The following is a 56907-nucleotide window of genomic DNA, read 5'->3' on the forward strand; positions in this document are numbered from 1 at the left end:
CACCAACCGCCCAACAAGCGCCTCCACCGAGGCACCATCGAACACATCAGTGCGGTACTCGACTCGCAGGCTCAGTCCGTCTCGGGGAATCACCTGCACCGCAAGGGGGTAATGATTGCACTCGCGACTGCTGAACTCGGCGACGGCCAACCCGTCGCCCAACGCCATTGCGGTGTCGAGCGGGTAGTTCTCATAGACGAACATCGTGTCGAACAGCTGATCGTGTCCGGCGGCGCGGTGGATCTCCGGCAGCGCCAGATGCTGGTGCTCCAGGGTTTCGTTGTGAGCGCACTGCAGCTGTGTCAGCAGCTCGGCGGCAGTGGTGGTCGCCGTGATGTCGGCCCGAACGGGAACCGTGTTGATCATCAGGCCGATCATCGATTCCGACCCGGGCAGCTCATCCGGGCGACCGGAGACCGTGGTGCCGAACACGACGTCCTGCTGGCCGGTCAGCGAGGCCAGCGACACCGCCCACGCCGCGTGCAGCACCGTGTTCACCGTGGTCTGCTGCGACCGCGCCAATTCCCCCAACGCCCGACTGATGTGCGCAGGCACCTCGAACGAGGCCACGCCGCGCGGACCCATCGCCGACCGGTTCAGCGGGGCCACCAGGGTGGGGGTTTCGAAACCGCTCAGCAGATCGGCCCAGGCCGCCCTGGCGGCCGCGAGGTCACGGTCGGCCAGCCAGGACACGAACCGGCGATACGGCACCGCCGCGGACAGCCGCTGCCCCTGGTAGACGCCGAAGATCTCCTGCAGCAGGAGCGGTAGCGACCAGCCGTCGACCACGAGGTGGTGGATGGTCAGCACGAGCCGGTGTCGTTCCGGCGCGACCCGCACGAGCGCTGCCCGCAAGACCGGCCCCAGACCGAGATCGCAGACCGCTGCCCGCTCGTCGGCGCACAGTCGCTGTACCTGGTCATCGGATTCGAAGTCGACGTCCTGCCACTCCAGCCCGGGGTCGGAGAGGACGACCTGTACCGGCTCGTCGAACTCCTGACAGAACCGGGCCATCAGGTGTGGATGACGGCGGACCACCGCCTGCGTGGCGTCACGAAGCCGGTCGGCGTCAAGCGGGCCCGTCACCGCGAAATCCAGCTGCATCGCGTACAGGTCGCTGCCCGCATCTTCGACCCCGACGTGGAAGAGCAGACCGTGCTGCAGTGGGGTCAACGGCAAGACATCGGAGATCCGGTGGCGGCTGTGCAGGCAGTCGATCTGGTCCTGACTCAACCGCACCGGCGCGATGTCCGAGGGCGTCAAACCGCCGCCACCGCAGCGCACATGCGCACAGATCCCGGCCAGCGCATCGAACCACAACTGACTCAGCCGGTCGATCTGGGTGTCATCCAGCGCCGACACCGCCCATGTCCAGTTGGCGCGAAGTTGCGGCCCCGCAGCGGTATCGACGGTGGCGGCGTTGAGCTCCACCGTGTGCGTCAAGGGAGTCGGCACCCCCATGGCGGCCGCCGTGAGCGTCTCGGCATCCGGGTCGATCCGCCACATCTCACCGGCGAGGTCACCGGCCGCGCCGAGGCGGCCCAGATAATTGAATCCGACGCACGGCTCCGGCACGTCCAGATGGACGGTCGAATTCAGGTAGCGCAGCAGACCGTATGTCACCCCGTCGGGCGTGGCATGCAACTGCTCCTTGGCCTCCTTGACGAACCTGCCCAGGGCGGCGCCACCGGAGACCACCTGAGCCCAGGACAGTTCACCGCTCGGCAGCGCGACCGGGTACTTGGTGGTGAACCAACCGACGGTGCGCGACAGGTCGGCGTCGGCGGCCAATTCCTCCTGACGGCCATGGCCTTCCACGTCGATGCCGATCCGTCGCCCGCGGCCAGCGTCGACGAACTCGGCCAGCGCCAGACCGAACGCGATCAACAACACATCCTGCACCCCGGTGTGGAACGCCGCAGGCACCTCACCGAGCAGCATCCGCGTCGTACCGGTGTCCAGTGACGCCGATGAGTATCCGGCCGTGGCATAGGTATCCGACCGAGGCCGGGGTGAGGGCAGCACCGAGGGGATCTCGACCACCTGCCGCCAGGCGTCGGCCAACACGGCTACCTCGTCGGAGTGTGCGTGCTGTACCAGCAGGGTCGACCACCGGGCGAACGACGTCCCGCAGACGGGCAGTTCGACCGGATGTCCGCTGCGGTGCTGCGCCCAGGCGATGTTGATGTCCTCCAACAGGATTCGCCACGAGACCCCGTCGACTGCGAGGTGGTGCACCACCAGCGCCAGCTGACTGGTCTCAGTGGCCCACGCCGCGCTGAGCACCGCCCCGGCGGCCGGGTTCAGCCGCGACCGGGCCTCGACCATCGCGTCCGCAGTGAGCACCTCCACCGACATCAGAGCGCCCGCCGCGATGACGGAACCCGGCTCGGGGACCATCGGCGCCCAGGTCCCGTCCTCGTCGACAGCCACCCGCAGCCGTAGCATGGCGTGCCGATCCAGCAGCGCCTGCACAAGGACCACGACGTCGGCAGCACCGACGCCGGGCGGGGCCTGCACGACCACCGACTGGTTGAACTCACCGACCGGGCCGTCCACAGTTCGCAACCAGCTGATGATCGGTGTCACCGCCACCGGTCCCGTTCCCTCGTCGACCACGCCGCGGACCTCGGCCACCCCGACCACGCGGGCCAGCCGGGCCACCGTCTGCTCGACGAACACATCACGCGGCCGACAGCTCAGACCCGCCGCCCTGGCCCGCGACACCACCTGCATCGACAGGATGCTGTCCCCGCCCAGTTCGAAGAACGAGTCGTCGACCCCCACCCGATCCAATCCCAGCACCTGGGCGTAAATCCCGGCCAGTATCTCCTCGACCGCGTCGGCCGGAGCACGATACCGGTCGGCATTCTGGTATTCGGGTGCAGGAAGGGCCCGCCTGTCCAGCTTGCCGTTCACGGTCAGCGGCAGGGCATCGATAACGACCACCGCGGCGGGAACCATGTACGCGGGGAGCCGCGCGGCCAGCGCCGCGCGCAACGTCGCGGGATCCGTTGTGCCGGTGATGTAGGCGACCAGCCGCCTGTCGCCGGGGCGATCCTCGCGGGCGATCACCGCCGCCTGGCCCACACCGTCCACCTGGGTCAGCACGGCCTCGATCTCGCCGAGCTCGATGCGGTAACCGCGGATCTTGACCTGCTCATCGGCGCGGCCCAGATACTCCAACTGCCCGTCGGCACCCCAACGCACCAGATCCCCGGTGCGATACATCCGCAGCCCAGGGGCATCGGCGAACGGGCACGCCACGAACCGCGACCCGGTCAACCCCGACCGGCCCACATAGCCGACCGCAACACCGCGACCCGCCACATACAACTCACCGACCACCCCGGCAGGCACCCGCCGCAACCACGAATCCAGCACGAACAACGCAGCGCCGGGCACCGGCGCACCGATCGGGACCGTGGTCATCCCCGGTGTGAGCGGCGCACTCATCGACGCGTACACGGTGGCCTCAGTCGGGCCGTACGCATTGATCGTCACCCTGCCCGGAGCCGCCCACCGCGCCACCACCTCGACCGGGCACGCCTCACCGGCGACCACGAGCGCCAGCGACTCCAGGCCGGCGGGCGACAGCATTCCCACCGCCGACGGGGTCTGACTCAACACATCGACCCGCTCGCGGACCAGCAGGGCGTGGAATTCGTCCGGTGACGCCGCCACATCCTCGGGCACCACCAGCACCCGCCCACCCCCGAGCAGCGGCGCCCAGATGTCCCACACCGAGACGTCGAAAGCGTAGGAATGCCATTGGGTCCAAACCCCGGCGCGAGGCAGGTCCGCAGTCACCGAGCCCATTAACTGGGTGACGTTGCCGTGCGTGACCGCGACGCCCTTCGGCACACCGGTCGTGCCCGACGTGTAGATGAGGTAGGCGATGTCGTCGGGTGTCGGGAACGGCACCGCGGTGCTCGGCTGGGCCTCCACACGCGGATCGTCGAACTCGACGACCGCGATCTCGTAGCCGTCCAGTCGCCGACGCAGCGCTGCGGTGGTGACGACCGCGACAGCTGCGGCATCCTCCAGCACGAAGCCGATCCGCGCATCGGGATGACCCGGGTCGATCGGCACGTAGGCCGCACCGGTCTTCAGTACTGCGACAATCGCCGTGATCGCTTCGGCGGACCGGTCGAACAGCAGCGCCACGGATCTACCCGGGTGGGCGCTGTAGCCGATGAGCAGTCGCGCCAGTCGGTTCGACGCCTCATCGAGTTCTCGGTAGGACCATGAACGGCCCCGGCAGGTGAGGGCCGAAGCGTCCGGTGTCCGGGCCACCTGCGCGGCGAACAACTCCGGAACCGACACAGAAACTTCCGCGGGCCGGGTCAACACCGCCCGGTTGCCCCACTCGCCGGCCCGGGCTTCCTCGGCAGGGTCGAGCACATTGACGAACGACACGGGCTGACCGGGATCGGCAACCATCTGCGCCAGGATTCCCGACAACCGGCGGGCCGTGTCCTCGGCACCGAGACCCGGAATCGGCAGCCCTGCGCCCTCCGTGCTGAGGAAGATCTCGTCGCCGGCTGTCACGAAGACCAGCCCGAAGCCTCCCACCGGGCCGGTGTTGGTGAACGACGCCGTTGCCGGCGCACCGCCGAAGGACAGCTTCGACAAGACCGGCAGGAAGTTGACGCCGACCCTTGCAGGCGGCCGCCCCGTGCCGCCCGAGCGAGATCTACGCTCGAGCGCGTGTACCGGAAACCGTTGATGCTGTAGGACTTCGCGGATTCGCGCATCAACGGACGCGCAGAATTCGGCGACAGACGAACTGGGCGGGACGTTCAAGACCAACGGTATGACACCGGCGAGCATGCCGGGGAGCGTCTTGGAGTCGGGGCGTACCCGCCTGTTGACCGGGAGATTCAGCGCGACCTGTGAGCTCTGCGCGCTCCACCCGCGCACCAGGAGCGCGCACGCCGCGGTCAGCACCGAGGATCGAGGCGTGTTCCACAGTGCGGCCAGTTCGTCGACGCGAACGACCAGCGCAGGATCCAGTTGTACGGGCATCGAAGGCGCAGGTGATTTGTCTCGCAGCGCTGCGATGTGCGGATCCCGGAGGGAAGGTTCACCTTCCGGGGGAAGGTTGTTCGCCCAGAAATCATGATCGACCGAATACGCCTCCGACGATTCGTAATCCGATTCGCAGGCGACCAGTTCCTCCAACGATCCGAACAAGGCCGGCGGAATGGGCGCGCCGCAGACGACGGCCGAATAGATGGACGCGATCCGCTGCCCGGCCAACCCCAGGGCGAAGCCGTCGATCACCATGTGGTGGCAGCAGGCGAAGAGAACGAATTCGTCGATTCGCGTCTGGAACAGCGTGAACGAGAACAGCGGACCGAACAGGGGCATCGGCGTACACCGGATCGAGGACGCGATGCGGTGGACCTCTTCCATCGCAACGGCGGACTGGGTCAGGTCGTGGAATGCCAGCTCGACTTCCGGGTCGTCGATCACCCGTTGCAACACCTGGCCGTCTACCTCGACGAAGGCGGCCCGTACGGGCTCCGCCTCGCGCACCACGCGTCGGATGGACCACTCCAGGGCGTCGCGGTCGACGGCGTCCTCGATCCGTACGAACAGCCCGAGCTGCCACTCGGTGGCGGACTCCCCCGACTCCTGCGCGAGCCATATGTCCAGCTGCCCCCGCGTGAGCGGAAGCGTGCGTTGCTCTCTTTCCATTCGCCCCCCAGGATTTCCCTGACCTGGTGCTGACCGATACGTCAGCCGCGATCCGTAGCCAACCGATCGCGCAAACTCATGGGACGAATGCCCGCTTCACCGTTCACCGCTTGCCGTCCGGTCGGGATGTCGGCGAATCGGGCCGCACGCTGTGTCTGTCCTCTTTGTTGACCAGCAAGAAGGAGCTGCCGTCCGGATCTTCAACCGGTTTGATCCCCACCGGGCCCCCCAGATCGTTTGCCAAGATCACTGGAATGACTGACCTTACGACAGTTCATCAAGGTCACGCCGAGATTTGCGAAAGTTACGGCGAACTTCGCATCATTGCTACTGAACTTCGAAAATAAAACCGCCACCCAGTTCGCCCAGCTCGGCTTCGCTCGCGCAGGGCTTCACCTGGGCAAATGGGGGCCGTCCCGCGAGGAGCTGGGCGCGGGGCCGAGCCAGACTTTCGGGGTTCGTCACCACCCGAGAACGGATCTGCTTCGCGAGGGCACGCCGAGCTTCGCAACAATCCGACAGCAAAGGTTCACGTCGACAACGCAGCACTGAGGGTCAGGGCGATGAAGCCCGGGGGCGTCGATGGCCGTCAGTTCGCTGTGTCGGTTCTCCCATCGGCACGGCCAGGCCGCAGCAGAACTCCGGAGCAACTTCCGGGGCGAGCGCCCCGCCGAGCAGAGATGGTCAGCCGCCGTTGCCCTCGAGCTTCGACCGCACGCCCTCCTCGACCTTCTTGCCGAGTTCGGCGTCGACGTTGCGCCAGTACTCGAAGACCCGAGACAGCACCGGCTCCCGCACGCCATCGGTCACATGCCCGATGATGTTGTGCGCCAGCCGGTCCCGCTGGTCGTCGTCGAGCACCTCGCGGACCATGGTGCCGGCCTGGCTCCAGTCGTCGTCCTCGGCGCGCAGCGTGTAGGCCGCCCGGACCATGTCGCCGTCGGACATCCAGTGCGCCTCGGTGCCGCGGGCCGGGTCGGCGTGCGCGCCGCCCATCGAGTTCGGCACGTAGACCGGGTCACTGGTGAGACGCATCCGCATCGCGCCGTCCTTGGAGTAGCTGCGCACCTCGACCTTCGGTTCGTTCACCGGTATCTGCTTGTAGTTCACCCCGAGGCGGTGGCGGTGCGCGTCGGCGTAGGAGAACCCGCGGGCCAGCAGCATCTTGTCCGGGGACAGGCCGGTGCCGGGCACGATGTTGTTCGGCTCGAAGGCCGCCTGCTCGATCTGGGCGTGGTAGTCGGTGACGTTGCGGTTCAGCGTCATCCGGCCGACGTCTATCAGCGGGTAGTCGCTGTGCGGCCACACCTTGGTCAGGTCGAACGGGTTGATGCGATAGGTCTTGGCGTCCTCGAACGGCATGATCTGCATCTTCAGCGTCCAGCTGGGGAAGTCGCCGTCCTCGATCGAGTCGTAGAGGTCGCGCTGGTGGTAGTCGGCGTCCTCGCCGGCGAGCCGGTCGGCGTCCTCCTGGGTCAGGAAGTCGACGCCCTGGTCGGTCTTGAAGTGGTACTTCACCCAGAACATCTCGTCGTCGGCGTTGACCCAGCTGTAGGTGTGGCTGGAGTAGCCGTTCATGTGCCGCCACGTCTTGGGGATGCCGCGGTCACCCATCAGCCACGTCACCTGGTGTGCCGACTCGGGCACCAGTGTCCAGAAGTCCCACTGCATGTGGTGGTCGCGCAGGTTGTTGGCCTGCATCCGCTTCTGGCTGCGGATGAAGTTCTGGAACTTCATGGGGTCGCGGACAAAGAACACCGGGGTGTTGTTGCCCACCATGTCGAAGTTGCCCTCGGAGGTGTAGAACTTCAGCGCGAATCCGCGCGGGTCGCGCCAGGTGTCGGGGCTGCCCCGCTCCCCTGCGACGGTGGAGAACCTCGCGACCATCTCCGTCTTCGCGCCGGGCTGGAACACCGCCGCCTTGGTGAACCGGCTCACGTCGTTGGTCACCTCGAAGACGCCGAATGCGCCGCCGCCCTTGGCGTGGGGCTGCCGCTCCGGGATGCGCTCCCGGTTGAAGTTCGCCATCTGCTCGATCAGGTAGTGGTCCTGCAGCAGGATCGGGCCGTCGGGTCCGACGGACAGCGAGTACTCGTCGCTGGGTACCGGGTTGCCGGCGTCGTTGGTGGTGAAGTTGTTCTCGGTGGCGGTCATCGTGGTCGTTCATCTCCTCGGGAACAGGCGGCCGTGGGGGCTGGACCGCGGACGCGCACGCGCGTCACCTCCGGGGTGTACCCGAAACCGTGATCATGGATGCACGAAACGACGAGACGCCCCGGCGCGGGGGCGACGGGGCGTCTCGAAGGGCTGCAGAGAAACGTCTAGGCGGACATGTCGGCCGGTCCGGCGTCGCGGCAGTCGGCGCACACGCCCCAGAACACGACCTCGGCGCGGTCGACGACGAAGCCGTCGGTGTCGGCGGGCGTGAGGCAGGGCGCCGCGCCGACCACGCACTCCACGTCGGCGATGCGTCCACACGACCGGCAGACCAGGTGGTGATGGTTGTCGCCGGTGCGGGTCTCGTAACGGGCCGAGGGGCCGGCCGGTTCGAGCCGGCGCACCAGCCCGGCTTCGGTGCACGCCCGCAGCACGTCGTACACGGCCTGGGTGGACACCGAGCCGAGCCGGCGCCGGACCTCTCCGGCGACCTCGTCGGCGGTCGAGTGCGGTGTGGCGACCAGCGCGTCCAGCACCGCGATCCGCGGGGCCGTGACGCGCATGCCGGCAGCCCGCAGCAGGGCGCGGGAGTCGGCGTCGTGGATCGCGGTCACACCATCGAGTATGCCCTCAATCTGGATCGAGTCAAGATTAGGTGTGTCACGGCCGGGCCGGAGCGGTGGTCGTCGGTGCATCGGGGGCGGCCGGCCGCTGTGGCCCGAAGCCGGGACCGCCGGGACCGAACGGGCCGCCCCGTTCCGGACCGCCGGGGCCCATCATCGGCGGCGGTCCGCCGTGGTGCATCATCACGCGGTCACCGTGGCCGGGCCCGCCGCGGTGTCCACCGTCGGAGGCCTTGCCGAGGATGAAGCCGGAGAAGAAGACCACCGCGACGATGAACACGACGCCTGCGACGATGCCGACCCAGGCGGCCGCCGTGGTGACGCGGCTGCCGCGCCGCGGTTCGCGCTCGATCACCGGCGTGGTCGATTCGGTGACGACGGGACGCGTCGCCGGTTCGGAGGATGAAGGTGTTTCGGTCATGACTCACAGACTGCAAGCGGTGGTGAAGCGCTGATCCAGAATCAGCTATGAATCCGCTGTGAGCGTGTACACCGGCTCGTAGTCTCACGCCATGGCGGCCTTTGCCCTGGTCCACGGCGGCTGGCACGGCGCATGGTGCTGGGAGTCGCTCGCTCCCGTGCTGGAGCGGTGGGCACACCGTCGTCACGATGGACCTCCCGTGCGACGACGTGGTGCTGGTCGGGCATTCGCTGGGCGGTCACACGATTCCGTTGGTCGCGGCCCGACGGCCGATCCGGCATCTGGTGTATCTCTGCTCGGTCGTCCCGAGGATCGGCAGCAGCGTGATGGACCAGGCGGCCGACGAGCCCGACATGTGGAACCTCGGCTTCATTCAGGGGCTCACGGTCGACGAACACGATCGCCAGGTATGGGTCGATCTCGAGGTGGCCCGCAGGCACCTCCTCGCAGACTGTGACGACACCACCGCGACCGCCGCGATCGGACGACTTCGACCGCAGGCCGATCACCCGATGGCGCAGACCTTTCCGCCGGCCGAACTCCCAGCGGTCGGCTGCACGTACATCGTCTGCACCGACGACCAGATGATCAACCCCGAATGGTCTCGACGGGTGGCACGCGATCGGCTCGGCGCCGGCGTGGTCGAGCTCCCCGGCAGCCATTCGCCGTTCCTGTCCCGCCCGCAGGCCCTCGCGGAGGTGCTGCTCGACCTGGTGTAGCCCGAAATCACCAGGGCTTGAACGGGTTCACCGCGAACTGGATCACCCGGTACGGCGTCCCGCCGCGCGGCATGGTGTTCCACTGGCTGACGAACACCCGCACCTCGTCGAGCGTGGAGCCCGGCGAGATGTAACCGCCGTACGGTTGGGCCAGCCGATTGACCTCCGGCGGCGGCAGCCGATCCACGGGTTCGGGCCACTCCGGCCAGTCGCTGGCCACCACCACCGTCGTCACCGGCGCCGTGCCGAGGCCCGTCGGGGCGTCGGCCACCCGCACCTCCATGTTGCCGTTGCCGGCGTTGAAGTACGACAGCACGGTCTTGCCGTCGATCTGGCGCACGCTCATCTCGCCCACCCGGTCGCCCCACAGCGGCGTGGCCGGCTTGCCCCAGCCGCCGTCCGGACCGGGCAGACCCGACCAGCCCTCCCAGGTCGACCGGTCGGTGAAGGTGTCGGGCTTCGCGCGGTGGAGCACCACCGGTGCGGTGCGGTCGAAGTTGTTGGCCACGATGTACACCCACCCGCGGGGTGAATCCGCGGTGGGGATCGGGTCGTAGTAGCCGCTGATCTGTGACTGCCTACCGCCGTCGTGGCCGGCCTCCCGCACCGACCCCTCGATCGTCGGCCATTCCCCCTCGGAGGCAGACGCTTTCACCAGTCTCGAAGACTGCGGCCGCAGGTCGCGGGTGGTGGTGATCATCATCCAGTTCTCCCGGTTGACCTGCACCACCCCGGCGGGCAGCTGCGACGACCCCGGCGGTGTCGGGTCGGCGAGCAGCGGGGTGTCGACTCCGGACACCCCGTCGTAGCGCACGCCGTTCGGATCGCCGACGGACTCCGCGTCGACGTGCAATGCGATCGGCGAGTACCACCCGCCGTACCCCACGCCCTGGCCGGCGAAGCTGTCACCGCACACCTGCAGGATCCCGCTGGGGAACTCCATGAACTCGCACAGGTCGGTCGCGCCGATGCCGTAGTCGCTTGTCGCGGTGCCGGTTCCGGCGGTCGGCCCGAGGCGGAGCACCTGTCCGGGCGCCAGCGGCGGCAGCACCGGGCCCGGTGCGGGCGAGGGCGGTTCGGCCAGCGCGGACGGCGCCGCGGGCAGCAGCATCAGGACGCCGAGCAGCGCCCCGACGGCCCGCCGGGTCACAACCGAGCGGCCAGCAACTCGGCGATCTGAATGGTGTTCAGCGCCGCACCTTTTCGCAGGTTGTCACCGGAGACGAACAGCGCGAGCCCACGGCCGTTCGGCACGCCCGGGTCCTGCCGGATGCGGCCGACGAGCGACTCGTCCGCCCCCGCGGCGGCCAGCGGCGTCGGCACGTCGGACAGTGTGACGCCGGGCGCCGCGGCGAGGATCTCCTTGGCCCGCTCGACCGCGATTGGCTGAGAGAACTCGACGTTGATCGACAGCGAGTGGCCGGTGTACACGGGCACCCGCACGCAGGTGCCGCTGACCAGGAGGTCGGGGATGCCGAGGATCTTGCGACTCTCGTTGCGAAGCTTCTGGTCCTCGTCGGTCTCCCCGGAGCCGTCGTCGACATAGGAGCCGGCCAGCGGCACCACGTTGAACGCGATCGGTGCGACGTATTTGTTCGGCGCCGGGAAGTCGAGCGCCGAGCCGTCGTGCACGAGGTCGCGGCTGCCGGAGACCACTGCTGTTGCCTGGCCGTACAATTCGTCCACTCCGGCCAGCCCGCTGCCCGAGACGGCCTGATACGTCGAGGCGATCATCCGCACCAGACCGGCCTCGTCGTGCAGCGGCTTGAGCACCGGCATCGCGGCCATGGTGGTGCAGTTGGGATTGGCGATGATGCCCTTCGGACGATTTCCGGCGTCACGATCGAAGTTCACCTCGGAGACGACCAGCGGCACCTCGGGGTCCTTGCGCCACGCCGAGGAGTTGTCGATCACCACGGCGCCCGCGGCGGCGAACCGCGGCGCCTGCACCCGCGACATCGTGGCGCCCGCGGAGAACAGCGCGATGTCGATGCCGGACGGATCGGCGGTCTCGGCGTCCTCGACCTCGATCTCCTGGCCGCGGAACGGCAGCTTCTTGCCCTGCGACCGCGCGGAGGCGAAGAACCGCACGCTGGTGGCCGGGAAGTCCCGCTCCTCCAGCAGCGTGCGCATCACCTGGCCGACCTGTCCCGTCGCGCCGACGACCGCCAGGCTGACTCCCCGGTCGCTTCGCTCCTGCCCGCCGATGTGCACCATGTCCTACCGTCCCGTTCCCGCATACACGACGGCTTCCTCGTCGCCGCCCAGTCCGAACGCCTCGTGCAACGCTGCAACGGCCTTGTCCAGTTCCGTGTCCTTCACCAGCACCGAGATCCGGATCTCCGAGGTGGAGATCAGGTCGATGTTCACGCCGACCTCGGCGAGCGCCTCGCAGAAGGTGGCGGTGACGCCGGGGTGGCTGCGCATGCCCGCGCCGATCAGCGACACCTTGCCGATGTGATCGTCGTACAGCACCCGGGTGAACCCGATCTCGTGCTGCAGCGACGTCAGCTTCTCGACGGCGCCGGGTCCGTTGTCCCGGGCGCAGGTGAAGGTGATGTCGGTCTTGCCGTCCTCGATCTTGGAGATGTTCTGCAGCACCATGTCGATGTTCACGTCGGCGTCGGCGACCGCGCGGAACACCCTCGCGGCGTATCCCGGGACGTCGGGCACACCGACGACGGTGACCTTGGCCTCGCTGCGGTCGTGGGCGACCCCGGTGAGAATGGCGTCTTCCATGGCGATGTCCTCGATCGATCCCTTGACGATGGTGCCCGGCTTGTCGGAGTACGACGACCGGACATGGATGGGCAGGTCGTAGCGGCGGGCGTATTCCACGCACCGCAGCATCAGCACCTTCGCGCCGCACGCCGCCATCTCGAGCATCTCCTCGAAACTGACGGTGTCCAGCTTGTGCGCGTTCGGCACGATGCGCGGGTCGGCGGTGTACACGCCGTCGACGTCGGTGTAGATCTCGCAGACGTCGGCGTTCAGCGCGGCCGCCACCGCCACCGCGGTGGTGTCCGAGCCGCCGCGGCCCAGCGTGGTGACGTCCTTGGTGTCCTGGCTGACGCCCTGGAAGCCGGCGACGAGGACGATCTGCCCCTCGTCGAGCGCCGACCGCAGCCGGGTCGGGGTGACGTCGATGATCTTGGCGTTGCCGTGGGTGCCGGTGGTGACGACGCCGGCCTGCGAGCCGGTGAACGACCGGGCGTGCGCGCCCAGTGACTCGATCGCCATCGCGACCAGCGCGTTCGAGATCCGCTCACCCGCCGTCAGCAGCATGTCCAGTTCTCGCGCCGGCGGCGCCGGGCTCACCTGCTTGGCGAGGTCGAGCAGGTCGTCGGTGGTGTCGCCCATCGCGGAGACCACCACGACGACGTCGTTGCCCGCCTTCTTGGTCTCGACGATGCGCTCGGCGACGCGCCGGATGCGCTCGGCGTCGGACACCGAGGATCCGCCGTATTTCTGCACGACGAGCGCCACTGTCAGCCCTTTCAGGTGCGGATTGGTCGCACACAAGGATAAGGGGTCGGAGCACCCGGTTTTTCCCCTCGGCGGGCAGGTGTGAAGCGACCGGGAATTAACCTGCGAGGTCGGTAGCGTCGAGACGTGGCCGACCCGCCGACCAATCGCACCGCCGAGACCCGGGTGCCCATCCATCCCGACCTCGCCGCGAGGTGGAGTCCGCGCGCCTTCGATCCGGCCGCGGCGGTCACCGACGAGGAGGTCACCGCGCTGCTCGAGGCGGCCCGCTGGGCGGCGACGTGGGGGGCGCGTCAGCCGGTGCGGTTCGTGGTCGGACGGCGCGGCGACCCGACGTTCACCGCCCTGGCCGCCACGCTCAAACGGGGAAACAGCTACGCCCACGCCGCGGGCGCGCTGATCCTGGTGTGCGCCGACGAGGGCGAGGACGACCGGACAGCGCGCTACGCGGCGCTCGACGCCGGCGCGGCGATCGCCAACCTGAGCGTCGAGGCGGTGTCGCGGCGGCTGATCGCCCACCCGATGGCCGGCTTCGACGCGGACGCGGCCCGTCGCGACTTCGGCGTCCCCGAGGGGGTCCGGCCGTACGCCGTGGTCGCCGTGGGCTCGCTCGGTGACTACGCGGGCGCCGACGAGAAGATCGTCGAACGCGACTCGCTGCCCCGCCGCCGGCTCCCGCTCGAGGAGATCGCGTTCGCCGGCGCCTGGGGCAAGCCTGCGGACTATTAACCCATCCGCAACACCACGACACTGCCGGCGTAACAGAAACGTCGGTTACTGCCAGTGAACGGACCCGGCTGAGCGGTCCGCATCACTTCCAGGAGTAACTGACCAATGGACGTAGTGGACACTGGCACCACGGCATTCATGCTGTGTTGCATCATCGGGCTGACCCTCATGATCCCGGGCCTCGCGCTGTTCTACGGCGGCATGGTCTCGGTCAAGAGCTCGACCAACATGATGATGATGACCTTCGGTGCGGTCGCGGTCGTCGGCGTGTTGTGGGTGCTGTTCGGCTTCTCGATGGTCTTCGGCACCTCCTACGGCGGCTTCGTCGGCAGCTTCACCGAATTCGACGGCATGACCGACCTGCTGGAGTCCCAGACCACCATCTCGGGCCTGCCGGTGAGTCTGTTCGCCATCTTCCAGGCCCTGTTCGCGGGGATCACCGTCGCGCTGATCTCCGGTGCGGTGGCCGACCGGATGAAGTTCGGCGCATGGATGCTGTTCGCCACGGTGTGGGCCGTGCTGGTGTACTTCCCCGTCGCGCACTGGGTGTTCGCGTTCGACGGAGTGGTCACCGAGAACTCGGTCGGCGGCTGGATCGCCAACAGCCTCAAGGCCATCGACTTCGCCGGTGGTACCGCTGTGCACATCAACGCAGGCGCCGCCGCGTTGGCCGTGGCGATCGTCCTCGGCAAGTCGGCGATGTTCGGTCAGCTTCGCAAGCCGCACAACGTGCCGCTGACCCTGCTCGGCGCCGGTCTGCTGTGGGCCGGCTGGTATGCCTTCAACGGCGGTTCGGCGCTGGCCGCCGGCAATTCGGCGGCGATCGTCATGGTCACCACCTTCGTCGCGACCTGCGCCGCCACGCTGGCCTGGCTCGCCGTCGAGAAGATCAAGGACGGCCACGTCACCGGCGTCGGCGCGGCATCGGGCGCCATCACCGGCCTGGTCGCCATCACCCCCGCCTGCGGTTCGGTCACCCCGGTCGGCGCGATCTTCGTCGGCGCCATCGCCGGCGCGATCTGCGTGTACGCCGTCGGCCTGAAGTCGAAGTTCGGCTACGACGACTCGCTCGACGTCGTCGGCGTCCACCTGGTCGGCGGGCTGATCGGCACGCTGCTGATCGGCTTCTTCGCCAGCGAGGGCATGCCCAACGCCACCAACGGCCTGTTCTACGGCGGCGGTGTCGACCAGCTGTGGAAGCAGGCGGTCGCCGCCTTCGCGGTGATGGCGTACTCCTTCGTGGTCGCATTCGCGATCGCCTTCGTGCTCAAGAAGACGATGGGCATCCGCATCTCGCCCGAGGAGGAGGAGCAGGGCATCGACGCGAAGTTCCACCGCGAGTCGTCCTACGACATGGCACCTGTGTGATCTGACGCCGGCCGGCGCGGGTTCACCCCGCACCGGCCGGCTTTCGCATGCCAGCCGAGTTTCCTATCGTGATACTTTGATTCTCAGCAAGAGACAGGACCCGTATGACCCCCGACCTCGCCACCCTCACCGAGCAGTCCGGCACGAAGTTCGTGCTCGCGCTGTTCGTCGACCTGCGCGGCAAGCCCTGCGCCAAGCTGGTGCCGGTCGAGGCCGTCGACCTGCTCGCCACCGAGGGTGTCGGGTTCGCGGGCTACGCCGTCGGCGCCATCGGCCAGGAGCCCAAAGACCCTGACCTGATGGCCATCCCGGACCCGGCGTCGTTCACCCCGATCCCGTTCATCAAGGACGGGCTGGCCATCGTGCACTGCGACCCGCACGTCGAGGGCGAGCCGTGGCCCTATGCACCGCGCGTCATCCTCAAGGCGCTGATCCAGCAGGCCGCCGACGCCGGCTTCGAGCCGTGGGTCGGCGCAGAGGTCGAGTACTTCCTGCTGCACCGCAATCCCGACGGCAGCCTGTCCACCGCAGACGCCGCCGACACCGCCGCCCAGCCCTGCTACGACGCCCGCGGCGTCACCCGGATGTACGACCACCTCACCGCCATCTCCACGGCGATGAACGCGCTGGGCTGGTCGAACTACGCCAACGACCACGAGGACGGCAACGGCCAGTTCGAGCAGAACTTCCAATTCGCCGAGGCGCTCACCACCGCCGACCGCGTGGTGACGCTGCGCTACCTGCTGTCGATGATCGCCGCCGAACGCGGCATGGTCGCCACGTTCATGCCCAAGCCGTTCGCCGACCGCACCGGCAGCGGCCTGCACCTGCACCTGTCGCTCACCAGCGGCGGCGCCCCGGTGTTCCCGGCCGCCGAGGACCACCGCGGTCTCGGCCTGTCCGAGACCGCGTACGGCTTCATCGGCGGGATCCTCGACCACGCCTGCGCGCTGCAGGCCGTCATCGCGCCGACGGTCAACTCCTACAAGCGAACCGGTGCGATCTCGACGGCGTCGGGTGCATCCTGGGCGCCGCGGCGCGCGACCTACGGCGGCAACGACCGCACGCACTACATCCGGGTGCCCGACTCTCAGCGCATCGAACTGCGCGGCGGCGACGGGTCGGCCAACCCCTATCTGGCGATGGCGGCCGCGCTGGGCGCGGGCCTCGACGGCATCAAGCGCAGCACCGATCCCGGCGCGGTCGGCGCCGCGGGTGACGGCCGCGCGACGCTGCCACCGACCCTGCTGCACGCCGTCGACGAACTGCAGGCCGACCCTGTGGTGTCCGGCGCGCTCAATGCGGCGGGCGACGGGGTGGCCGGCTACTTCGCCGACGTCAAGCGCGAGGAGTTCTTCGCCTACCACGGCGCCGTGACGCCGTGGGAGATCGATCAATACCTGACCGCCTTCTGACCCACGACGAGGAGAACGAGACAGCGATGTGCGGAATCGTCGGGTTGCACCTGCGCAACCCAGCGCTGTACCCGCGGTTGGGCGAACTGCTCACCGGGATGCTGTGCGAGATGGCCGATCGCGGAAGCGATTCGGCCGGCGTGGCGGTGTACGGCGACCCGGCCTGGACGCCGCCGGGCCGGTCGTGCGTCTCACTGCTCGGCGTCGACGCCTCCGCCGACACGGTGCGCGCGGCGCTGGGCCCGCAGGTGACGGTCACCGTGCTCGACGACACCTACCTGGTGTCCGGTGAGGCCGACGCGACCACCCTGCTCACCAGGGTGCGGGCGGCGCTGCCCGACGCACTGGTCGCGGGCTTCGGCGACGACCTGGCCGTGCTCAAGGGCGTCGGGCATCCGCGCACCCTCGCCGAGTCGTGGGGACTGGCGACGGCGCAGGGCTGGCAGGGCGTCGGGCACACCAGGATGGCCACCGAATCGGCCGTGACGCCCTCGGGTGCGCACCCCTACGCCGTCGGCCCCGACCAGTGCCTGGTGCACAACGGGTCGTTCGCCAACCACGCCACCATCAGACGTGAACTCCGTGCCGCCGGAGTCGAATTCGACAGTGAGAACGACACCGAGGTGGGCGCGCGGTTCGTCGCGGCGCAACTGGCCGCAGGCCGTGACGTCGAGACCGCGCTGAAGGAACTGTGCACCCGCTTCGACGGGTTCTACACACTGCTGGTGTCCAACTCGGACTCGTTCGCCGTGGTGCGCGACGCCATCGCCTGCAAGCCCGCCGTCATCGCCGAGACGTCGGACTGGGTCGCGATGGCCAGCGAGTACCGCGCGCTGTCCGGCCTGCCCGGCGTCGGGCACGCCGCGATCTGGGAACCCGAACCGGAGGTCGTCTACGCATGGCAGCGCTAGTGCACTGGGACCTGCGCGAGACCGCACTGCGGGAGGTCAACGCCGCTCTGCACGCGCCGGGCCTGGACGGGGAGTTCGTCATCGACCACCCGGCCGGTGCGCACAACGTGGCCGTCGGCCTCGACGCGCCCGTCCGCGTGACGGTCAACGGCCACGTCGGCTACTACCCGGCCGGGATGAACCAGCGCGCCGACGTCGTCATCGACGGCAGCGCGGGCACCGGCGTCGCGGAGAACATGATGAGCGGCACCGTGTGGGTGAAGGGTGACGCCTCGCAGTCCGCAGGCGCCACCGCGCACGGCGGCCTGCTGGTGATCGAGGGCAATGCCGCTGCGCGGTGCGGCATCTCGATGAAGGGGGTGGACATCGTGGTGGGCGGCGACATCGGCCACATGAGCGCATTCATGGCCCAGGCCGGCCGGCTGGTGGTGCGCGGCGACGCCGGCGAGGCACTCGGCGACTCCATCTACGAGGCCCGCCTCTACGTCCGCGGCGACGTCGCATCACTGGGTGCGGACTGCGTCGCCAAGGAGATGCGCGCCGAACACCACGAGGAACTCGGCGCACTACTCAAGGCGGCCGGGTTCGAAGACGACGACACCTCGTCCTACACCCGCTACGGATCCGCCCGGAGCCTGTACCACTTCCACGTCGACAACGCAGCGAGCTACTGATGACCCTTGACCCGGCACAACGGGGCCTTCGCGAGTCGGCCACCTTCGACCGCGCCACCATCGCCGCGATCCAGCGGGCCGCCGAGACCGGCGTCTACGACATCCGGGGCTGGGGCGCCAAACGCCCGCTCCCGCACTTCGACGACCTGCTGTTCCTCGGCGCCTCGATGTCGCGCTACCCGCTCGAGGGCTACCGCGAACGGTGCGACACCGACGTGGTGCTCGGCGGCCGGCACGCGAAACACCCGCTGCACCTGAGCATTCCGGTCACCATCGCGGGCATGTCGTTCGGCGCGCTTTCGGGTCCGGCCAAGGAGGCGTTGGGCCGCGGCGCCAGCGAGGCAGGGACGTCGACGACCACCGGTGACGGCGGCATGACGCCCGAGGAACGCGGCCAGAGCAAGCACCTGGTGTACCAGTACCTTCCGTCGCGCTACGGCATGAACCCCGACGACCTGCGTCGTGCGGACGCGATCGAGGTGGTGCTCGGCCAGGGCGCCAAACCCGGCGGCGGTGGAATGCTGCTGGGACAGAAGATCTCCGAGCGCGTCGCAGGCATGCGCACCCTGCCGCAGGGCATCGACCAGCGTTCGGCGTGCAGGCACCCGGACTGGACGGGCCCTGATGACCTCACCATCAAGATCAACGAGCTGCGCGAGCTCACCGACTGGGAGAAGCCGATCTACGTCAAGGTCGGCGCCACCCGCACCTACTACGACGTCAAGCTCGCGGTGCACGCCGGCGCCGACGTGGTGGTGGTCGACGGCATGCAGGGCGGCACCGCCGCCACTCAGGAGGTGTTCATCGAACACGTCGGCGTGCCGACGCTGGCCGCGCTGCCGCAAGCGGTGCAAGCGCTCACGGAACTGGGCGTGCACCGCAAGGTGCAGCTCATCGTCTCCGGTGGCATCCGCACCGGCGCCGACGTGGCCAAGGCACTGGCGCTGGGCGCCGACGCGGTGGCGATCGGCACCGCCGCGCTGATCGCACTCGGCGACAACCATCCGCGCTACGCCGCGGAGTACGAGAAGCTGGGCAGCGCAGCGGGTTTCTTCGACGACTTCCAGGACGGCACCGACCCGGCAGGCATCAGCACGCAGGACCCGGAGCTGGCGGCACGGTTCGATCCCGTCGAGGGCGGCCGGCGGCTGGCCAACTACCTGCGGGTGCTGACCATGGAGGCCCAGACGATCGCGCGGGCCTGCGGCAAGGCGCACGTGTGCCACCTGGAACCCGAGGACCTCGTGGCCGTCACCATCGAGGCCGCCGCGATGGCGCGGGTGCCGCTGGCCGGCACCAACTGGATCCCCGGCACATGACCGATACCGCTGACGTCGTCATCGTCGGCGGCGGCATCGAAGGCGCCGCGGCCGCCTGGGCACTCGCGCAGCGCGGGGTCACCGATGTCGTTGTCGCCGAACGCAACACGGTCGGTTCGGGGATGACCGGCAAGTCCAGCGGCATCGTGCGCTGCCACTACGGCGTCAGCTCACTGGCCGCGATGGCGACCGTCGGGCTCGAGGTGTTCGAGAAGTCGCAGCAGTTCCTCGGTGACCACGCGGCGGACATCGGGTTCCGGCAGAGCGGCTACGTCGTCGGCGTCGGCGAACAGAACGTCGACGCGATGCGCGCCAGCCTTGCCGCACAGCGCGCCGTCGGGGTTCAGACCGAGGAGATCGACGCGGCCGAGGTGGCGCGCATGTGGCCGTACGCCGACCTCACGCCGTTCGCGGCGTTCGGCTGGGAGCCCCGCGGCGGGTACGGCGACGCCTATCAGACCGCGCAGGCATTCGCCGTCTCCGCGCGTGCCGCCGGTGTCCGGGTCCGGCAGGGCACACCCGTGATGGACCTGCTCGTCGACGGCGACCGGATCACCGGCGTCCGCACCGCCGACGGCACCGAGATCCACGCGCCGTCGGTGGTGGTCGCCACCGGCGCGTGGACACGCCCGTTCCTGGCGCCGTACCGAATCGACGTACCGATCCGCGTGGTGCGCGAGCAGATCGTGCTGATCTCGCCGGGAGTGCCGACGGCAGGCCTGCCCGTGTTCTCCGACCTGGTGTCGCTGCAGTACATCCGCCCCGAGACCGGTGGCGACGTGCTGTTCGGCAACAGCGACCTCGCTGATGTCGCGGAAGCCGACCCGGACCGATACCTCAACCGGGCCACCGACGAGTTCGTCGACCTCACGGTCCAGAAGGTCGGCACCCGCTTCCCCGGCTTCACCGCCGCGGCGATCACCGGCAGCTACGCCGGCTGCTACGACGTCACCCCGGACTGGAACCCGGTGATCTCCGCGACCGGCGTGACCGGGCTGTTCGTCGCCGCAGGATTCAGCGGACACGGGTTCAAGATCGCTCCGGCGGTGGGCCGGCTGGTCGCCGACCTGGTGATCGACGGACGCAGCGCCGACGCCCGCATCCCCGAGTCCGACTTCCGGTTGTCGCGGTTCGACGACGGCGACCTGCTCAAGACGCCGTACCCGTACGTCGGCGCCGGCGAGATGCGCTAGACAGGGAACCCGTGAGCCCCGCTGACGACGACGTTCCGCTGCTGCGGAACAAGGCCGGCACCGCGCGCGACCGCAATCCACAAGATTCGGTGGAAGAGGTCGAGTTCGAGGCGGCGATCGGGCGCAACGTGCGTCAACTGCGGTTGCAGCACGGCCTCACCGTCGCTGACATGGCCACCCGCGTCGGCATCTCCAAGGCGATGCTGAGCAAGATCGAGAACGCCCAGACCTCCTGCAGCCTGTCGACCCTGGCGCTGCTGGCCAAGGGCTTCGACGTGCCGGTCACCAGCCTGTTCCGCGGCGCCGACGTGGAACGGCCCGCTGCGTTCGTCAGGGCGGGCACCGGCGCGCACATCGTGCGCAACGGCACCAAGGAGGGCCACGACTACGAGCTGCTCGGGTCGCTGCGCGGTGAGCACAAGCGGCTCGAATGCCTGCACGTGACGCTGTCGGAGAAGAGCCGGACCTACCCGCTGTTCCAGCATCCGGGCACCGAGTTCATCTACATGCTCGAAGGCGTGATGGATTACAGCCACAGCAGGTCGGTGTACCGGATGCAGCGGGGGGACTCGCTGCAGATCGACGGCGAGGGGGCGCACGGTCCGGTCGACCTGGTCGAGCTGCCGATCCGCTTCCTGTCGGTGATCGCCTTCCCCGACTCGCAGGTGTAGCCGCACGCCGAGCCGACGTTTTGCCGTCCGGCGCCGCCGGAGTAAGGTTGCCCCCGTGCAGCGGGTGCTCCTTCTCGGACGCCGCGACGGGGTCTGACCAGACCGGCTTCTCGTCGCGGGTGTTTCGTGATGCGCCGGTCGAGTCCCCTTCACACTCCCGGAGCGATCACATGAACACTGCACAATCCGCCGACGGCTTCAGTTCGGTACGCACCATTCACACCCCCGCCGGTGACCCACACCCCGGCCAGCCCGCCTGGAACACCCAGCGCGCAACGTCGATGCCGGTCAGCCGGTACCGCAGCTTCGCCGACGAGGTCGAACCCGTCACGGTGCCCGACCGCACCTGGCCCGACAAGGTCGTCAGCACCGCGCCGATGTGGTGCGCGGTGGACCTGCGCGACGGCAATCAGGCGCTGATCGACCCGATGAGCCCGGCCCGCAAACGGCGCATGTTCGAGCTGCTGGTGCGGATGGGCTACAAGGAGATCGAGGTCGGCTTCCCGTCGGCCAGCCAGACCGACTTCGACTTCGTCCGCGAGATCATCGAGCAGGGCGCGGTGCCCGACGACGTCACCATCCAGGTGCTGACGCAGTGCCGGCCCGAGCTGATCAAGCGCACGTTCGAAGCCTGCGCCGGCGCACCCCGGGCGATCGTGCACTTCTACAACTCGACGTCGATCCTGCAGCGCCGCGTGGTGTTCCGCGCCGACCGCGAGGCCGTCAAGGCGATCGCGACCGACGGCGCCCGGATGTGTGTCGAGGAAGCCGCGAAGTACCCCGGCACGCACTGGCGGTTCGAGTACAGCCCGGAGTCCTACACCGGCACCGAACTCGAGTACGCCAAGGAGGTGTGTGACGCCGTCGCCGACATCATCGCGCCCACGCCCGAGGCGCCGCTGATCGTCAATCTGCCCGCCACCGTCGAGATGGCCACCCCCAACGTGTACGCCGACTCGATCGAGTGGATGAGCCGCAACCTGGCCCGCCGGGACTCGATCATCCTGAGCCTGCACCCGCACAACGACCGCGGAACGGCCGTCGCCGCAGCAGAGTTGGGTTATCAGGCCGGTGCCGACCGTATCGAGGGCTGCCTGTTCGGCAACGGCGAGCGGACCGGCAACGTGTGTCTGGTGACGCTGGGGCTCAACCTGTTCAGCCGCGGTGTCGACCCTCAGATCGACTTTTCCAACATCGACGAGATCCGGCGCACCGTCGAGTACTGCAACCAGTTGCCCGTCCACGAGCGCCACCCCTACGGCGGCGATCTGGTCTACACCGCGTTCTCCGGCAGCCACCAGGACGCGATCAACAAGGGCCTGGACGCGATGAAGGTCTCGGCGGACGAGCAGGACGCCGATGTCGACGACATCCTCTGGCAGGTCCCGTACCTGCCGATCGACCCCAAGGACGTCGGCCGCACCTACGAGGCCGTCATCCGGGTGAACTCGCAGTCCGGCAAGGGCGGCGTCGCCTACATCATGAAGGCCGACCGCGGCCTGGTGCTACCGCGCCGGCTGCAGATCGAATTCAGCCAGGCGATCCAGAAGATCACCGACGGCGAGGGCGGTGAGGTGTCGCCCAAGGAGATGTGGGACGTCTTCTCCGAGGAGTACCTGGCACCGATCCGGCCGCTGGAGCGAATCCGCCAGCGGGTCGACGCGGCCGAGGTCGACGGCGGCACCGACACCATCGTCGCGGTGGTGAAGGTCGACGGCGAAGAGCGCGAGATCGTCGGCGCGGGCAACGGTCCGCTCGCCGCGTTCGTCGACGCCCTGGGCGCCATCGGCTTCGACGTGTCCGTGCTGGACTACTCCGAGCACGCCCTCTCGGCAGGCGAGGAGGCCCAGGCCGCCGCATACGTCGAGGCGTCGGTGGGCGGCAGGACCGTGTGGGGCGTCGGGATCGCGACGTCGATCACCACGGCATCGCTGCGTGCGGTGGTGTCGGCCGTCAACCGGGCGGCCCGCTAACCGAAGACCGCGCGCAGGATCCGGTCGGTCAGGCCGCCCGGATCCTGGGCGCCGGGCTGTGCGGCGGTGAACGTCGCGTTGCTGAACGCGAGGCCGTTGAGCAGGCGCGCCAATTCGCCCACCTGTTCGGCGGACGGGTGGTGTCCCGCGGCTTCGAGGATGAGGCCCGCCGACTTCAGCGCGGCGGCCTGGATGTCGGCGAGCGCCCGATGCAGTTCCGGCCGGCGTGTGCCCTCGAGGAACAGCTCGAACCGGGCGACGTTCACCTGACGCGCATGCTCGTCGGGGTCGGTGATCATCCGGGTCAGCAACGCGAGGACGCCTTCGGGACTCCGCTGGCGACCGACCATTTCCTGCAATACGCCCACCCGCTGCCAGTGCAACTCCGCCACGTGGGCCGTCACCGCCTCGAGCAGTGCCAGTCTGCTCCGGAAGTAATTGGAGGTGGTGCCCGCCGGGACGCCGCTGCGGGTGTCGACCTGGCGGTGCGTCAGACCCCCGACGCCCGTGTCGGCCAGGATGGCGATCGCGGCGTCGAGGATCTGGGTCCGTCGTTCGGGGTTGGCGGGCATCAGTTCCGGACGCGAAGTCGCCAGAACATGGTCAGCATCGCGGCGTAGAAGGGGAACAGGAGATAGCTGAACCACATCGGGAAGAACTCGAAGTAGAAGGCGACGTCGTTCTTCACGACACCGAAATAGACGTGCAGCGGCACGCTCAGCACGATATAGACCAGCGCCCAGGTGAAGAACACCCTGTGCGGCCGGTTGGCGAAATCGACGCGGCGCCACACCAGGATGCCGGTCACCGCGGCATAGATCATCGGGACGAGCAGCGCCATGTCGGTCGTTCTGGTCAGGACGTACTGCAGCGTCAGGTCGTCGCCGAACAGCACCCGGAACAGGTGCAGCACGACGCCCATCCCGATGGTCAGCATCGCCGCCTCCCGGTAGAAGTAGCCGCGCCTGCGGTAGGCATCGAGAAGCGTCGGTCGGTGTACTACATGTGTAGTGGTCATGCAGCGAGGCTACCACTACACATGTAGTGCACACAATGGGTCAGGCCGGGGATCGAACGGCGCGGTAGCGCTTCACCTGCCCGAACAGCCGCAGCCGGTGGCTGCCCACCTCGTCGACGTCGAACCCCGCTGAGCTCAGCAGCTGTGGGATCGCGCCGCCGTGGCCGTGCGGGTGGCCGACGATGTCGACGACGTGCAGGCTGCCGCCGGGCCGCAGCACGCGGAACGCCTCGGCGGCAGCCTGTGCCTTGGTGTCCTCGTCGAGATGGTGCAGCATCATCGACGACAGCACCCGGTCGAAGCTGCCGTCGGGGTACGGCAGCCGCTGCGCATAGCCGCGTTCGAAGCGGATTCCGCTCAGCCCGCGGGCCTTTCGGCGGGCCCGGTCGAGGGCACGGGGATCAGGGTCGGATCCGGTGAACTGCACGCCGGGATGTGACCGTTTCGCGCTGACGGTCACATTGCCGGTGCCGCAGCCGATCTCGAGGATCTGCTGGCCGTCGGCGAGCCCGGCCTGGTCGATGAGCGCGCGGTAGGCCGGCCGCATGCCGAGCACCCGGGTGAGCAGGTCGTACCCCGGCAGGAACGCGTCGCGTCCTGCGGCGGGCACGTAGTCGATTGACCGATCTTTCGTCATCTGACCATCGTGATCCCGGTGCGCATAGCGGTGTTGCCCCGATCATCGCTGAAACTTGGATTATCTTCGTCTTATGCCGTCGCGTTTGATCCGTCACCGCGACGGGGTGCCCGTGTACGCCTATCCGGCCGCCGACAGCACCCCGCCGCTGTCGGTGGTCCGTCTCACCGACGGCGACGTCGTCGAGCACCGCAGGCACATCCACGACTTCCCGGTGCTCTGGTACCTCCCGGCGACCGGCGCTCTCTACGTCGTGGCGGCAGGCGCGGCCGTCGACCCGCTGCAGGTGCACCGCGACGGCGACGGTATCGGCATCTTCTTCGACGCATCGGCGCTGGGCGAGGATGCCGGCTCGCCATGGCCGACCTGGCGGTCACATCCCCTGCTGTTCCCCTTCCTGCACGGCCAGCGCGGCGGGCTCATGCGGTTGCACGTGCCCGCCGGTCGCAGGCCGCGCTGGGACGCCGCGATCGCGTCCATCGAGTCCGAGCTGGCCGTCCGGCAGCCCGGATACCGGCAGGCGGCGCTGGCCGAGTTGACGCTGCTGCTGATCGACGTCGCCCGCCTGGCCGACGACGTGGTGGGCGACCTGCGGCGCAGCGGTGAGCCGCTGCTGGCCGACGTGTTCGCGGTGATCGAGCGGCACATCGGCGAGCCGCTGTCGCTGCGCGACGTGGCGCGCGAAGTGAACCTGACCGCCGGGCACCTCACCACGGTCGTGCGCCGCCGCACGGGACGCACGGTGCAGGACTGGATCCTCGACCGCCGGATGACCGAGGCGCGCACGCTGCTTGCGAACACCGACCTGCCTATCCAGGAGATCGGCCGCCGGGTCGGGATGCCGGACGCGGCCTACTTCAGCAGGGCTTTCCGCCGAACGCACGGGGCCTCGCCACGGGAATGGCGCAGCCGCAACGCCGCCGCTTGATCAGAACAGGGCGAACTGCTCGCCGGTGGGCGTGGCGGCGGCGAACTCCTCGATGCCGGTGCCGCCGACCACCGCGTCGAGGCAGCGCATGAACTCGGTGTCGGTGACGAGGGGCACGCCGAGGTCGCGGGCGTGGTACCCCTTGCCCTGCTCGGGTTCGGCCTCGTTGCAGATCACCAGGGACGTCTCCAGGTCGACGGCCTCGGAGTAGGACAGCCCGGCGTGCACGATCCGTTCGATCAATTCCTCGTGGGTGCGCTTCACCTCGGCGGACAGGCCGACCCGCATGCCCTGCACCAGCGGCCGTCCGGCGACGAACCGGCCCGGGTTGGCGTACGGGCACGGCAGCCGGGAGGCGAGCATCTTCAGCGGCCGCAGCTCGTCGTGGGTGACCTGGCCGTTGGGCCAGCGCCGCCGGGTGGCCGGGCGCACCGGCAGCCATGCTCTCCGCTCGCGGGCCCGCGCCAGGGTCGGCTTGAGTATCTGGGCGAGCACCTGTGCGTCGTCGAGGGCGTCGTGCGGCCGCAGCTGCGGCACGCCCCAGTGCGCGGCCAGCGTCTCCAGGCGCAGGTTCTCGGTGCCGAGTTCGAGCCGGCGGGCCAGCTCGACGGTGCACATCACGGTGTCCACCGGCAGCTCGGCGCCGACGAGTTCGGCCTCCGCCGCCAGGAACGAGTAGTCGAAGGCGACGTTGTGCGCGACCAGCGTGCGGCCCGCGAGGACGGCTCGCACGTCGTCGACCACGTCGCCGAAGCTCGGCTGCCCCTCCAGCATCTCGGCGGTGAGGCCGTGCACGTGCGTCGGCCCGGGGTCGACGCCCGGGTTCAGCAGCGTCGCGACGCTGCGCTCGACGTTGCCGTCGTCACCGACCGCGAGTGCGGCGATGCTGACGATGCGGGCCTGCCCGGGCTGGAAACCCGAGGTCTCCACGTCGACGACGGCCCAGCCGGATCCGTCCTCCACGGCGGGCCGGCCCCAGGAGCCGCTCGGCCGGCGACATTCGGCATCAGAGCCGCTCGGCCGGCGACATTCGGCGCGCGTTTGGCTCACCTGGCCAGGATGGCACGGGGGTCCGACATCCCTCGCCCGGCGGCCCAGCGTGTCGGACACCTAAAATGCCGGGGATGGTCACCACTCGCGGACGAATTGCGCTCGGCGCGGGATCCGCGGCGCGCTGGGCGTCGCGGGTCACCGGTCGCGGCGCGGGGGCGATGATCGGCGGCCTGGTCGCGATGACGCTGGACCGGTCCATCCTGCGCCAACTCGGGCAGGCCCGCCGCAGCGTCGTCATCACCGGCACGAACGGCAAGTCGACCACCACCCGGATGACCGCCGCCGCGCTGGGCACTCTCGGACCGGTGGCGACCAACGCCGAGGGCGCCAACATGGACGCCGGGCTGGTCGCGGCGCTGGCCGCGGCCCGCGACGCCACGCTCGCCGCGCTCGAGGTCGACGAGATGCACGTGCCGCACGTGGCCGACGCGGTGGATCCGGCGGTGATCGTGCTGCTGAACCTGTCGCGCGACCAGTTGGACCGGGTCGGCGAGATCAACCACATCGAGCGGACGCTGCGCGCCGGGCTGGCGCGGCACCCGTCGACCGTGGTGGTGGCCAACTGCGACGACGTGCTGATGACCTCGGCGGCCTACGACTGCCCGAACGTGGTGTGGGTGGCCGCGGGCGGCAGCTGGGCGAACGACTCGGTGTCGTGCCCGCGATCCGGCGAGGTCATCGTCCGCGAGGGCACCCACTGGTATTCGACCGGCATGGATTTCAAGCGGCCGGAGCCCCAGTGGTGGTTCGACGACACCCACATCCACGGGCCCGACGGGCTCGCGCTGCCGATGTCGCTGGCCCTCCCGGGCGCGGTCAACCGCGGCAACGCCGTTCACGCGGTGGCGGCGGCGGTCGCGCTTGGCGCCGATCCCGCGGCTGCGGTGGCGGCGGCGTCGGAGGTCGACGAGGTGGCGGGCCGCTACCGCACCGTGCGCCTCGGCGACCACACCGCTCGCGTGCTGCTTGCCAAGAACCCGGCCGGCTGGCAGGAGGCGCTGTCGATGGTCGACAAACACGGTGCGGGCGTGGTGATCTCGGTGAACGGTCAGGTGCCCGACGGCGAGGACCTGTCGTGGCTGTGGGACGTGCGCTTCGAACACTTCGAGGACACCCAGGTGGTCGCCGCCGGGGAACGCGGCACCGACCTGGCGGTGCGGCTGGGCTATGCGGGCGTCGGGCACACCCTGGTTCACGACACCGTCAAGGCGATCGCCTCGTGCCCGCCGGGACACGTCGAGGTGATCGCGAACTACACGGCCTTCCTGCAACTCAACCGCGTGCTTGCGCGCCTGCCCGAGGATGCCCGTGCCTGAGTCGACCGTGCGGATCGGGCTGGTGCTGCCCGACGTGATGGGCACCTACGGCGATGGCGGCAACTCCGTGGTGCTGCGGGAACGGTTGCGGCGCAGGGGAATCAAGGCCGAGGTCGTCGAGATCACGCTGGCCGACCCGGTGCCCGCGCAGCTGGACCTCTACACACTCGGCGGTGCGGAGGACTACGCGCAGCGGCTGGCCACCCGGCACCTGATTCGCCATCCCGGCCTGCAGCAGGCGGCGGCCCGCGGGGCGCCGGTGCTGGCGATCTGCGCGGCCATCCAGGTGCTCGGCCACTGGTACGAGACCTCGTCGGGTGAGCGGGTGGACGGCGTCGGCATGCTCGACGTGACGACCTCGCCGCAGCAGGCCCGCACGATCGGCGAGGTGGTGTCCCAGCCGCTGTTACCCGGACTGTCGCAGCGGCTGACCGGTTTCGAGAACCACCGCGGCGGAACAGTTCTCGGCTCGGACGCACGGCCGCTGGCCCGCGTCGAGAAGGGCGCGGGCAACCGCGACGGCGACGGCTTCGACGGGGCGGTGCAGGGCAGCGTGGTCGCCACCTACCTGCACGGGCCCTGCCTGGCCCGCAATCCCGAACTCGCCGACCTGCTGCTGTCACGCGTGGTCGGCGACCTGCCGCCGCTGCCGCTCGTCGAGGTCGAGCAGTTGCGGCGCGAACGGCTGGCCGCGCCGCGGCGCGCCTAGGCCGCGTTGGTCTCGACGAAGAAGCCGCGCCGCGCCAGCGCATCCTCGACGGCCGCCAACCAGTCGACCGGCCTGTTCTCGTTCGCGACCGGCACCACGACCCAGCCCAGCGCGTGCAGCATCCGCAGCTTCGCGACGTCGGCGCCGCAGTCCACCGCGACCTTGCACTCGGGCCAGCCCATGTCGAGGAACGCCACCGGTTCGCCGTTCTCCACCACAGCGATCTGCGTCTCCGGCGCCGGGAAGCCCGCGTCGATCAGCCACAGCCGGACCCTGCTCTCGCGCGGCGTCGCCGCACCCCCGTCGACCAGCGGCAGCAGTGCGCGCAACCGCCGCACCCCCTGCGCCCGGGGATACCGGTCGATGAGCTCGTCGACCGCCGCGACCGAATAGCGCTCACTCCACATCAGCGCGTCCAGGCGGGCCAGCGCCTCGCGGCGGTCGACGTGCCGCCCGATGTCGAACGCCGTGCGCACCCGGGTGGTGACCGGTAGCCCGGTCATCGCCGTGACCTCGTCGTCGGCGAACCGGTCGGCGAGCGGCAATAGCCCCGGCTGCGCCTGACACGTCGCGTCGAGCAGTTCGATCGGCGCGTCGGCGTCCAGCCACGCGGCGCCGTGCAGTGCCGCGGCGGCCGTGCCCGCCACCGCACCCTTGCGGCGGGAGGCCAGCCAGGCCGCGACCGCCCGGTCACGCAGCGTCAGCGTCGCGTCCCGCGACACATAGACCCCGCGGTGGACGGCGCGATAGTGGGTGCGCAGCGACTGCCGGGTGGCGTGGCCCGCGGCCAGCGCCTCACCGCCGAGGAAGATCTCCGTCATGGCGCCCATGGTGCCCCCGGGCACCGACAAGTACGGCCGCCCGCCGGGTGAGAGGATCGACCGGTGAACCGGGAGCAGTTCTGGCAGGACGCCGAACGACACGTCGTGCGTTACGGATCGGCGTTCGTGCCACGGATCATCCAGCGCGCCAGCGGCAGTCATGTCTACGACGACGACGGCAACGCCATCCTCGACTTCACCTCCGGACAGATGAGTTCGGTGCTCGGCCACTCACATCCCGACATCGTCTCGGCGGTGTCCACGGCGGTCGCGACACTCGATCATCTCTACAGCGGGATGCTCAGCGGACCCGTCGTCGAGTTGTCCGCCAAGCTCGCGTCCACGTTGCCCGCGCCACTGGAGAAGGTGATGCTGCTGAGCACCGGCGCGGAGTCCAACGAGGCCGCGATCAAGATGGCCAAGCTCTACACCGGCGGATACGAGATCGTCTCGTTCGACCGGTCCTGGCACGGCATGACGTCGGGTGCGGCGTCGGCGACGTTCAGCGCGGGTCGCCGCGGCTACGGGCCGCCGATGCCGGGCAACCTCACGCTGCCCACCCCCAACGCGTACCGGTCGCCGTTCCGGCGGGCCGACGGCAGCCACGACTGGGAGACCGAACTCGCCTACGGGTTCGGCGTCGTCGACGCGCAGTCCTCGGGCAGCCTCGCAGCCTGCCTGGTCGAACCGATCCTGTCGTCGGGCGGGATCATCGAACCGCCGCCCGGCTACCTGCGCCGGCTGCGGGAGTACTGCGACGAGCGCGGCATGCTGCTGATCGCCGACGAGGCGCAGACCGGCATCGGCCGCACCGGGTCGATGTACGCGTTCGAGCGCGACGGCGTCGTGCCGGATCTGCTCACGCTGTCGAAGACCCTCGGCGCCGGCCTCCCGGTCGCCACGGTGGTCACCACCGAGGAGATCGAGAACACTTGCCACGAGCGGGGATTCCTGTTCTTCACCACCCATGTGTCGGATCCGCTCGCCGCGGCGGTCGCGCTGACCGTCCTGAACGTCGTCGAGCGTGACGATCTGGTCGCCCGGGCCGCCGCGCTCGGCAAGCAGCTCACCGACCGGCTGACCGAGATGCGGGACCGCTACGAGCAGGTCGGCGACGTCCGCGGTCGCGGCCTGCTGCAGGGCATCGAACTCGTGTCCGACAAGAGCACGAGGGCGCCGGCGGATGCCCTCGGCGCCACGGTGACGGCCGAATGCCTCGACCGCGGCCTGCACATGAACATCGTCCAGTTGCCCGGAATGGGCGGGATCTTCCGCATCGCCCCGCCCCTGACGATCTCCGACACGGACTTCAACGCCGGTCTGGACATCCTCGACGACGCGCTCGCGGCGGTCTTGACGCGCTGACCCGCTCAGGCCATCGCGCGGCGACCGGTCAGCGCCCGGCCGAGGGTCAGCTCGTCGGCGAACTCGAGGTCGCCGCCCATCGGCAGCCCGGACGCGATGCGGGTGACCGTCAGGCCGGGGATGTCCCGCAGCATCCGCACCAGATAGGTGGCGGTCGCCTCGCCCTCGGTGTTCGGGTCGGTGGCGATGATCACCTCGGCGACGTCGACGCCGTCGACCCGCTCGCCGATGCGGTTGAGCAGTTCACGGATCCGCAGTTGCTCGGGCCCGACACCCGACAGCGGGTCGAGCGCGCCGCCGAGCACGTGATAGCGGCCGCGGAACTCACGGGTGCGTTCGACGGCCTGGACGTCCTTGGGTTCCTCGACGACGCACACCAGCGACGCGTCCCGGCGCGGGTCGCTGCAGATGCGGCACCGGTCGCCGTCGGAGACGTTGCCGCACACGGCGCAGAACTTGACCCCGTCGCGCACCCGGTTCAGCACCGCCGTCAGACGGTCGATGTCGGGCGGTTCGACCGACAGCAGGTGGAAGGCGATCCGCTGCGCACTCTTCGGCCCGATACCGGGCAGCTTGCCCAGCTCGTCGATCAGATCCTGGACCGGGCCTTCAAACAACTAGAGCCCCGGGATGCCCAGGTTGCCCATCCCGCCCGCGAGCGGCCCGAGCCGGTCGTGGGCCAGGATGGTGACCTGCTTGGCCGCGTCGCCGATCGCGCCGACCACGAGGTCCTGCAGCGTCTCGACGTCGTCGGGGTCGACGACCTTGGGGTCGATCGCCACCGAGATGACCTCGCCGCTGCCCTTCATGGTGACCTGCACCAGGCCGCCGCCGGCCTGGCCCTGCACCTCGGCGTTGGCCAGCGCCTCCTGAGCCTCCATCAGCTGCTGCTGAACCTGCTGCGCCTGCGCGAGTAGCGCCGACATGTCGGGCTGGCCACCGGGTTGCATCTCTGGTCCCCTCTGCTGAATCGGGTGCGTCGGCTTGATTGCGGGCAGGTCTCGACTTGGTTGCTCTCGCCCGGAAGAGGCGGTTTGGACTTCAAGCCTAGACGGCGTGGCGGCTACGGTGGCGCCCGTGCCTGCCACCCTGCGTGTCGGCCTGCGGACCGGCCTGAGATCGGGCGCCGCCGTCGCCGTCACCATGCTGATCGCCGCGTCCGTCCCCGCCGCACCGGCGGCCGCCGTGCCCGCCAACATCGCCGGCATGATCGTCTTCCTCGATCCCGGTCACAACGGCTCCAACGACTCGTCGATCAGCCGCCAGGTCCCGACGGGCCGCGGCGGCACCAAGGACTGCCAGGCCAGCGGCACGTCGACCGAGGACGGCTACGCCGAGCACTCGTTCACCTGGGAGGTCACCCTGCGGGTGCGCCAGGCGCTCAGCGCGCTCGGCGTGCGGACGGCGATGTCGCGGGGCGACGACACCGGCCTCGGCCCGTGCGTCGACGAGCGCGCGGCGATGGCCAATGCGCTGAAGCCGAACGCGATCGTGTCGATCCACGCCGACGGCGGGCCGCCGACCGGGCGCGGGTTCCACGTGCTGTACTCGTCGCCGCCGCTGAACGCGGCGCAGTCCGGCCCGGCCGTGCAGTTCGCCCAGGTGATGCGCGACCAGCTGGCCGGTTCTGGCATCCCGCCGGCGACCTACATCGGCAGCGGCGGCCTGAACCCGCGCTCCGACATCGCCGGGCTCAACCTGGCGCAGTACCCGTCGATCCTGGTGGAACTGGGCAACATGAAGAACCCGGCCGACTCCGCGCTGATGAAGAGCCCGGAGGGCCGACAGAAGTACGCCGACGCCGTGGTGCGCGGCATCGCAGGGTTCCTGGGGGCCCAGCGCGTCACCTAGCGCACCGGCGACAGCCCCTAGGCGCCGGCTTCGACCTGCTTCTTCAGGTTCTCCAGCACCTCGGCCTGGATCTTCTTCAGCCCGAGCGGGGCGAACGTCTTCTCGAAGAATCCCTTGACGCCGCCGGCGCCGGTCCAGGACGTCTTGACCGTGACCGACGATCCGGGGCCCGCGGGGGCGACGGTCCAGTTGGTCACCAGCGTCGAGTTGGCGTCCTTCTCGATGACGGTGTGGCCGGCCACGTCGACGGCGGCCTTCACCTCGCGCACCCGGGACTTGGTGGCCTGCAGTTTCCAGGTGACGACGGTGCCCGCGCCCTGCCCGCCCTCGAGCACCCGGTAGGCGCTGTAGTGGTCGGAGAGGATCTTCGGGCGCACGTTCTGATAGTCGGCGACCGCGCGAAGCACCTCCGCCTGGTCGGCGTTGATCAAGATCGTGCTCGACGCGCTGACCTGTCCCATCGGTGAAATCTCCTAGTCGTGTGGAAGAACGGCGGGGTCGTCCCGGCCCGGCGCGGTCGCATCGGCTGCGACCGCGGTCTAGCGTATATGCGTGTCTGTTGCCCCAAACGACGCACAGGCCGCCCACGCTGCCGGTGTAGAGCGTCTTCTCGCCAGTTACCGAGCCATCCCGCCGTCGGCCACCGTCCGGCTTGCCAAGGCCACGTCGAATCTCTTCCGCAAGCGCGCCGAGAGCACCGCCAAGGGCCTCGACACGTCGGGGCTGACCGGTGTCATCGCCGTCGACCCCGACCGCCGCACGGCGGACGTGGCGGGCATGTGCACGTACGAGAACCTGGTCGCCGCCACGCTGCCCTACGGGTTGTCGCCGCTGGTGGTGCCGCAGCTGAAGACGATCACCCTCGGCGGTGCGGTGACGGGGCTGGGCATCGAGTCGGCGTCGTTCCGCAACGGCCTGCCGCACGAGTCGGTGCTCGAGATGGACATCCTCACCGGCACCGGCGAGGTGCTGACCGCGACGCCCGACCAGCACGCCGACCTCTTCCGGACGTTCCCCAACTCCTACGGCACGCTGGGTTACACGGTGCGGCTGAAGATCGAGCTCGAACCGGTCAAGCCGTTCGTCGCACTGCGCCACCTGCGCTTCGACTCGCTCGACGAGCTGGTCTCGACGATGGACCGCATCGTCGAGACCGGCGGGCTGGACGGCGACCCCGTCGACTACCTCGACGGCGTGGTGTTCAGCGCCGACGAGGGTTATCTGAGCGTCGGCGTCCGGACCGCGACACCCGGACCGGTCAGCGACTACACCGGCCAGGACATCTACTACCGCTCGATCCAGCACCCGGCCGGTGAGAAGCACGACCGGCTGACCATCCACGACTACCTGTGGCGCTGGGACACCGACTGGTTCTGGTGTTCGCGCGCGTTCGGCGCACAGAATCCCCGCATTCGGCGGCTGTGGCCGCGGCGGTTCCGGCGCAGCAGCTTCTACTGGAAGCTGATCGGCTACGAACAGCGTTTCGACATCGCCGACCGCATCGAGAAGCGCAACGGCAGGCCGCCCCGCGAGCGGGTGGTGCAGGACATCGAGGTGCCGATCGGCCGCACCGCGGAGTTCCTGCGCTGGTTCCTCGACAACGTCCCGATCGAGCCGGTCTGGTTGTGCCCCCTGCGGCTGCGTGACGAGGGCGGATGGCCGCTCTATCCGATCCAGGCGCATCACACGTATGTGAATGTCGGATTCTGGTCCTCGGTGCCTGTCGGACCCGAGGATGGGTACACCAACAGACTCATCGAACGGAAAGTGAGCGAACTCGACGGCCACAAGTCCCTGTACTCCGACGCCTACTACACGCCCGAGGAGTTCGACGACCTCTACGGCGGCGAAACGTACAAGACGGTCAAGAAGACCTACGACCCGGATTCACGTCTACTGGATCTGTATGCGAAGGCGGTGGAAAGACGATGACCACATTCAAGAACCAGGCGCCCGAACGGAAGTTCACGCTGGCCGAGGTGCTGGAGATCTTCGCGGCGGGGCACCTGCCGCTGAAGTTCAGTGCCTATGACGGCAGTGTGGCCGGGCCTTCGGACGCCTCACTCGGGCTGGATCTCAAGACCCCGCGCGGCACGACGTACCTGGCGACGGCGCCGGGGGATCTCGGTCTCGCCCGCGCCTACATCGCCGGCGACCTCGACATGCTCGGTGTGCACCCGGGTGACCCGTACGACCTGCTGAAGGCGCTGGCCGAGAAGATGGACTTCAAGCGTCCGCCCGCGCGGGTGCTGGCCCAGATCGTCCGCTCGATCGGTATCGAGCACCTCAAGCCGATCTCCCCGCCGCCGCAGGAGGCGCTGCCGCGCTGGCGGCGGATCGCCGAGGGCCTGCGGCACAGCAAGCATCGCGACGCCGAGGCCATCCACCACCACTACGACGTCTCCAACACCTTCTACGAGTGGGTGCTCGGGCCGTCGATGACCTACACCTGCGCCTGCTACCCCGACGCCGACGCGTCGCTGGAGGAGGCACAGGACAACAAGTACCGGCTGGTGTTCGAGAAGCTGGGGCTGCGTGCGGGCGACCGGCTGCTCGACGTGGGCTGCGGCTGGGGCGGCATGGTGCGGTACGCGGCCCGGCACGGCGTGAAGACCATCGGGGTGACGCTGTCGAAGGAACAGGCCACCTGGGCGCAGAAGGCGATCGCCGAAGAGGGCCTGACCGACCTGGCCGAGGTCCGGCACGGGGACTACCGCGACGTCCGGGAGAGCGGCTTCGACGCGGTGTCGTCGATCGGGCTGACCGAGCACATCGGGGTGCAGAACTACCCGGCGTACTTCCGCTTCCTGCAGACGAAGTTGCGCACCGGAGGGTTGCTGCTCAACCACTGCATCACCCGGCACGACAACCGCAGCGGCGCGACCGCGGGCGGGTTCATCGACCGCTATGTGTTCCCCGACGGGGAGCTCACCGGGTCGGGCCGGATCATCACCGAGGCCCAGGACGTCGGGCTCGAGGTGGTGCACGAGGAGAACCTGCGCCACCACTACGCGCTCACCCTGCGTGACTGGTGCCGCAACCTGGTGGAGCACTGGGACGAGGCGGTCGCGGAGGTCGGGCTCGGAACAGCCAAGGTGTGGGGACTGTACATGGCCGGCTCACGGCTGGGCTTCGAGACCAATGTCGTTCAGCTGCACCAGGTGCTGGCGGTGAAGCTCGACAACGCCGGCGGCGACGGCGGGCTGCCGCTGCGCCCGTGGTGGAGCGCGTAGGAGGCCCGGCCTCAGGCCCCGTCGATGCGGCGGGCGCCCAACTCGCTCTGCAGCAGTTCCAGGGCGGCCTCCTCAGGGTCGCGGCGCGGCCCGGCCTCTTCGTGCACCGCCTCGGACAGCATGTCGTCCTCTTCGCGCTGCGCCGCCTTCGCGGGGACGGGGGCCTCCGACGGCGCACCCACCTCGCAGCGGATCTTCCAGTCCACCCCGAGCGCATCCTTGAGCGCGTCGCGGATGACGTCGGAGTTGCGTTGCTCGACAAGCCGTTTCGCCAACGGCGCCGACTCGTGGGTGAGCACCAGGGTGTCCTTGTCGACGGTCCGCACGATGGCGCCCGCGAGCATCACGTCGATGGTGCGGCTGCGCTGGCGGACCTTCTCCCGGACGGTCGGCCACATGGAGCGCACCGCGGCGGCGTTCGGTTCACCGGGCACCGCCACCGGCGGCGCCTCGACCACCGGGTCGGCGGGCGGCCGCAGCGGCGGGGGTGACGTGACCACCGGCGCGGGCTTCGGCTCGGGTTCGGGCTTCGGCTTGGGCAGCGACACCGGCTCGGGCTTGGGCTCCGGCTCGGGCACCGGCGTGGGCGCAGGTGCCGGCGTCGGCGCGGCCGTCGGCGCCGCGCTCCTGCGGGCGAACTGTCGCGACGGCGCAGGGGCGGCCGCGCGGGCGGCCGCGGCGGGTGCCGCCTCGCCCGCCGGGATCGACATGTCGAGCCGCATCTCGATGCGCTCCACCCGCTGCAGCAGCGCCGACTCGGTGTCGCTGGCCGACGGCAGCAGCAGCCGCGCACACACCACCTCGAGGAGCAGTCGCGGCGCGGTCGCACCGCGCATCTCGCCGAGGCCGGCGTGCACCACCTCGGCGAACCGGGTCAGCGTCGCCGTGCCCAGCCGCTCGGCCTGCTCGCGCATGCGTTCCAGCACGTCACCGGGCGCGTCGACGACTCCGCGCGCGGCGGCGTCGGGCACCGCCTGCAGCACGATCAGGTCGCGGAAGCGTTCCAGCAGGTCGGTGGCGAACCGGCGCGGATCGTGGCCGGCGTCGATCACCGCCTCGACGGCGCCGAACAGCGCGGCGGCGTCACCGGCGGCCAGCGCGTCGACGGCGTCGTCGATGAGGGCGACGTCGGTGGCGCCGAGCAGCGCGAGCGCCCTGGCGTACTGCACGTGGTTGCCCTCGGCGCCGGCGAGCAGCTGGTCGAGCACCGACAGCGTGTCGCGCGGTGATCCCCCGCCGGCGCGGATGACCAGCGGGTAGACGACGTCGTCGACCTGCACGCCCTCCTGGCCGCAGATCCGTTCCAGCAGCGTCCGCATCGTCTTGGGCGCGAGCAGCCGGAAGGGGTAGTGGTGCGTCCGCGAGCGGATGGTCGGCAGCACCTTCTCCGGCTCGGTGGTCGCGAACACGAAGATCAAATGATCCGGTGGCTCCTCGACGATCTTGAGCAGCGCGTTGAAGCCCGCGGTGGTGACCATGTGCGCTTCGTCGACGATGAAGATGCGGTAGCGCGAGTGCGCCGGGGCGTAGAAGGCGCGGTCACGCAGCTCGCGGGTGTCGTCCACGCCGCCGTGGCTGGCCGCGTCGAGTTCCACCACGTCGACGCTGCCCGGGCCGTTGGGCGCCAGTGCCACACACGAGTCGCACACGCCGCACGGCGTGGGCGTGGGCCCCTGCACGCAGTTCAGCGAGCGGGCCAGGATGCGTGCCGACGAGGTCTTCCCGCAGCCGCGCGGACCCGAGAACAGGTAGGCGTGGTTGATGCGGCCCGCCGACAGCGCGGTCGACAGCGGCTCGGTGACGTGCTCCTGACCCACCACCTCCGCGAAGGTCGCCGGTCGGTACTTGCGGTAGAGCGCCACGCTCAGCAGGCTACCGACGCGGACCGACGACTGTGCACGCTAGGTTGCGAGCAGGGACTCGGTCGCCGCGAGCAGCGCACAGGTGGCCAGGCCGTCGATCGCCTCACGCAGGTCCGGCAGCGCCGGGAAGGTCGGCGCGATGCGGATGTTCTTGTCGTCGGGATCTTTTCGGTACGGAAACGACGCGCCCGCCTCGGTCACGGCGATGCCGGCGTCCTTGGCCAGCGCGACCGTGCGGCGGGCGGTGCCGGGCCAGACGTCGAGGCTGACGAAGTAGCCGCCCTTGGGGTCGGTCCACGACGCGATCTTCGACTCGCCGAGCCGGTCCTCGAGGATCTCGGCGACCAGGGCGAACTTCGGCGCCAGCAGTTCCTGGTGGCGCTGCATCTGCAGCCGCACGCCGTCGGCGTCGCCGAAGAACCGCAGGTGCCGCAGCTGGTTGACCTTGTCCGGGCCGATCGACTTCTTGCCCGCGTACTGCAGGTACCACGCGATGTTGCCCAGCGAGCCGCCGAAGAAGCTGACCCCGGCGCCGGCGAACGTGATCTTCGAGGTCGAGGCGAACACCAGCGGCCGGTTCTGGTTGCCGGCCGCCGCGGCCAGCCCCAGCACGTCGACCTGCCGCGGGAAGTCGTGGGTGAGCGTGTGAACCGCGTAGGCGTTGTCCCAGAACAGTCGGAAATCGCTTGCGGCCGTACGCATCTGAACAAGCCGGCGAACCGTCTCCCAGGAGTACGTGACACCGGTGGGATTGGCGAACACCGGCACACACCACATGCCCTTGATCGCCGGGTCGGCGGCGACGAGCTCCTCGATGAGGTCGACGTCCGGGCCGTCCTCGCGCATCGGCACGGTGATCATCTCGATGCCGAGGCTCTCGGTGATCGCGAAGTGGCGGTCGTAGCCCGGCGCGGGGCACAGGAACTTCACCTGCGGCTCGTCCTTCCAGGGCCGCGGCGAGTCGACGGTGCCGTGCAGCAGCGAGAACACCACCGCGTCGTGCATGAACTCCAGGCTGGCGTTGTTGCCTGCGATCAGGTTCGGCACCTGGATGCCCAGCAGTTCGCCGAAGATGGCGCGCAGTTCGGGCAGCCCGTGCAGGCCGCCGTAGTTGCGGGTGTCGGTGCCGTCGCCGTCGCGGTAGTCCCCGGCGGGCAGGCTCAACAATTCGTTGGAAAGGTCGAGCTGGGCCGGCGACGGCTTGCCGCGGGTGAGGTCAAGCTGCAGCTTCTTGGCCTGCAGCTCGGCGTAATTGCGCTGCTGCAGTTCGTGCTGGGCGGCCAGTTCGTCGCGGCCGAGGGACTGGAACGACACCGCGAGCCTTTCACCGACATGAGCGAGAACCAAGGGGACCCCGCGCACCCGCCAGAGCCCGTTGACCCTTGCTGCCTTCCGGCCCTGGGGGAGTTCACAGGATGGACGCCGCGCGGGGTCCGACCTGAGTGTAATACCCGCGCCGGAACCGGAGCACCAGCCCGGTCGGCTACCATGGCCCGCGGAGGATTCGCCTAGTGGCCTATGGCGCTCGCCTGGAACGCGGGTTGGGTTAACAGCCCTCAGGGGTTCAAATCCCCTATCCTCCGCACTCGGTCCCGGGGTGTGACCGGAACAAACGAACCGGTCACACCCCGTGACCAGAGAACTCGAGGAGGAGTATGCGGCGCTCGGTCGCGGTGACGTGGCACGCATCGTTCTCATTGATCGCTGCGCTTCTGTACTTCTTCTTCGTGCTGCCACGGTGGTACGAGCTGATGGGCGAGACCTCCCACACGCTGGGCACGGTGTTGCGCATCGTGGCGGGCGCGCTGATCGGGCTCGCCGCGCTGCCGGTCGTGTTCACGCTGCAGCGCACCCGTCGCCCCGAATTCCAGACGCCACAGCTCGCACTCGGCCTGCGTGCCTGGTCGGCGGCGCTGCACGTGCTGGCGGGCGTGCTCATCATCGGTGCGGCCGTCAGCGAGATCTGGTTGAGCCTCGACACCGCAGGCCCGTGGCTGTTCGGGATCTACGGCGCGGCCGCCGCGATCGCGGTGCTCGGAGTGCTCACCTTCCACCTGGCCTTCGTCGCCGAACTGCCCCCGCCGCCGCCGAAGCCGCTCAAGCCGAAGAAGGCCTCGGTCAAGCGGCGCGGCCGCAGGAAGGCCGCTGAGACCGAAGACACAGCGGACACAGAAGACACCGACGACGTCGAGGACACCGACGCCGACGAGACGACCGAGGAAGCCGCAGACGACCAGCCGGCCGAGGTCACCGCCGAGGAGCCCACGGAGTCCGACGCCGAAGAGGTGACCCCCGAACCGACCGCTGACCAGGCATCCGAGGAGCCGACCGGCGATCCGGAGGCCGACACGGGCGGCCGGTTGCGCAACCGGCGACCCTCAGGCAGTCGCCGCCGCCGGCTGCGCGGCGGCGTCGCGGTCGAGGACTGACGCAAGTCTGACGACGAGCCCTCCGAGCCGCGTGCGCGGTTGGTTCTTCGACAGCCTGGGTATTTGACCGCCACTATGGACCACATGGCCGTTCCCCAGTCGCGTCGACGACCGCTGACGATCCTGACCGTGCTGGCCGCTGTGCTGGCACTGGTCGCACCCGCGTTCGCCGGCACGGCGCTGGCCGCTCCCGCCGATCCGGTGGCGGCGTCCGCGCAGGTGGAGCCCGCCGTGGTGCGGCTGGACACGGAGATCGACTACCAGAACGTGTTCGGGACGGGGACGGGCATCGTCCTCGATCCGGGCGGTCAGGTGCTGACCAACTACCACGTCGTCCAGGGCGCCGACCGGATCAGTGCCAGCGTGGCCGGCCGCTCCTATCCGGCTCAGCTGGTCGGATACAACCGCGGCCAGGATGTCGCCGTGCTGCAGCTGCTCGGCGCCGGCGGGTTGCCGGTGGCGCCGATCGGCGACTCGTCAGCCCTGGTCCCGGGCGAACCGGTGGTGGCGCTCGGCAACGCCGACGGCAGTGGAGCACCGCTGACCCGCGAAGTCGGGACGGTCACCGCTTTCGGCCGCACGGTCGAGGCCGAGGACGCGCTGACCGGCAGTTCGGACGAGCTGAACGGGCTGATCGAGTTCGCGGCTCCGGTGCGCGCCGGTGACTCGGGCGGGCCCGTGGTCAACGGCGCCGGGCAGGTCGTCGGAATCACCACCGCCGCGTCGGTGAACTATCAGCTGGGGCCCGGCGGCAAGGGCTTCGCGATCCCGATCAACGACGCCGTGGGCATCGCCGGCCAGATCCGCAGCCTGGTGCCCTCGGAGTCGATCCACATCGGTCCGCCGTCGCTGCTGGGCGTCGGTGTGCGCACCGCTCCGCGCAGCGGCCCCGGCGTGATCATCCAGGAGGTGCTGCGTGGCGGGCCTGCCGAGCAGGCCGGTCTGCTGGACGGTGACGTCCTCACCGCGATCGACGGCGCCCCGATCGGCACCGCGACCGACCTGACCTTCGTGCTCGACCGGCACTACCCGGGCGACGTGATCGACCTGACCTGGATCGACCGGGCCGGTCAGGAACGCACCGGCAAGGCCACTCTCACCGCCGGCTGACCTCACCCAGCAGCCGCTCGAGTCCGGCGATCGCCAAGTCGAGTTCGAACTCGAACTGACCGTCGTCCGACGCCGACGCCGCGGCCAGCACCCTCCGCAGTGCCGGGTAGTCCGTGTCTGCCGCGCGTAGCAGCGCCGCGCGGGTCTCCGCCTCGTGCCTGTCGTGCACCGACGTGTGGGTGGCCTCCTGGGCGGCCGCCTGGGCGATGTTGGCCACGGCGGTGACGCCCCGGCGCGCATCGTCGACGCCGAACCCGGCGGTCAGCATCGCGTCGAGTACGCGTTCGGCCAGCGCGAGCACGGCGGTGGCACCGACGCCGTGGAACGGCGAGTGGTCGACGGCGCTGCTCATCTGGACGCCGACCTGGATCAGGCCGTCCCGGAACGCGAACGCATAGGAGCGCAGCACCATGCGCCAGTCGCCGTCCTCGGGCAGCTCCACACGGCGTAGCTCCGACTCGAACCGGTCAAGCACCACCAGCGTGAGCAGGCCCTGCCGGTCCCCCACGTAGTAGTGCAGCGCCTTGCGGCTGACGCCGAGGGCGTCGGCCACCCCCTGCATGGTCAGCCCGCGGCCCGCCGTCCGGGCGGCCGCGACGATCTGCTCGCGGTCGAGGCGGGCCGGGCGGCCCCGCGCCCGCCGGGGCGCATCCGCCGGGTCGACGTCGCTGCTCACACCGGCAGCCTACGGACTATTTTTCGCCGGTCGGTAAAAAAGGCCGCGAAACACTGGTGCGCGCCCTAATCTGAGCGAGTGCCAAACACCTATCGCGTCGTCCAGTGGACGACTGGAAACGTCGGGAAGAGTTCGGTCGCGGCGATCGCGCGGAACCCGCATCTCGAACTCGTCGGCTGCTACGCCTGGTCGGCCGACAAGGCCGGTCGCGACGTCGGCGAACTCTGCGGCATCGAACCGCTCGGCGTCACCGCCACCAACGACGTCGGCGAGCTGCTCGCCCTGAAGCCGGACGTCGTCGTGTACAACCCGATGTGGATCGACGTCGACGAGCTGGTGGGCATCCTCGAGGCCGGTGTCAACGTGGTGGCGTCCGCATCGTTCATCACCGGACGCAATCTGGGCGACGGCCGCGACAAGCTCGAGAAGGCCTGCCAGAAGGGCGGATCGACGCTGTTCGGCTCCGGCGTCAGCCCCGGCTTCGCGGAGCTGCTCGCGATCGTGGCGGCCACCGCCTGCGACAGGGTCGACAAGATCATCATCGCCGAGTCCGCGGACACCACGCTCTACGACTCCCCCGACACCGAGCGCCCCACGGGATTCGGCACCGCGATCGACGATCCGAACCTGCAGCCGATGGCTGAGAAGGGCACCGCGGTGTTCGCCGAGGCGGTGCAACTGGTCGCCGACGCGATCGGCGTCGAGCTGGACGAGATCAAGTGCGTTCCCGAATACGCCCAGACCACAGAGGATCTGGTGATGGCGTCGTGGACCATCCCGGCCGGTCACGTCGCGGGTGTCGCCGCGAGCTGGCAGGGCATCGCCGGCGGCAGGACCGTCGTGGACATCAACGTGCGGTGGAAGAAGGGCCAGACCCTGGAGCCCGACTGGCAGCTCGACGCGGACGGCTGGAAGATCAAAATCGAGGGCAGGCCCACGGTCAACATGCAGGTGGGATTCCTACCGCCGCAGGACATGATCGAGAACGCGAAGACGATCGAGGACTTCTTCGTGCTCGGGCACATCATGACCGCGATGCCGCCGATCCACGCGATCGCTGCGGTCGTCGCCGCGGCGCCCGGAATCGCCACCTACAACGACCTGCCGCTGAATCTTCCGCGCGGAGTGGTACCGACGGCCTGATCCGTCTCCGCTCGGCCCGGCCAGCTCGATTCCGGTCGCCGCCCGCACCGCGGCACCGCGGGCGGTGCCCGACTGGTCGGCCTTCTTGAGCTGTGCGGGGAAGGTGACGCCGCCGAGCCGGCGTTGAAGGGTCTTCACCGGGATCATCAGCTCGCGCCAGGCGTCCGGAATCGCCAGTTCGAGTGGGACGTCCGACAGGTCCTGCTCGAGGACGAAGGCGTACGCGGTCAGTTTCCCGTCGGTGGCCGCGGCGACCACCTTCCAGTACCGAACCGGATCTGCACGCGCACCGGACCGTTCGGGCCCTCCCCGACGAAGACCGGGTCGTCGGCCGCGAGCACCGGACCGGCGAACACCGACACCCTGATTGAATCCCGCGACCTGCGGTGTGCAGTTCGTGATGTGGAAGGTGTCGCCGTTGGGAGCCAGCTGCCCGATGACCGTGCGCAACCTGTCGAGTTCGTCCACGGTGTCAGCCTGTGCGAACCGGGCGGGACGGGACAGGGTACTCGGCTCCCTCACCCGGGTGCCGGCGGAGTGCTGAGGGTGGGTCCGAACACCGGGCTCGTCACCACGTCGAGGACGGCGGCCGTCAGTGTCGCCCCGGCCGGTCCGACCACCGTGACGTCCTTCATGAACCGCGCCTCGCGGCCGCGCACGGTGAAGGTGCCGTCCTGGGGTTCGCGCCCACCGCTCACCCGGTAGTGCACCTGCAGCTCCTGCTCGGGCAGCGGGCGCACGCCGATGTACTTCGGCTCGATCGTGTAGGTGTAGAGGCACTCCTGCGGCTGAGGGCAGTCCCGCCCGGTCACCGTGACGCCGACGGTGAACTCGTTGGCCGCGGGCACCGGCGGTGCGACCGATGCCGGCGGGGTCCGCGGCGCGGCGGGGGTGGCTGCCTGGTCGTCGGCGGCGAACAGAATGTAGGTCCCGATCCCGATGCCGCCCACCACGATCGCGATCAGCGCGGCGCCCGCCGCGCCCCTGCGGATGGTGTCCGCCCAGGCGCTCAATGCCATCGGCGGGCCGTCACTCGGTCACCCGGTTGCCGTGTTCGTCCCAGTTGGCGGCGACCTTCTTGCTCGGCTGCACCCGCGGCGGTTCGCCCGGCATCTTCGGGTAGCTCGGCGGGTAGGGCAGGTCGCCGAGACCGCGGTCCTCGTCGGCGGCCACCATGTCGAGCAGTTTCTGCAGTGAGTGCGCCGTCTCCTCGATGCCCGCCCACGGGTCGGGTCGGCCGGCCACGAAGTCGGGCACTGTCGCGATCGTGTAGTCGTCGGGGTCGGCATCGGCCAGCTCGTCCCACGTCAGCGGGGTGGACACCGTCGCGATCGGGGTCTTGCGCGCCGAGTACGCCGAGGCGAACGTGCGGTCGCGCGCGTTCTGGTTGTAGTCGATGAACACCCGCTCGCCGCGGTCCTCCTTCCACCACGACGTGGTGACGTCGTCCGGTGCGCGTCGTTCGACCTCCCGGGCCAGCGCGATGCCGGCACGGCGGACGGCGACGAAGTCCCAGCTGCTCTCGATGCGCAGGAAGATGTGCACGCCTCGGCCGCCGGACGTCTTGGGGTAGGCGGTGAGCCCGAGTTCGTCGAGCAGCGGTTTGAGGACGCCGACGGCGACCGCGCTCGCCTCCTTGAACCCGGTGCCCGGCTGCGGGTCGAGGTCGATGCGAAGCTCGTCGGGGTGCTCGGTGTCGGGGCAGCGCACCTGCCACGGGTGCAGGGTGACGGTGCCCATCTGCGCGGCCCACGCGATGGCCGACGGGTGGGTGACCTTCAGCGCGTCGGCCGTGCGGCCCGACGGGAAGGTGACGGTGCACGTCTCGAGGTAGTCGGGATGCTTCTGCGGCACCCGTTTCTGGTAGATTTCCTCGCCTTCGACGCCATCGGGGAACCTCTGCAGATGCGTCGGCCGGTCCCGCAGGACGGCGACCATCGGACCGGCGACCGCCCTGTAGTAGTCGAACAACGCCCCCTTGGTGCCCTTGGCGCCCAGCTTCGGGAAGTACGGCTTGTCGCGGTTGGTCAGTCGGACCTTCACACCGTCGACGTCGATCTCCTCTGCGGGAGTGGGCATCAGGACTCCAGTACGTCGTAGAGGTCGTAGGTGAGCGGCGCGTCGAGCTGGTCGAAGGTGCAGCTGCGCGGGTCTCGGTCGGGCCGCCAGCGGACGAATTTCACCGCGTGCCTGAAGCGTTGACCGGCGTCGCCGTTGCCCTCCATCTGGTCGTAGTGCACTTCGCAGACCCGCTCCGGCCGGACGGGGATCCAGCGCTTGTCGGCGGCCGAGTTCCACCGGCTCGGATCGCCTTCACGCACGTCGTCACCCTCCCGGAGCGGTTCCAGTTCGGCCAGCAGCCGGATACGGTCCTTCGTGCTGAACGACGCTGCGCCGCCGACCATCTGCAGCTCGCCGTCGTCACGGTACAGCCCGAGCAGCACCGATCCGACGCCTTCGCCACTCTTGTGGATGCGGTATCCCATTGCGACGCAGTCGGCGTCGCGGGCGTGCTTGACCTTGACCATCTCCCGCTTGCCGGGAAGGTACGGACCGTCGAGCCGCTTGGCGATCACGCCGTCGAGTCCGGCGCCCTCGAAGGTGTCCAGCCACTGCGCGCCGGTCTGCGGGTCCTCGGTGGTGCGGGTGACGTGGCACCACTGCTTCTCGTGCACGGCGTCGGCCAAGGCCTGCCTGCGGGCGCGGAAGGGCTCCTTGGTGAGCAGTGTGTCGCCGACGGCGAGGGCATCGAATCCGATGAAGTGCGCCGGGGTCTGCTCGGCCAGCAGCTTCACCCGCGACACCGCCGGGTGGATGCGTTGCGACAGCGATTCCCAGTCCAGGCGGATCCGGCCCCCGATCTCGCGGGGCACCACGATCTCACCGTCGAGCACGCAGCGCTCGGCCACCTCGTCGCGCAGCGACACCGCCAGTTCGGGAAAGTACCGGCCGAGGTCCTTGCCCGAGCGGGACTGAAGGACGATCTCGTCACCGTCGCGGAAGACCAAGGCGCGGAAACCGTCCCACTTCGGCTCGTAGGACCACACGCCCGCGTCGGCCGGCACCTTGGCCTGCGCCTTGGCCAGCATTGGCTCGATCGGGGGCTGAACGGGTAGCTGCACGGTTCCCATAGTCGTGCAGACCGCATGCGCCGGGCAATGTCATCGACACCTCGGCGCAGGTTCAGCGGCGCGGGGTGATCCGGATCGGCAGCGAGTCGATTCCGATACCGACGTTGTGCACCGGTCCGCCACCGGACCACACCGGCGGACCGGCGAGCTCGACGTCGTAGCCGGCCGCGACGGCCCCGAACACCACCTGCACCTCCTTGCGGGCGAGGTTCGCGCCGAGGCAGTAGTGCACGCCGCCACCGCCGAAGGACACGTGCGGGTTGGGGAAGCGGTGGACGTCGAAACGGAAGGGGTCGTCGAAGACGGACTCGTCGCGGTTTCCCGACGGGTACCAGAGCAGCACGCGGTCACCCGCCTGGACGTTCGCGTCGCCGATGGTCACATCGACGGTGGCGGTCCGTCCGAAGAAGATGACCGGGCTCGACCAGCGGATGGCTTCGTCGGCGGCAGTGGCGCAGAGGTCGGGACTCGTCCGCAGCTCATCGAGCTGGGCCGGATCGTCGAGCAGCGCGATGAGTCCCTGCGCCAGCGCGTTGCGCGTGGTCTCGCTGCCGGCGATGGCCAGGATGAGGAAGAACATCTCGAGTTCGAAGCCGTCGAGCTGACCGGCCAGCTTGGTCCAGACGTCGTCGGTCGGGTTGGCCCGCTTGTCGGCGGTGAGCCGCTGCGCGTACTCGAAGAGTTCGACCTGGAAACCGAGCCGATCCTCGTCGGAGTAGCCGTTGTACGGGTTGCCCGATTTGAGGAGGTGGTCGACCCGCTCGAACACCCAGGGCCGGTCGGTCTCGGGGATGCCCACGATGTCGGCGATGAGGTGCATCGGCACCTGATAGGCGATGTCGCGGACGAAGTCGCAGGTGTCCCCCGCCGCCGCCGCGAGGATGTCCGCGGTCCGGGCGGCGATGCGCTGCTCGAGCCTGCCGATCATGCGCGGGGTGAACTCCGAGGTGATGATCCGGCGCATCTCCGCCTGGTCGGGCGGGTCCATCGACACCAGCGTCCGGCCGGCGGACAGCAGCGGGTCGGCCGCCATCATCGGGCCACCGGCGGCCGCGAAGGTCTTCCAGTCGCGATTGGCCTGCTGGATCTCGGGGTGGGTGACGATCGACCAGAACGGGATCGACGGGATCGAGGGGCGGCCCTCGACGGCCAGGTGGCGGTGCACCGGCCCGCGTCGGCGCAACTCGGTGAAGACCTCGTGCGGGAAGCCCGCCGTGTAGAGCTGCGGATCGGTGAGGTCGACGTCCAGGATCTCGGTCATGACACGGCCTGCCGGATCAGTGCGCGGACCGCCGGTTCGTCAGCGGCCTCGCCGAGCAGGAGGCGCCGGTACACGAGCCCGCCGGCGAGCATGTCGACGAGTGCGTCGGCGTCGGTCGAGGGCGGCACGTCGCCGCGCAGGCGTGCCCGTTCCACCGCGTCGAGCACCGGCTGGCGGCAGCGGCCCGCGAAGGTGCGAACGATCGATCGAATCGACTCGTCGTTGGTCGCTTCGGCGAGCAGCGCCGGCAGCAGTGCTGCGAGTTCGGGCTGGGTGAGCATGTCCGCGATCGGGAGCATGGCGGCGAACAGGTCGTCGACGAAGGATCCGGTGTCCACCGAATCGGTCGGCGCGGTGATGGACACCGCCACGAACTGGACGAGCTCACCCTTGCTCCGCCAGCGGCGGTAGATCGAGCCGCGGCCGACACCAGCCCGGGTGGCGATTCCTTCGATGGTCGCGCCGCCCCACCCCTTGGCAGCGACCTCGGCGACGGTCGCGTCGACGATCACCGCGTCCAGCCGGTGGTCGCGGGGGCGGCCCCGCCGGGCTCTGCGCTCGATCGGCGGGTTCATCGTCGCTGCGGATCCCGGCATCCCGTAATACTGGACCGAGTAGTTCCGGAAATCAAGCGTCTCGTAATACTGGCGGCACTCTCGAGCAGCGACGGCAAGAATGGTCCGATGCAGCTGCCCGTCCAGCCGCCGGTGCGGCCGATGCTCGCGAAGTCGGTGCCGGCGATCCCGCCCGAGGCGATGTACGAGCCCAAATGGGACGGCTTCCGGTCGATCTGTTTCCGAGACGGCGACGAGGTGGAGTTCGGCAGCCGCAACGAACGGCCGATGACGCGCTACTTCCCCGAACTGGTCGCGGCGGCCACGGCCGAACTCCCCGCGCGGTGCGTGATCGACGGCGAGATCGTCATCGCCACCGGCTCGGGTCTCGACTTCGAGGCGCTGCAGCTGCGCGTGCATCCCGCCGCGTCGCGGGTGCGGATGCTCGCCGAGACGACGCCGGCGTCGTTCATCGCGTTCGACCTGCTCGCGCTCGGCGATACCGACTACACCGGTCGGCCGTTCAGTGAGCGCCGCGCCGCGCTCGTCGACGCCCTCGCGGGATCCGGGCCGTCGTTCCACGTCACACCGGTCACCACCGACCTCGCCACGGCACAGCGGTGGTTCGACGAGTTCGAGGGCGCCGGGCTGGACGGGGTGATCGCCAAACCGCCGGACGTGACGTATCAACCGGACAAACGCGTCATGTTCAAGATCAAGCACCAGCGCACCGCGGACTGCGTGGTGGCGGGATACCGGCTGCACAAGTCGGGGGACGACGCGATCGGATCCCTGATGCTCGGGCTGTACGACGACGGCGGCGGCCTCGCGTCCGTCGGCGTCATCGGCGCCTTTCCGATGGCCACCCGCCGGACGCTGTTCACCGAGCTGCAGCCGCTGGTCACCAGCTTCGACGGCCATCCGTGGAATTGGGCCGCGCAGATGGAGGCCGGCACCCCCGGGCGCAACGCCGGCTCACGCTGGAACTCCGGCAAGGACCTCTCGTTCGTACCCCTGCGTCCCGAGCGCGTGGTCGAGGTCCGCTACGACCACATGGAGGGCCAGCGCTTCCGGCACACCGCGCAGTTCAACCGCTGGCGTCCCGATCGGGACCCGCGATCATGTACCTATGACCAGCTCGAGCGGCCGGTCACGTTCGACGTGGCCGATATCGTTCCCGGTCTGGGTGCAGCCGGTTCTTGAGTAACGCCGGGCCGCAGGCGATTCGCTGGTGCGGTCGCTTGACCAGGATGTTCAGTGTTCCCGGCGCCGGCGGTGCGGTCGAAAGGTAGCGGCCCCCGCTGGGGGTGACGAACTGCGCGGTGTGCACGCCGTCGACCTCGCTGGTGGCGACCTGCCAGCCCGGGGCTTCCTTGTCGTAATTGCACCGCGCGCACTCACCCAAGCCGTTGACCGCGCTCGTCGGCCCGCCCTTGTGATGGGGGTGGGCGTGGTCGTGGTGGCGGATCGGCGCATCGCAGTACGGGGTACGACACCGCTGATCACGCAGATCGACGAATTTCGCCAAGGCTTTCGGGAAACACCGCGACCGCGACTCCATCGCCACCAACGCCCCCGACGCTGGCCGCGCGTAGAGCCGCCGCAACGCCGCCGCACCCACCCCCGCAGCATCGGCCACCATCCGCCGCGCGATCTGCGCCGGCACCGGCCCATAGCCCTGCAGGTGCGCCGGCTCGGCATCCCCACCGAGCAGCGCCCGATCCGACATCACCAGATCGACGCTCACCGGCGCCGGATCGGCGGCCTTTTGGCCGGTGACCCGCTCATAGAGGGTGTCGGCCATCACCTGGCCGCGGCTGCGGCCGTCACCGGTGGTGTCGGCCGCACGCTTGAGCGCGGCGTACACCCCGACCCCTTGGGCGACCGGCAGCAGCGCGGTCACGTACACCATGCAATCGGGGGCGGGCCGCGTCGTCACCGTCCGCTCACTGGGCGCCTTGGCCGCCCGATCCACCACCGCCTGCGCGTCCAACCGGTAGGCGATCTTCTTCGCCTCGGCCTCGATCCGGCCGTCTCCCCACCCTTCGAGGCGGGCCATCTCACCGCACAGTTCGGCATCCAACCTGCGCCGGTCCTCGACCGACAGGCATGCCGACTCGCGCACGATGATGGTCGCCCGCCACTCGGTGAGCGCCCCACACGTCAACGCGGACAGCGTGCACGGCATCTCATGCACCAGCGCCCGGGCGAACCCCAGATGCCGGCCACCCTGATTCGGCGACGCCCGCCGCGCCAGCGCGATCTCGGTGGCCAAACCCCGACCCCGCTTCGATGCCGGCACCCCCTCGGCGGCCTCCCGTGCACGCCGCACAGCGTCCAGTTCGGCGGCCACCCGCGCCTGCCCCGCAGCGCACGCAGCTTTGGCCGTCTCCAACTCCGCCAGCCGCGCATGCAACCGGGCCTCGTCAGCCCCGAACGGCACCGCCGCCAACTCCTCGAACATGTGTTCGATACTACCGACGCCCACCGACACCCCGGTTCCGGCTAGATTGCGGTCGTGACCCGCACCCCCGCGGGCCGGTTCGCGCCGAGCCCGTCGGCCGATCTGCACATCGGCAACCTGCGCACCGCAGTGCTCGCGTGGCTGTTCGCCCGCTCCACCGGTAGGCGCTTCCTGATGCGGGTGGAGGACCTCGACGACCGCACCCGCCCCGATGTGGCGCAGCGCCAACTCGACGACCTCGCGGCCATCGGGCTCACGTGGGACGGCCCCGCGGAGTGGCAGTCACAGCACCGCGACCGCTACGACGCCGTTGTCGACCAGCTGGCCGGCGCCGGCCGGGTCTACGAATGCTACTGCAGCCGAAGGGATATCGCGCAGGCACCGCGGGCGCCTCACGCGCCGGAGGGTGCCTATCCGGGCACCTGCCGGGATTTGACCGCCGCGCAACGCGGCCGCCGTCGCGCCGAAACCGACCGGCCGCCTGCGCTGCGGCTGCGCACCGACGTGCACACCTACACCGTCACCGACCTGCTGCACGGCGAATACACCGGCATCGTCGACGACTTCGTGGTCCGGCGCGGCGACGGCGTACCCGCCTACAACCTCGCGGTGGTGGTGGACGACGCCGCCCAGGGCGTCGACCAGATCGTCCGCGGCGACGACCTGCTGGCGTCCTCGCCCCGACAGGCATACCTGGCCCGACTGCTCGGTCACCCCGAACCGACCTACGCCCACGTGCCGCTCGTGCTGAACGCCGACGGCGCCCGGCTGGCGAAACGCGACGGCGCGGTAACCCTCGCCGAGATCGGTGTCGGCCGGGCCGTCGCGCAGATCGCGGAGTCCCTCGGCTGGCCGGCGGCCACACTGACCGAGCTGGCAAGCCGGTTCGACCCGGCGGCGCTTCCCCGCAAACCGTGGATCTATTTGCCCGGGTAGCGAATCCGCTCAGCGGCCGGCGAGCTCGGCGAGGAACGCCTCCAACGCGGCCACGGCGACGGCGCTGATCTCGCGATCCGCCTCGGCGTCGGCAACCACCTGCGCGTCGACACCCGCGGCGGTGGCCGTCTCGTCGGGAGTGAGCTCGGCCTCGCGCCGTGCGGCGTACAGCCGCACGCTCAGCGGCGCCTCGGGCGCACTCGCGGCGCGGGAGACCAGCTGGCGGTAGGTGCGCCGCACGGCGCTGAGAACCAGCACCAGCGCCGACGTCTCCTTGGCCCCGCGGATCGTGTCGACGACGGACGCCTCGAGCCGGCGCAGGTCCGCCAGCAGTGCCGCGTCGTCGTCGAACGTCGCCGACGCCACGACCGACAGGGCCGCCGCCCTGGCCTTGATCGCACTCAGCGTCAGCTCGTACGAGTCGACGAGCACCGCGATACGCACACTCTCGGTGATGAATTCGGTCGTCTCGTCGGGTTCGTCCGGAACGGTCCCGCCCGAGTGCACCCGGTCGAGGGTGCCCACCGGCCACTTCAGCGTCTTCTCGATCCTGGCCCGCACGCCCTCGCCGGGCCAGACGGCGCCGCGTTCGAAGGCGGCGAGGTCGACCGTGCCGATCACCCCGTCGTCCTCGAGGTCCTGGCGGGAGAAGCCGAGCTCTTCTCGCCGGGCCCTGACGGCGGCGCCCGCGACGGCGTTGCGCGGATCGATCTCGTCGGTGTCTATCTCCTGATCGCCGTGCCGGGTCTGCGGCAACGTCAATGGCTTGTGTGCGGAAACGTCGGACGGTGCGAGCTTGAAGGTGACGGCGATGCCGTCGGGATGGCCGATCCGGACGGTGAGGCCGTCGGTCACGGCGACCGGGCCCTCGATGCGTTCGCCGTCGAGGAAGGTGCCGTTGGTGCTGTGGGCGTCGGCGACCGTCCAGGCGCCGCCCGCGGGCTCGATGAGAAGGTGTGTGCGGGACACCCGCTGGTCGACGATGCGGATGTGGGCGGGCAGGTCGCGGCCGACGGTGATGGCGCCCGCGCTGGCGCGGATGGTGTGCGGGGCATGGTCGGCGCACATGATGGTGAGCTCAGGAGGCTCGCGTCCGGCCATTTCCTCCCGCTTCTTCTCGCCGCATTCTGTGCCGATGGTGATCAGGCACCGCTGTCAGTGATTATGCACGCGAATTGCTGGGTGCCGCGGGGACTCCGAGCATGCGGTCCCGCACTGATCGATGACGACGTGAGCAGAACTCTTCTTATGGCGCCGCCGGCTTGCTAGCGTCCGCCGGTGCACTCCCTACGAAGAGCCCTTCTGCCGGTGCTCCTGCTCGCCGCGCTGATGCTGTCGGCGTGCGCGTCCTCGGAGAGCGAGAGCGACGAGCCGATCGCCGCCGCGGGGGTGCTGCGGGTCGGCACCGAGGGCATCTACCCGCCCTACTCGTTCCACGACCCCGCACAGGGCGGCCAACTCGCCGGCTACGACGTGGACGTGGCGCGCGCCGTCGGCGACAAGCTGGGGGTGCGCGTCGAGTTCGTCGAGACGTCGTGGGACTCGATCTTCGCCGCCCTGGAAGCCGACCGCTTCGACATCGTCGCCAACGAGGTGACGATCACCCCGGAGCGGGAGGCCAAATACGATCTCTCCGAACCGTATTCGACCGCCGAGGGCGTGATCGTCACCCGCGCCGACGACACCTCCATCACGTCCCTGGCCGACCTGAAGGGCAAACGCGCCGCGCAGACGCCGACAAGCAACTGGGCCGAGGTGGCCCGTCAGGCGGGCGCGCAGATCGTCTCCGTCGACGGTTTCGCCCAGGCGATGGCCGTGCTCAACGACGGCCGGGTGGACGCCGTCGTCAACGACACCCTCAGCGTGCAGGCCTACCTGTCCGAACGTCCCGACGCTCCGATCAAGGTCGCCGCGAACACGGGCGAGACGAGTGAGCAGGCCTTCGCCGCCCGGAAGAACAGCGGCATGCTGCCCGAATTGAACCGCGCACTCAACGAACTGCGTGCCGAGGGCAAGCTCTCGGAGCTGTCGCAGAAGTACCTCACCATCGACCTGTCAAAGCCGCCGCCACAGAGCACATGGCGACTGATCGCCGACAACCTCTGGCCGCTGGCCAAGGCCGCGCTCACCATGACGATCCCGTTGACGATCATCAGCTTCGCCATCGGTCTCGTCATCGCCCTGGTGGTGGCGCTGGGCCGGCTGTCGTCGAACTGGTTGCTCTCAGGTGTCTCGCGGTTCTACATCTCGATCATTCGCGGCACGCCACTGCTCGTGCAGCTGTTCATCGTGTTCTTCGCGCTGCCGCAGATCGGCGTGCGGATCGACCCGTTCCCCGCGGCGGTGATCGCGTTCAGTCTCAACGTCGGCGGCTACGCCGCGGAGATCATCCGCGCGGCCATCCAGAGCATTCCCAAGGGTCAGTGGGAGGCAGCCGAGACCATCGGCTTCAACTACACCGGCGCGCTGCGGCGGATCATCCTCCCGCAGGCGACCCGCGTCGCCGTGCCGCCGCTGTCCAACACCCTGATCTCGCTGGTGAAGGACACGTCGCTGGCATCGGTGATCCTGGTGACCGAACTGTTCCGGACAGCGCAGAACGTGGCGGCGCCGACCTTCGAGTTCTTCGCCCTGTACGGCACCGCGGCGCTGTATTACTGGGTGATCTGCCTGGTGCTGTCGTTCGCCCAGAACCGCTTCGAACGCCGACTGGAAAGGTTCGTGGCCCGATGACCGACTTCCCGAACGCATCTCAGACCGAGTCCGAGACCGACTACCGCGTCGTCGCCAAGGGTGTGTACAAAGCCTTCGGCGACAACAACGTCCTCAACGGCGTCTCGTTCACCGTCGAGCGAGGCACGGCGACCGCGATCATCGGCCCGTCGGGTTCGGGCAAGACCACGCTGCTGCGCACCCTCAACGCGCTCGATCGAGCCGATGCCGGGGTGATCAGGGTCGACGACGTCGAGATCGACTTCTCCACCCCGGTGCCCAAACCCGAGGTGCGCCGGTTCCAGTCGCGCAGCGGTTTCGTCTTCCAGAGCCACAACCTGTTCCCGCACAAGACGGTGTTGCAGAACATCACCGAGGGCCCGCTGATCGTCCAGAAGCGGCCCCGCGACGAGGTCGAGGCCGAGGCTCTCGAACTGCTCGGCCAGGTGGGTCTCGCCGACAAACGCGACCAGTACCCGTACCAGCTCTCCGGGGGCCAGCAGCAGCGCGTCGGCATCGCGCGGGCGCTGGCGCTCAAGCCGAAACTGGTGCTGTTCGACGAACCGACCTCCGCGCTCGATCCCGAGCTCGTCGGTGAGGTGCTGTCGGTGATCAAGGACCTCGCCGTCGAGGGCTGGACCTTGGTGATCGTCACGCACGAGATCCAGTTCGCACGACAGGTTTCCCAGCAGGTGCTCTTCACCGACCAGGGCATCATCCTCGAGCAGGGCACCCCCGACGAGGTGATCGGCGACCCGAAAGAGGAGCGGACCCGCCAGTTCCTGGACCGGATCCTCAACCCTCTGTAGAGAGAACCAGGTCGACGGCCCTCGCCGCGCTCTGCACCGCGCTCTCCATCGTCGCCGACCAGTCGGTGGCCGTCCAGTCCCCGGCGAGCGCGAGCGACGGCACCGACGTGCGTTGCGGCGGGCGGAGCGCATCGGTGCCGACCACCTGCGAGAAGGTCGCCTTGGGCATCTTGACCACCTGCGCCTGAACCACTTTCGCGTCCGCGGCAGCGGGGTAGTACCGACGCAGCAGCGCCAGTTGCTCGTCGACGATCTCGTCGTTGCTCTTGTGGATCTGCTCGTAGGCGCCGCTGGTGGTCAGGCAGTACAGCCACGCCCGGTCGGTGCGCCTGCCGTGCATGATCTGCCGGTCGAACACCTCGTCGATGACGCCGGTGCCGCCGATGAGCCCCTCGAACGCGGATTCGGTGCCCAGGGGGCGGTCGAGGTAGAGGTTGGTGCTGACAATCGGGGTATACCCCAGTTTGTCTGCCGCCGCGTAGATCTCGGCGTGCTCCGGAAGGTCGTCGAGCAGTCCGCCGATCGCAGAGTTGGGCACCGCACAGATCACCGCGTCGGCCGGGACGGTGGTGCCGTCCGCCAGCAGCACCCCGGTGACGGCGCCGTCCTCGATGACGATGCGCCTCGCGACCGTGCGGTACCGCACCGTGACACCACGCTCTTCGAACAGCTCACGGCGCCCGAGATGTACAGCGTCCCCAGGTCCACGGTCGGGTAGCCGATGGCGACCGGGACGCGGTGCCGGATGCCGAGGCGGATGCCGGTGGCCAGGACGTTGGCGAACACCCGCGCCGACTCGCGCGACACCGGTTCGGCCGCGATGCCGAGGGCGAGCCAGTCCCAGAGCGCTTCTCGCGCGGTGGCCGGCATCCCCACCCGTTCGAACCACTGCTCTGTGGTGAGGTCGGCGAGGTCCGCGGGCTGGCGCAGCGCCTGGCGGCCGAGGCGGATCGTGGCGCGGGCGGCACGCAACCGGTCGAGGACACCGGCGTCGGGGTGAATACCGAACAGTGTTCGCAGCGCACCGATTCCGCTGGTCTGCACCGTGGTCTTCCGGCCGTCGGGCCAGCGCAGCGTCGAGCTCTTCGGGAACTCGACGTATTGGCGGGTGCCGACACTGGTGAGGTAGCGCCACAGATTCCGGTATCCGCTCGCGACGACGTGCTGACCGTTGTCCGGGACGTCGTCGACGAGGTCGGCGCGCATCGCGTGCGTGCGCCCACCGAGTTGCCCGCGGCGTTCGAGCAGCGTGACGTCCCTGCCCGCCTCGGCCAGCCACACCGCGGAGGCGAGGCCGGCGAGACCGCCCCCGATGACGACGAAGCGGCGGGCGTCGTCAGGCACTCGTGCCCTCCGTGGCCGCCAGGAGTTCGTCGCGGAACTTCGGGTGGGCGATCGCGGCCAGTGCCTCACCGCGCTCGCGGACGGTGAGACCTTCCAGTTCGGCGACGCCGTACTCGGTGACGATCACGTCGACGTGGTGGCGTGGCGTCGTGATCAGCGCGCCGGGGCCGAAGGCCGGCACGA

Annotated in this window: 51 protein-coding genes, 1 tRNA gene, 1 other RNA gene and 1 pseudogene (1 of these 54 only partly in view); 26 read left to right on the forward strand and 28 right to left on the reverse strand. The window is 69.5% G+C overall.

Annotated features, from left to right (window positions below; translation table 11 throughout):
* On the reverse strand, positions 1-5703 hold a 5703-nt coding region (locus O6P37_RS23050; RefSeq protein WP_269896267.1), incomplete at its 3' end, for a non-ribosomal peptide synthetase.
* A gap of 26 nt (positions 5704-5729) precedes the next feature.
* Here O6P37_RS23050 and O6P37_RS23055 point away from each other — a divergent pair.
* The gene (locus O6P37_RS23055; RefSeq protein ID WP_269896268.1) at positions 5730-6050 is read left to right on the forward strand and encodes a hypothetical protein; all 321 of its coding nucleotides are present in this window, start codon (positions 5730-5732) and stop codon (positions 6048-6050) included.
* A gap of 337 nt (positions 6051-6387) precedes the next feature.
* On the opposite strand, the gene O6P37_RS23060 is transcribed toward O6P37_RS23055, so the two are convergent.
* The 3 genes from O6P37_RS23060 to O6P37_RS23070 all read right to left on the reverse strand — a co-directional run bounded on the left by O6P37_RS23060 (position 6388) and on the right by O6P37_RS23070 (position 8904).
* Complete coding sequence (locus O6P37_RS23060) at positions 6388-7857, reverse strand: catalase (protein WP_269896269.1); 1470 nt, start codon at positions 7855-7857, stop codon at positions 6388-6390.
* A 167-nt stretch (positions 7858-8024) separates the two neighbouring features.
* Positions 8025-8423, reverse strand: a complete 399-nt coding sequence (locus O6P37_RS23065; RefSeq protein WP_408633238.1) for a Fur family transcriptional regulator — start codon at positions 8421-8423, stop codon at positions 8025-8027.
* A 97-nt stretch (positions 8424-8520) separates the two neighbouring features.
* Entirely contained in the window at positions 8521-8904 is a 384-nt protein-coding gene (locus O6P37_RS23070; protein WP_269896271.1) for a hypothetical protein, read from the reverse strand.
* Between the two features lie 188 nt (positions 8905-9092).
* Here O6P37_RS23070 and O6P37_RS23075 point away from each other — a divergent pair, with 188 nt between their 5' ends.
* Positions 9093-9623 carry an alpha/beta fold hydrolase gene (locus O6P37_RS23075; RefSeq protein ID WP_269896272.1) on the forward strand — a complete coding sequence of 177 codons (531 nt, stop codon included), beginning with the start codon at positions 9093-9095 and terminating at the stop codon, positions 9621-9623.
* A gap of 7 nt (positions 9624-9630) precedes the next feature.
* Here the strand turns inward: O6P37_RS23075 and O6P37_RS23080 are convergent, their stop codons facing one another.
* Genes O6P37_RS23080 through O6P37_RS23090 form a run of 3 tightly spaced genes read right to left on the reverse strand, consistent with a single transcriptional unit; the run spans position 9631 to position 13109 of the window.
* The gene (locus tag O6P37_RS23080) at positions 9631-10734 is read right to left on the reverse strand and encodes a DUF4185 domain-containing protein (protein WP_269896392.1); all 1104 of its coding nucleotides are present in this window, start codon (positions 10732-10734) and stop codon (positions 9631-9633) included.
* Positions 10735-10769: 35 nt separating this feature from the next.
* On the reverse strand, positions 10770-11840 hold the full coding sequence (locus O6P37_RS23085; protein WP_269896273.1) for an aspartate-semialdehyde dehydrogenase: 1071 nt from the start codon (positions 11838-11840) through the stop codon (positions 10770-10772).
* A 3-nt stretch (positions 11841-11843) separates the two neighbouring features.
* Positions 11844-13109: an aspartate kinase gene (locus O6P37_RS23090; protein ID WP_269896274.1), complete on the reverse strand. Its 1266-nt coding sequence runs from the start codon at positions 13107-13109 to the stop codon at positions 11844-11846.
* Positions 13110-13235: 126 nt separating this feature from the next.
* On the opposite strand from O6P37_RS23090, the gene O6P37_RS23095 reads away from it, so the two are divergent.
* The 9 genes from O6P37_RS23095 (at position 13236) to leuA (ending at position 23362) form a co-directional block, all read left to right on the forward strand.
* Positions 13236-13838, forward strand: coding sequence for a nitroreductase family protein (locus O6P37_RS23095; RefSeq protein WP_269896275.1), 603 nt, complete (start codon positions 13236-13238; stop codon positions 13836-13838).
* A 114-nt stretch (positions 13839-13952) separates the two neighbouring features.
* Complete coding sequence (locus O6P37_RS23100; protein ID WP_264011018.1) at positions 13953-15206, forward strand: ammonium transporter; 1254 nt, start codon at positions 13953-13955, stop codon at positions 15204-15206.
* A gap of 104 nt (positions 15207-15310) precedes the next feature.
* Positions 15311-16621, forward strand: a complete 1311-nt coding sequence (glnT, locus tag O6P37_RS23105; protein ID WP_269896276.1) for a type III glutamate--ammonia ligase — start codon at positions 15311-15313, stop codon at positions 16619-16621.
* 26 nt (positions 16622-16647) lie between these two features.
* On the forward strand, positions 16648-17532 hold the full coding sequence (locus tag O6P37_RS23110; protein ID WP_269896277.1) for a class II glutamine amidotransferase domain-containing protein: 885 nt from the start codon (positions 16648-16650) through the stop codon (positions 17530-17532).
* Positions 17520-18206 carry a protein glxC gene (locus O6P37_RS23115; RefSeq protein WP_269896278.1) on the forward strand — a complete coding sequence of 229 codons (687 nt, stop codon included), beginning with the start codon at positions 17520-17522 and terminating at the stop codon, positions 18204-18206. Before O6P37_RS23110 ends, O6P37_RS23115 begins: the two co-directional genes overlap by 13 nt.
* Positions 18206-19525 carry an FMN-binding glutamate synthase family protein gene (locus tag O6P37_RS23120; protein ID WP_269896279.1) on the forward strand — a complete coding sequence of 440 codons (1320 nt, stop codon included), beginning with the start codon at positions 18206-18208 and terminating at the stop codon, positions 19523-19525. The genes O6P37_RS23115 and O6P37_RS23120 overlap by 1 nt, the downstream gene beginning before the upstream one ends.
* A complete protein-coding gene (locus O6P37_RS23125) occupies positions 19522-20718 on the forward strand; it encodes an NAD(P)/FAD-dependent oxidoreductase (protein WP_269896280.1) in 1197 nt (398 codons plus the stop codon). Before O6P37_RS23120 ends, O6P37_RS23125 begins: the two co-directional genes overlap by 4 nt.
* An 11-nt stretch (positions 20719-20729) precedes the next feature.
* Entirely contained in the window at positions 20730-21389 is a 660-nt protein-coding gene (locus tag O6P37_RS23130) for a helix-turn-helix domain-containing protein (protein WP_269896281.1), read from the forward strand.
* A 170-nt stretch (positions 21390-21559) separates the two neighbouring features.
* Positions 21560-23362, forward strand: a complete 1803-nt coding sequence (leuA, locus tag O6P37_RS23135; protein WP_269896282.1) for a 2-isopropylmalate synthase — start codon at positions 21560-21562, stop codon at positions 23360-23362.
* Here the strand turns inward: leuA and O6P37_RS23140 are convergent.
* From O6P37_RS23140 to O6P37_RS23150, 3 genes are read right to left on the reverse strand one after another with little or no spacing between them, the layout of a single operon-like run.
* Positions 23359-23934, reverse strand: coding sequence for a TetR/AcrR family transcriptional regulator (locus tag O6P37_RS23140; RefSeq protein WP_269896283.1), 576 nt, complete (start codon positions 23932-23934; stop codon positions 23359-23361). The two genes, leuA and O6P37_RS23140, sit on opposite strands and share 4 nt — an antisense overlap.
* Positions 23934-24380: a hypothetical protein gene (locus O6P37_RS23145; protein WP_269896284.1), complete on the reverse strand. Its 447-nt coding sequence runs from the start codon at positions 24378-24380 to the stop codon at positions 23934-23936. The genes O6P37_RS23140 and O6P37_RS23145 overlap by 1 nt, the downstream gene beginning before the upstream one ends.
* Positions 24381-24420: 40 nt before the next feature.
* Complete coding sequence (locus O6P37_RS23150; RefSeq protein ID WP_269896285.1) at positions 24421-25017, reverse strand: class I SAM-dependent methyltransferase; 597 nt, start codon at positions 25015-25017, stop codon at positions 24421-24423.
* A gap of 73 nt (positions 25018-25090) precedes the next feature.
* Between O6P37_RS23150 and O6P37_RS23155 the strand changes: the two genes are divergently transcribed.
* Complete coding sequence (locus O6P37_RS23155) at positions 25091-25945, forward strand: helix-turn-helix transcriptional regulator (protein ID WP_269896286.1); 855 nt, start codon at positions 25091-25093, stop codon at positions 25943-25945.
* Here the strand turns inward: O6P37_RS23155 and O6P37_RS23160 are convergent, their stop codons facing one another.
* A complete protein-coding gene (locus tag O6P37_RS23160; RefSeq protein ID WP_269896287.1) occupies positions 25946-26995 on the reverse strand; it encodes a DEDDh family exonuclease in 1050 nt (349 codons plus the stop codon).
* Between the two features lie 74 nt (positions 26996-27069).
* Here O6P37_RS23160 and O6P37_RS23165 point away from each other — a divergent pair, with 74 nt between their 5' ends.
* Together O6P37_RS23165 and O6P37_RS23170 are read left to right on the forward strand one after the other, a co-directional pair.
* Positions 27070-28314, forward strand: a complete 1245-nt coding sequence (locus O6P37_RS23165; protein WP_269896288.1) for a Mur ligase family protein — start codon at positions 27070-27072, stop codon at positions 28312-28314.
* The gene (locus O6P37_RS23170) at positions 28301-29023 is read left to right on the forward strand and encodes a type 1 glutamine amidotransferase (protein ID WP_269896289.1); all 723 of its coding nucleotides are present in this window, start codon (positions 28301-28303) and stop codon (positions 29021-29023) included. The genes O6P37_RS23165 and O6P37_RS23170 overlap by 14 nt, the downstream gene beginning before the upstream one ends.
* Here the strand turns inward: O6P37_RS23170 and O6P37_RS23175 are convergent.
* Positions 29020-29844 carry a hypothetical protein gene (locus O6P37_RS23175; RefSeq protein WP_269896290.1) on the reverse strand — a complete coding sequence of 275 codons (825 nt, stop codon included), beginning with the start codon at positions 29842-29844 and terminating at the stop codon, positions 29020-29022. The two genes, O6P37_RS23170 and O6P37_RS23175, sit on opposite strands and share 4 nt — an antisense overlap.
* Positions 29845-29907: 63 nt before the next feature.
* Here O6P37_RS23175 and O6P37_RS23180 point away from each other — a divergent pair, with 63 nt between their 5' ends.
* A complete protein-coding gene (locus O6P37_RS23180) occupies positions 29908-31209 on the forward strand; it encodes an aspartate aminotransferase family protein (protein WP_269896291.1) in 1302 nt (433 codons plus the stop codon).
* A 5-nt stretch (positions 31210-31214) separates the two neighbouring features.
* Here O6P37_RS23180 and recR read toward each other — a convergent pair whose 3' ends face one another.
* Complete coding sequence (gene recR, locus O6P37_RS23185; RefSeq protein WP_269896292.1) at positions 31215-31826, reverse strand: recombination mediator RecR; 612 nt, start codon at positions 31824-31826, stop codon at positions 31215-31217.
* A complete protein-coding gene (locus O6P37_RS23190) occupies positions 31827-32159 on the reverse strand; it encodes a YbaB/EbfC family nucleoid-associated protein (protein WP_364983018.1) in 333 nt (110 codons plus the stop codon).
* 193 nt (positions 32160-32352) lie between these two features.
* Between O6P37_RS23190 and O6P37_RS23195 the strand changes: the two genes are divergently transcribed.
* A complete protein-coding gene (locus tag O6P37_RS23195; protein WP_269896393.1) occupies positions 32353-33060 on the forward strand; it encodes an Rv3717 family N-acetylmuramoyl-L-alanine amidase in 708 nt (235 codons plus the stop codon).
* A 17-nt stretch (positions 33061-33077) separates the two neighbouring features.
* Here O6P37_RS23195 and O6P37_RS23200 read toward each other — a convergent pair whose 3' ends face one another.
* Positions 33078-33521: an SRPBCC family protein gene (locus O6P37_RS23200; protein ID WP_269896293.1), complete on the reverse strand. Its 444-nt coding sequence runs from the start codon at positions 33519-33521 to the stop codon at positions 33078-33080.
* Between the two features lie 91 nt (positions 33522-33612).
* Between O6P37_RS23200 and O6P37_RS23205 the strand changes: the two genes are divergently transcribed.
* Positions 33613-34992, forward strand: a complete 1380-nt coding sequence (locus tag O6P37_RS23205) for an FAD-binding oxidoreductase (RefSeq protein ID WP_269896294.1) — start codon at positions 33613-33615, stop codon at positions 34990-34992.
* Positions 34989-36293, forward strand: coding sequence for a class I SAM-dependent methyltransferase (locus O6P37_RS23210; protein WP_269896295.1), 1305 nt, complete (start codon positions 34989-34991; stop codon positions 36291-36293). Before O6P37_RS23205 ends, O6P37_RS23210 begins: the two co-directional genes overlap by 4 nt.
* Before the next feature lie 11 nt (positions 36294-36304).
* Here O6P37_RS23210 and O6P37_RS23215 read toward each other — a convergent pair whose 3' ends face one another.
* The 3 genes from O6P37_RS23215 to ffs all read right to left on the reverse strand — a co-directional run bounded on the left by O6P37_RS23215 (position 36305) and on the right by ffs (position 39594).
* Positions 36305-38155 (reverse strand): DNA polymerase III subunits gamma/tau, encoded by a 1851-nt coding sequence (locus O6P37_RS23215; RefSeq protein ID WP_269896296.1) that lies wholly within the window; start codon positions 38153-38155, stop codon positions 36305-36307.
* Positions 38156-38194: 39 nt separating this feature from the next.
* Entirely contained in the window at positions 38195-39469 is a 1275-nt protein-coding gene (locus tag O6P37_RS23220; protein WP_264015674.1) for an aminotransferase class I/II-fold pyridoxal phosphate-dependent enzyme, read from the reverse strand.
* A gap of 28 nt (positions 39470-39497) precedes the next feature.
* Positions 39498-39594, reverse strand: an RNA gene (gene ffs / locus O6P37_RS23225) — signal recognition particle sRNA small type.
* A gap of 58 nt (positions 39595-39652) precedes the next feature.
* Here ffs and O6P37_RS23230 point away from each other — a divergent pair.
* The 3 genes from O6P37_RS23230 (at position 39653) to O6P37_RS23240 (ending at position 41694) form a co-directional block, all read left to right on the forward strand.
* Positions 39653-39738 (forward strand) — tRNA-Ser (locus O6P37_RS23230).
* A 72-nt stretch (positions 39739-39810) separates the two neighbouring features.
* Positions 39811-40584: a hypothetical protein gene (locus O6P37_RS23235; protein ID WP_269896297.1), complete on the forward strand. Its 774-nt coding sequence runs from the start codon at positions 39811-39813 to the stop codon at positions 40582-40584.
* 84 nt (positions 40585-40668) lie between these two features.
* On the forward strand, positions 40669-41694 hold the full coding sequence (locus O6P37_RS23240; protein WP_269896298.1) for a S1C family serine protease: 1026 nt from the start codon (positions 40669-40671) through the stop codon (positions 41692-41694).
* Here O6P37_RS23240 and O6P37_RS23245 read toward each other — a convergent pair.
* Positions 41681-42370: a TetR/AcrR family transcriptional regulator C-terminal domain-containing protein gene (locus tag O6P37_RS23245; RefSeq protein WP_269896299.1), complete on the reverse strand. Its 690-nt coding sequence runs from the start codon at positions 42368-42370 to the stop codon at positions 41681-41683. The genes O6P37_RS23240 and O6P37_RS23245 overlap by 14 nt on opposite strands.
* 78 nt (positions 42371-42448) lie before the next feature.
* Here O6P37_RS23245 and O6P37_RS23250 point away from each other — a divergent pair, with 78 nt between their 5' ends.
* The gene (locus O6P37_RS23250; protein ID WP_269896300.1) at positions 42449-43513 is read left to right on the forward strand and encodes an NAD(P)H-dependent amine dehydrogenase family protein; all 1065 of its coding nucleotides are present in this window, start codon (positions 42449-42451) and stop codon (positions 43511-43513) included.
* A gap of 518 nt (positions 43514-44031) precedes the next feature.
* Here O6P37_RS23250 and O6P37_RS23255 read toward each other — a convergent pair.
* The 5 genes from O6P37_RS23255 to O6P37_RS23275 are packed head-to-tail and all read right to left on the reverse strand — an operon-like array spanning position 44032 to position 48501.
* Complete coding sequence (locus O6P37_RS23255) at positions 44032-44532, reverse strand: hypothetical protein (RefSeq protein ID WP_269896301.1); 501 nt, start codon at positions 44530-44532, stop codon at positions 44032-44034.
* Between the two features lie 10 nt (positions 44533-44542).
* A complete protein-coding gene (ligD, locus tag O6P37_RS23260; RefSeq protein WP_269896302.1) occupies positions 44543-45592 on the reverse strand; it encodes a non-homologous end-joining DNA ligase in 1050 nt (349 codons plus the stop codon).
* Positions 45592-46644 carry an ATP-dependent DNA ligase gene (locus O6P37_RS23265; protein ID WP_269896303.1) on the reverse strand — a complete coding sequence of 351 codons (1053 nt, stop codon included), beginning with the start codon at positions 46642-46644 and terminating at the stop codon, positions 45592-45594. The genes ligD and O6P37_RS23265 overlap by 1 nt, the downstream gene beginning before the upstream one ends.
* A 52-nt stretch (positions 46645-46696) precedes the next feature.
* The gene (locus O6P37_RS23270) at positions 46697-47905 is read right to left on the reverse strand and encodes a cytochrome P450 (RefSeq protein WP_269896304.1); all 1209 of its coding nucleotides are present in this window, start codon (positions 47903-47905) and stop codon (positions 46697-46699) included.
* Positions 47902-48501: a TetR/AcrR family transcriptional regulator gene (locus O6P37_RS23275; RefSeq protein WP_269896305.1), complete on the reverse strand. Its 600-nt coding sequence runs from the start codon at positions 48499-48501 to the stop codon at positions 47902-47904. Before O6P37_RS23275 ends, O6P37_RS23270 begins: the two co-directional genes overlap by 4 nt.
* 87 nt (positions 48502-48588) lie before the next feature.
* Between O6P37_RS23275 and O6P37_RS23280 the strand changes: the two genes are divergently transcribed.
* Positions 48589-49662: an ATP-dependent DNA ligase gene (locus O6P37_RS23280; RefSeq protein ID WP_269896306.1), complete on the forward strand. Its 1074-nt coding sequence runs from the start codon at positions 48589-48591 to the stop codon at positions 49660-49662.
* On the opposite strand, the gene O6P37_RS23285 is transcribed toward O6P37_RS23280, so the two are convergent.
* Positions 49610-50923, reverse strand: a complete 1314-nt coding sequence (locus O6P37_RS23285) for a 13E12 repeat family protein (protein WP_269896307.1) — start codon at positions 50921-50923, stop codon at positions 49610-49612. The genes O6P37_RS23280 and O6P37_RS23285 overlap by 53 nt on opposite strands.
* Positions 50924-50977: 54 nt before the next feature.
* Between O6P37_RS23285 and gluQRS the strand changes: the two genes are divergently transcribed.
* A complete protein-coding gene (gene gluQRS / locus O6P37_RS23290; RefSeq protein ID WP_269896308.1) occupies positions 50978-51859 on the forward strand; it encodes a tRNA glutamyl-Q(34) synthetase GluQRS in 882 nt (293 codons plus the stop codon).
* Positions 51860-51868: 9 nt separating this feature from the next.
* Here the strand turns inward: gluQRS and O6P37_RS23295 are convergent, their stop codons facing one another.
* A complete protein-coding gene (locus O6P37_RS23295; RefSeq protein WP_269896309.1) occupies positions 51869-52960 on the reverse strand; it encodes an FHA domain-containing protein in 1092 nt (363 codons plus the stop codon).
* Between the two features lie 228 nt (positions 52961-53188).
* Between O6P37_RS23295 and O6P37_RS23300 the strand changes: the two genes are divergently transcribed.
* Both O6P37_RS23300 and O6P37_RS23305 read left to right on the forward strand, forming a co-directional pair.
* Positions 53189-54592 carry an ABC transporter permease subunit gene (locus O6P37_RS23300; protein ID WP_269896394.1) on the forward strand — a complete coding sequence of 468 codons (1404 nt, stop codon included), beginning with the start codon at positions 53189-53191 and terminating at the stop codon, positions 54590-54592.
* Positions 54589-55380, forward strand: coding sequence for an amino acid ABC transporter ATP-binding protein (locus tag O6P37_RS23305; RefSeq protein ID WP_269896310.1), 792 nt, complete (start codon positions 54589-54591; stop codon positions 55378-55380). Before O6P37_RS23300 ends, O6P37_RS23305 begins: the two co-directional genes overlap by 4 nt.
* Here O6P37_RS23305 and hpnE read toward each other — a convergent pair.
* Both hpnE and O6P37_RS23315 read right to left on the reverse strand, forming a co-directional pair.
* Positions 55367-56724, reverse strand: a pseudogene (gene hpnE, locus O6P37_RS23310) (hydroxysqualene dehydroxylase HpnE). The gene O6P37_RS23305 and the pseudogene hpnE overlap by 14 nt on opposite strands.
* A protein-coding gene (locus tag O6P37_RS23315; RefSeq protein WP_269896311.1) for an acetyl-CoA hydrolase/transferase family protein crosses the window boundary here: on the reverse strand, positions 56717-56907 show its final stretch. 1114 nt of this gene lie beyond the right edge of the window; 191 of the gene's 1305 nt are visible here — the last part of the coding sequence; its start codon lies beyond the right edge, outside the window; it ends in the stop codon at positions 56717-56719. Before O6P37_RS23315 ends, hpnE begins: the two are co-directional and overlap by 8 nt.

The sequence above is a fragment of the Mycobacterium hippophais genome, assembly GCF_027529605.1.
In the GTDB taxonomy this organism is placed as follows: domain Bacteria; phylum Actinomycetota; class Actinomycetes; order Mycobacteriales; family Mycobacteriaceae; genus Mycobacterium; species Mycobacterium arseniciresistens.

Bases quoted from the DNA above. Each gene is read 5' to 3' on its own strand.
- O6P37_RS23065 (WP_408633238.1), bottom strand. From the start codon at position 8,423: ATGCGCGTCACGGCCCCGCGGATCGCGGTGCTGGACGCGCTGGTCGCC.
- O6P37_RS23210 (WP_269896295.1), top strand. From the start codon at position 34,989: ATGACCACATTCAAGAACCAGGCGCCCGAACGGAAGTTCACGCTGGCC.
- O6P37_RS23115 (WP_269896278.1), top strand. From the start codon at position 17,520: ATGGCAGCGCTAGTGCACTGGGACCTGCGCGAGACCGCACTGCGGGAG.
- O6P37_RS23300 (WP_269896394.1), top strand. From the start codon at position 53,189: ATGCTGTCGGCGTGCGCGTCCTCGGAGAGCGAGAGCGACGAGCCGATC.
- O6P37_RS23190 (WP_364983018.1), bottom strand. From the start codon at position 32,159: ATGCAACCCGGTGGCCAGCCCGACATGTCGGCGCTACTCGCGCAGGCG.
- O6P37_RS23280 (WP_269896306.1), top strand. From the start codon at position 48,589: ATGCAGCTGCCCGTCCAGCCGCCGGTGCGGCCGATGCTCGCGAAGTCG.
- leuA (WP_269896282.1), top strand. From the start codon at position 21,560: ATGAACACTGCACAATCCGCCGACGGCTTCAGTTCGGTACGCACCATT.
- O6P37_RS23060 (WP_269896269.1), bottom strand. From the start codon at position 7,857: ATGACCGCCACCGAGAACAACTTCACCACCAACGACGCCGGCAACCCG.
- O6P37_RS23125 (WP_269896280.1), top strand. From the start codon at position 19,522: ATGACCGATACCGCTGACGTCGTCATCGTCGGCGGCGGCATCGAAGGC.
- O6P37_RS23170 (WP_269896289.1), top strand. From the start codon at position 28,301: ATGCCCGTGCCTGAGTCGACCGTGCGGATCGGGCTGGTGCTGCCCGAC.
- O6P37_RS23240 (WP_269896298.1), top strand. From the start codon at position 40,669: ATGGCCGTTCCCCAGTCGCGTCGACGACCGCTGACGATCCTGACCGTG.
- O6P37_RS23080 (WP_269896392.1), bottom strand. From the start codon at position 10,734: ATGCTGCTGCCCGCGGCGCCGTCCGCGCTGGCCGAACCGCCCTCGCCC.
- O6P37_RS23235 (WP_269896297.1), top strand. From the start codon at position 39,811: ATGCGGCGCTCGGTCGCGGTGACGTGGCACGCATCGTTCTCATTGATC.
- O6P37_RS23175 (WP_269896290.1), bottom strand. From the start codon at position 29,844: ATGACGGAGATCTTCCTCGGCGGTGAGGCGCTGGCCGCGGGCCACGCC.
- glnT (WP_269896276.1), top strand. From the start codon at position 15,311: ATGACCCCCGACCTCGCCACCCTCACCGAGCAGTCCGGCACGAAGTTC.
- O6P37_RS23110 (WP_269896277.1), top strand. From the start codon at position 16,648: ATGTGCGGAATCGTCGGGTTGCACCTGCGCAACCCAGCGCTGTACCCG.
- O6P37_RS23070 (WP_269896271.1), bottom strand. From the start codon at position 8,904: ATGACCGAAACACCTTCATCCTCCGAACCGGCGACGCGTCCCGTCGTC.
- O6P37_RS23255 (WP_269896301.1), bottom strand. From the start codon at position 44,532: ATGGCATTGAGCGCCTGGGCGGACACCATCCGCAGGGGCGCGGCGGGC.
- O6P37_RS23165 (WP_269896288.1), top strand. From the start codon at position 27,070: ATGGTCACCACTCGCGGACGAATTGCGCTCGGCGCGGGATCCGCGGCG.
- O6P37_RS23140 (WP_269896283.1), bottom strand. From the start codon at position 23,934: ATGCCCGCCAACCCCGAACGACGGACCCAGATCCTCGACGCCGCGATC.
- O6P37_RS23195 (WP_269896393.1), top strand. From the start codon at position 32,353: ATGCTGATCGCCGCGTCCGTCCCCGCCGCACCGGCGGCCGCCGTGCCC.
- O6P37_RS23270 (WP_269896304.1), bottom strand. From the start codon at position 47,905: ATGACCGAGATCCTGGACGTCGACCTCACCGATCCGCAGCTCTACACG.
- O6P37_RS23145 (WP_269896284.1), bottom strand. From the start codon at position 24,380: ATGACCACTACACATGTAGTACACCGACCGACGCTTCTCGATGCCTAC.
- O6P37_RS23120 (WP_269896279.1), top strand. From the start codon at position 18,206: ATGACCCTTGACCCGGCACAACGGGGCCTTCGCGAGTCGGCCACCTTC.
- O6P37_RS23155 (WP_269896286.1), top strand. From the start codon at position 25,091: ATGCCGTCGCGTTTGATCCGTCACCGCGACGGGGTGCCCGTGTACGCC.
- O6P37_RS23275 (WP_269896305.1), bottom strand. From the start codon at position 48,501: ATGCCGGGATCCGCAGCGACGATGAACCCGCCGATCGAGCGCAGAGCC.
- O6P37_RS23085 (WP_269896273.1), bottom strand. From the start codon at position 11,840: ATGGTGCACATCGGCGGGCAGGAGCGAAGCGACCGGGGAGTCAGCCTG.
- O6P37_RS23295 (WP_269896309.1), bottom strand. From the start codon at position 52,960: ATGGCCGGACGCGAGCCTCCTGAGCTCACCATCATGTGCGCCGACCAT.
- ligD (WP_269896302.1), bottom strand. From the start codon at position 45,592: ATGCCCACTCCCGCAGAGGAGATCGACGTCGACGGTGTGAAGGTCCGA.
- O6P37_RS23150 (WP_269896285.1), bottom strand. From the start codon at position 25,017: ATGACGAAAGATCGGTCAATCGACTACGTGCCCGCCGCAGGACGCGAC.
- O6P37_RS23200 (WP_269896293.1), bottom strand. From the start codon at position 33,521: ATGGGACAGGTCAGCGCGTCGAGCACGATCTTGATCAACGCCGACCAG.
- O6P37_RS23075 (WP_269896272.1), top strand. From the start codon at position 9,093: ATGGACCTCCCGTGCGACGACGTGGTGCTGGTCGGGCATTCGCTGGGC.
- O6P37_RS23265 (WP_269896303.1), bottom strand. From the start codon at position 46,644: ATGGGAACCGTGCAGCTACCCGTTCAGCCCCCGATCGAGCCAATGCTG.
- O6P37_RS23305 (WP_269896310.1), top strand. From the start codon at position 54,589: ATGACCGACTTCCCGAACGCATCTCAGACCGAGTCCGAGACCGACTAC.
- O6P37_RS23285 (WP_269896307.1), bottom strand. From the start codon at position 50,923: ATGTTCGAGGAGTTGGCGGCGGTGCCGTTCGGGGCTGACGAGGCCCGG.